General features: G+C 33.8%; 52 protein-coding genes and 4 tRNA genes (1 of these 56 cut by a window edge). 25 read left to right on the forward strand and 31 right to left on the reverse strand.

Features of this window, described 5'->3' with window-relative positions; genetic code table 11:
- Positions 1-230: 230 nt before the first annotated feature.
- Complete coding sequence (recQ, locus tag EG348_RS19930) at positions 231-2435, reverse strand: DNA helicase RecQ (RefSeq protein WP_123984693.1); 2205 nt, start codon at positions 2433-2435, stop codon at positions 231-233.
- Between the two features lie 161 nt (positions 2436-2596).
- Here recQ and EG348_RS19935 point away from each other — a divergent pair, with 161 nt between their 5' ends.
- The 5 genes from EG348_RS19935 to EG348_RS19955 all read left to right on the forward strand — a co-directional run bounded on the left by EG348_RS19935 (position 2597) and on the right by EG348_RS19955 (position 8862).
- Positions 2597-3556 (forward strand): SIS domain-containing protein, encoded by a 960-nt coding sequence (locus EG348_RS19935; protein ID WP_123984694.1) that lies wholly within the window; start codon positions 2597-2599, stop codon positions 3554-3556.
- A 96-nt stretch (positions 3557-3652) separates the two neighbouring features.
- The gene (gene tatC / locus EG348_RS19940; protein WP_185145487.1) at positions 3653-4480 is read left to right on the forward strand and encodes a twin-arginine translocase subunit TatC; all 828 of its coding nucleotides are present in this window, start codon (positions 3653-3655) and stop codon (positions 4478-4480) included.
- 24 nt (positions 4481-4504) lie between these two features.
- Positions 4505-5011, forward strand: coding sequence for a MepB family protein (locus tag EG348_RS19945; protein ID WP_123984695.1), 507 nt, complete (start codon positions 4505-4507; stop codon positions 5009-5011).
- Between the two features lie 213 nt (positions 5012-5224).
- Positions 5225-6853, forward strand: a complete 1629-nt coding sequence (locus EG348_RS19950; RefSeq protein ID WP_123984696.1) for a M1 family metallopeptidase — start codon at positions 5225-5227, stop codon at positions 6851-6853.
- Positions 6854-7005: 152 nt separating this feature from the next.
- Complete coding sequence (locus EG348_RS19955; RefSeq protein WP_123984697.1) at positions 7006-8862, forward strand: peptidase M61; 1857 nt, start codon at positions 7006-7008, stop codon at positions 8860-8862.
- Between the two features lie 239 nt (positions 8863-9101).
- Here EG348_RS19955 and EG348_RS19960 read toward each other — a convergent pair whose 3' ends face one another.
- The 3 genes from EG348_RS19960 to pepE form a co-directional block, all read right to left on the reverse strand.
- Complete coding sequence (locus EG348_RS19960; protein ID WP_228414885.1) at positions 9102-10259, reverse strand: ATP-binding protein; 1158 nt, start codon at positions 10257-10259, stop codon at positions 9102-9104.
- A 3-nt stretch (positions 10260-10262) separates the two neighbouring features.
- Positions 10263-11636, reverse strand: a complete 1374-nt coding sequence (gene dacB / locus EG348_RS19965; RefSeq protein ID WP_123984698.1) for a D-alanyl-D-alanine carboxypeptidase/D-alanyl-D-alanine-endopeptidase — start codon at positions 11634-11636, stop codon at positions 10263-10265.
- A gap of 182 nt (positions 11637-11818) precedes the next feature.
- Complete coding sequence (gene pepE / locus EG348_RS19970) at positions 11819-12511, reverse strand: dipeptidase PepE (protein ID WP_123984699.1); 693 nt, start codon at positions 12509-12511, stop codon at positions 11819-11821.
- Positions 12512-12707: 196 nt separating this feature from the next.
- Here pepE and EG348_RS19975 point away from each other — a divergent pair, with 196 nt between their 5' ends.
- Positions 12708-13262, forward strand: coding sequence for a tetratricopeptide repeat protein (locus EG348_RS19975; RefSeq protein WP_123984700.1), 555 nt, complete (start codon positions 12708-12710; stop codon positions 13260-13262).
- Between the two features lie 63 nt (positions 13263-13325).
- Here the strand turns inward: EG348_RS19975 and EG348_RS19980 are convergent, their stop codons facing one another.
- Positions 13326-13811, reverse strand: coding sequence for a YdeI/OmpD-associated family protein (locus EG348_RS19980; protein ID WP_123984701.1), 486 nt, complete (start codon positions 13809-13811; stop codon positions 13326-13328).
- A gap of 367 nt (positions 13812-14178) precedes the next feature.
- Between EG348_RS19980 and fsa the strand changes: the two genes are divergently transcribed.
- Positions 14179-14832: a fructose-6-phosphate aldolase gene (gene fsa, locus EG348_RS19985; protein ID WP_123984702.1), complete on the forward strand. Its 654-nt coding sequence runs from the start codon at positions 14179-14181 to the stop codon at positions 14830-14832.
- 74 nt (positions 14833-14906) lie between these two features.
- On the opposite strand, the gene EG348_RS19990 is transcribed toward fsa, so the two are convergent.
- The 3 genes from EG348_RS19990 to EG348_RS20000 are packed head-to-tail and all read right to left on the reverse strand — an operon-like array spanning position 14907 to position 18100.
- A complete protein-coding gene (locus EG348_RS19990; protein WP_123984703.1) occupies positions 14907-15794 on the reverse strand; it encodes a GLPGLI family protein in 888 nt (295 codons plus the stop codon).
- Between the two features lie 60 nt (positions 15795-15854).
- Positions 15855-17732 (reverse strand): M56 family metallopeptidase, encoded by a 1878-nt coding sequence (locus EG348_RS19995; protein WP_123984704.1) that lies wholly within the window; start codon positions 17730-17732, stop codon positions 15855-15857.
- Positions 17733-17734: 2 nt separating this feature from the next.
- A complete protein-coding gene (locus tag EG348_RS20000) occupies positions 17735-18100 on the reverse strand; it encodes a BlaI/MecI/CopY family transcriptional regulator (RefSeq protein WP_123984705.1) in 366 nt (121 codons plus the stop codon).
- Positions 18101-18438: 338 nt separating this feature from the next.
- Between EG348_RS20000 and EG348_RS20005 the strand changes: the two genes are divergently transcribed.
- Positions 18439-19020: a hypothetical protein gene (locus EG348_RS20005; protein ID WP_123984706.1), complete on the forward strand. Its 582-nt coding sequence runs from the start codon at positions 18439-18441 to the stop codon at positions 19018-19020.
- Positions 19021-19088: 68 nt separating this feature from the next.
- The gene (locus EG348_RS20010; RefSeq protein WP_123984707.1) at positions 19089-19289 is read left to right on the forward strand and encodes a DUF2945 domain-containing protein; all 201 of its coding nucleotides are present in this window, start codon (positions 19089-19091) and stop codon (positions 19287-19289) included.
- A gap of 45 nt (positions 19290-19334) precedes the next feature.
- Here EG348_RS20010 and EG348_RS20015 read toward each other — a convergent pair whose 3' ends face one another.
- From EG348_RS20015 to EG348_RS20035, 5 genes are all read right to left on the reverse strand, one after another.
- Entirely contained in the window at positions 19335-19751 is a 417-nt protein-coding gene (locus tag EG348_RS20015; RefSeq protein ID WP_123984708.1) for a hypothetical protein, read from the reverse strand.
- Positions 19752-19886: 135 nt separating this feature from the next.
- Positions 19887-19959 (reverse strand) — tRNA-Met (locus EG348_RS20020).
- Positions 19960-19998: 39 nt separating this feature from the next.
- Positions 19999-20071: transfer RNA gene (locus EG348_RS20025), tRNA-Met, on the reverse strand.
- A gap of 41 nt (positions 20072-20112) precedes the next feature.
- Positions 20113-20185: transfer RNA gene (locus tag EG348_RS20030), tRNA-Met, on the reverse strand.
- Positions 20186-20223: 38 nt separating this feature from the next.
- Positions 20224-20296: transfer RNA gene (locus EG348_RS20035), tRNA-Met, on the reverse strand.
- A gap of 101 nt (positions 20297-20397) precedes the next feature.
- Between EG348_RS20035 and EG348_RS20040 the strand changes: the two genes are divergently transcribed.
- From EG348_RS20040 to prmC, 4 genes are read left to right on the forward strand one after another with little or no spacing between them, the layout of a single operon-like run.
- Positions 20398-21009, forward strand: a complete 612-nt coding sequence (locus EG348_RS20040; protein WP_066757817.1) for an L-threonylcarbamoyladenylate synthase — start codon at positions 20398-20400, stop codon at positions 21007-21009.
- 21 nt (positions 21010-21030) lie between these two features.
- The gene (locus EG348_RS20045; protein WP_123984709.1) at positions 21031-21732 is read left to right on the forward strand and encodes a CPBP family intramembrane glutamic endopeptidase; all 702 of its coding nucleotides are present in this window, start codon (positions 21031-21033) and stop codon (positions 21730-21732) included.
- Between the two features lie 5 nt (positions 21733-21737).
- Positions 21738-22496 carry a peroxide stress protein YaaA gene (yaaA, locus tag EG348_RS20050; RefSeq protein ID WP_123984710.1) on the forward strand — a complete coding sequence of 253 codons (759 nt, stop codon included), beginning with the start codon at positions 21738-21740 and terminating at the stop codon, positions 22494-22496.
- Entirely contained in the window at positions 22496-23347 is an 852-nt protein-coding gene (gene prmC / locus EG348_RS20055) for a peptide chain release factor N(5)-glutamine methyltransferase (protein ID WP_123984711.1), read from the forward strand. The genes yaaA and prmC overlap by 1 nt, the downstream gene beginning before the upstream one ends.
- A 46-nt stretch (positions 23348-23393) precedes the next feature.
- Here prmC and rhaM read toward each other — a convergent pair whose 3' ends face one another.
- The 5 genes from rhaM to EG348_RS20080 all read right to left on the reverse strand — a co-directional run bounded on the left by rhaM (position 23394) and on the right by EG348_RS20080 (position 29663).
- Positions 23394-23711: an L-rhamnose mutarotase gene (gene rhaM / locus EG348_RS20060; RefSeq protein ID WP_123984712.1), complete on the reverse strand. Its 318-nt coding sequence runs from the start codon at positions 23709-23711 to the stop codon at positions 23394-23396.
- 258 nt (positions 23712-23969) lie between these two features.
- Positions 23970-24611, reverse strand: coding sequence for a rhomboid family intramembrane serine protease (locus EG348_RS20065; RefSeq protein ID WP_123984713.1), 642 nt, complete (start codon positions 24609-24611; stop codon positions 23970-23972).
- 5 nt (positions 24612-24616) lie between these two features.
- Positions 24617-27199 (reverse strand): DNA gyrase/topoisomerase IV subunit A, encoded by a 2583-nt coding sequence (locus EG348_RS20070; RefSeq protein WP_123984714.1) that lies wholly within the window; start codon positions 27197-27199, stop codon positions 24617-24619.
- Positions 27177-27686, reverse strand: a complete 510-nt coding sequence (locus EG348_RS20075) for a hypothetical protein (protein WP_123984715.1) — start codon at positions 27684-27686, stop codon at positions 27177-27179. Before EG348_RS20075 ends, EG348_RS20070 begins: the two co-directional genes overlap by 23 nt.
- A gap of 93 nt (positions 27687-27779) precedes the next feature.
- Entirely contained in the window at positions 27780-29663 is a 1884-nt protein-coding gene (locus EG348_RS20080; RefSeq protein ID WP_123984716.1) for a DNA topoisomerase IV subunit B, read from the reverse strand.
- Positions 29664-30020: 357 nt separating this feature from the next.
- On the opposite strand from EG348_RS20080, the gene EG348_RS20085 reads away from it, so the two are divergent.
- Complete coding sequence (locus tag EG348_RS20085) at positions 30021-31169, forward strand: methionine aminotransferase (protein WP_123984717.1); 1149 nt, start codon at positions 30021-30023, stop codon at positions 31167-31169.
- 272 nt (positions 31170-31441) lie between these two features.
- Here EG348_RS20085 and EG348_RS20090 read toward each other — a convergent pair whose 3' ends face one another.
- Positions 31442-32206 (reverse strand): SDR family NAD(P)-dependent oxidoreductase, encoded by a 765-nt coding sequence (locus EG348_RS20090; protein ID WP_123984718.1) that lies wholly within the window; start codon positions 32204-32206, stop codon positions 31442-31444.
- Positions 32207-32293: 87 nt separating this feature from the next.
- A complete protein-coding gene (locus EG348_RS20095) occupies positions 32294-33232 on the reverse strand; it encodes a helix-turn-helix domain-containing protein (protein WP_123984719.1) in 939 nt (312 codons plus the stop codon).
- Positions 33233-33400: 168 nt separating this feature from the next.
- Here EG348_RS20095 and EG348_RS20100 point away from each other — a divergent pair, with 168 nt between their 5' ends.
- The gene (locus EG348_RS20100) at positions 33401-33559 is read left to right on the forward strand and encodes a bacteriocin (RefSeq protein ID WP_123984720.1); all 159 of its coding nucleotides are present in this window, start codon (positions 33401-33403) and stop codon (positions 33557-33559) included.
- A 123-nt stretch (positions 33560-33682) separates the two neighbouring features.
- On the opposite strand, the gene ychF is transcribed toward EG348_RS20100, so the two are convergent.
- Positions 33683-34774 (reverse strand): redox-regulated ATPase YchF, encoded by a 1092-nt coding sequence (gene ychF, locus EG348_RS20105; protein ID WP_123984721.1) that lies wholly within the window; start codon positions 34772-34774, stop codon positions 33683-33685.
- A gap of 143 nt (positions 34775-34917) precedes the next feature.
- The gene (locus tag EG348_RS20110) at positions 34918-35469 is read right to left on the reverse strand and encodes a ferritin (RefSeq protein ID WP_066757751.1); all 552 of its coding nucleotides are present in this window, start codon (positions 35467-35469) and stop codon (positions 34918-34920) included.
- Positions 35470-35677: 208 nt separating this feature from the next.
- Here EG348_RS20110 and EG348_RS21780 point away from each other — a divergent pair, with 208 nt between their 5' ends.
- On the forward strand, positions 35678-35851 hold the full coding sequence (locus tag EG348_RS21780) for a bacteriocin-like protein (RefSeq protein WP_164463326.1): 174 nt from the start codon (positions 35678-35680) through the stop codon (positions 35849-35851).
- Between the two features lie 77 nt (positions 35852-35928).
- Here EG348_RS21780 and EG348_RS20115 read toward each other — a convergent pair whose 3' ends face one another.
- The 3 genes from EG348_RS20115 to EG348_RS20125 all read right to left on the reverse strand — a co-directional run bounded on the left by EG348_RS20115 (position 35929) and on the right by EG348_RS20125 (position 39917).
- Positions 35929-37536 (reverse strand): glycoside hydrolase family 10 protein, encoded by a 1608-nt coding sequence (locus tag EG348_RS20115; protein WP_123984722.1) that lies wholly within the window; start codon positions 37534-37536, stop codon positions 35929-35931.
- 128 nt (positions 37537-37664) lie between these two features.
- Positions 37665-39473, reverse strand: a complete 1809-nt coding sequence (gene typA, locus EG348_RS20120) for a translational GTPase TypA (RefSeq protein WP_072412679.1) — start codon at positions 39471-39473, stop codon at positions 37665-37667.
- Between the two features lie 174 nt (positions 39474-39647).
- Positions 39648-39917 carry a DUF1294 domain-containing protein gene (locus tag EG348_RS20125; RefSeq protein ID WP_123984723.1) on the reverse strand — a complete coding sequence of 90 codons (270 nt, stop codon included), beginning with the start codon at positions 39915-39917 and terminating at the stop codon, positions 39648-39650.
- A 71-nt stretch (positions 39918-39988) separates the two neighbouring features.
- Between EG348_RS20125 and EG348_RS20130 the strand changes: the two genes are divergently transcribed.
- Positions 39989-40345, forward strand: coding sequence for a hypothetical protein (locus EG348_RS20130; RefSeq protein WP_123984724.1), 357 nt, complete (start codon positions 39989-39991; stop codon positions 40343-40345).
- Positions 40346-40468: 123 nt separating this feature from the next.
- On the opposite strand, the gene EG348_RS20135 is transcribed toward EG348_RS20130, so the two are convergent.
- Positions 40469-41146, reverse strand: coding sequence for a YceI family protein (locus tag EG348_RS20135; RefSeq protein WP_123984725.1), 678 nt, complete (start codon positions 41144-41146; stop codon positions 40469-40471).
- A gap of 238 nt (positions 41147-41384) precedes the next feature.
- On the opposite strand from EG348_RS20135, the gene EG348_RS20140 reads away from it, so the two are divergent.
- Complete coding sequence (locus EG348_RS20140) at positions 41385-43508, forward strand: Tex family protein (protein WP_123984726.1); 2124 nt, start codon at positions 41385-41387, stop codon at positions 43506-43508.
- A gap of 10 nt (positions 43509-43518) precedes the next feature.
- Positions 43519-44070, forward strand: coding sequence for an RDD family protein (locus EG348_RS20145; protein WP_123984727.1), 552 nt, complete (start codon positions 43519-43521; stop codon positions 44068-44070).
- A 23-nt stretch (positions 44071-44093) separates the two neighbouring features.
- Here EG348_RS20145 and EG348_RS20150 read toward each other — a convergent pair whose 3' ends face one another.
- A complete protein-coding gene (locus EG348_RS20150) occupies positions 44094-45665 on the reverse strand; it encodes a M20/M25/M40 family metallo-hydrolase (RefSeq protein WP_123984728.1) in 1572 nt (523 codons plus the stop codon).
- A gap of 314 nt (positions 45666-45979) precedes the next feature.
- Positions 45980-46156, reverse strand: coding sequence for a histone H1 (locus EG348_RS20155; protein ID WP_034684091.1), 177 nt, complete (start codon positions 46154-46156; stop codon positions 45980-45982).
- Positions 46157-46422: 266 nt separating this feature from the next.
- On the opposite strand from EG348_RS20155, the gene EG348_RS20160 reads away from it, so the two are divergent.
- The 3 genes from EG348_RS20160 (at position 46423) to EG348_RS20170 (ending at position 52209) form a co-directional block, all read left to right on the forward strand.
- Positions 46423-49764: a DEAD/DEAH box helicase gene (locus EG348_RS20160; RefSeq protein ID WP_123984729.1), complete on the forward strand. Its 3342-nt coding sequence runs from the start codon at positions 46423-46425 to the stop codon at positions 49762-49764.
- A gap of 231 nt (positions 49765-49995) precedes the next feature.
- Positions 49996-50910, forward strand: a complete 915-nt coding sequence (locus tag EG348_RS20165) for a helix-turn-helix domain-containing protein (protein WP_123984730.1) — start codon at positions 49996-49998, stop codon at positions 50908-50910.
- Between the two features lie 93 nt (positions 50911-51003).
- Positions 51004-52209 (forward strand): MFS transporter, encoded by a 1206-nt coding sequence (locus EG348_RS20170; protein WP_123985127.1) that lies wholly within the window; start codon positions 51004-51006, stop codon positions 52207-52209.
- Between the two features lie 58 nt (positions 52210-52267).
- Here the strand turns inward: EG348_RS20170 and EG348_RS20175 are convergent, their stop codons facing one another.
- Both EG348_RS20175 and EG348_RS20180 read right to left on the reverse strand, forming a co-directional pair.
- Positions 52268-52681 (reverse strand): hypothetical protein, encoded by a 414-nt coding sequence (locus EG348_RS20175; RefSeq protein WP_123984731.1) that lies wholly within the window; start codon positions 52679-52681, stop codon positions 52268-52270.
- Between the two features lie 432 nt (positions 52682-53113).
- Entirely contained in the window at positions 53114-54958 is a 1845-nt protein-coding gene (locus tag EG348_RS20180; protein ID WP_123984732.1) for a chloride channel protein, read from the reverse strand.
- A 265-nt stretch (positions 54959-55223) separates the two neighbouring features.
- On the opposite strand from EG348_RS20180, the gene EG348_RS20185 reads away from it, so the two are divergent.
- The 3 genes from EG348_RS20185 (at position 55224) to EG348_RS20195 (ending at position 57040) form a co-directional block, all read left to right on the forward strand.
- Positions 55224-55673, forward strand: a complete 450-nt coding sequence (locus EG348_RS20185) for a MarR family winged helix-turn-helix transcriptional regulator (protein ID WP_123984733.1) — start codon at positions 55224-55226, stop codon at positions 55671-55673.
- A 22-nt stretch (positions 55674-55695) separates the two neighbouring features.
- A complete protein-coding gene (locus tag EG348_RS20190) occupies positions 55696-56544 on the forward strand; it encodes a universal stress protein (RefSeq protein ID WP_123984734.1) in 849 nt (282 codons plus the stop codon).
- An 88-nt stretch (positions 56545-56632) separates the two neighbouring features.
- Positions 56633-57040, forward strand: coding sequence for a VOC family protein (locus EG348_RS20195; protein WP_123984735.1), 408 nt, complete (start codon positions 56633-56635; stop codon positions 57038-57040).
- A 297-nt stretch (positions 57041-57337) separates the two neighbouring features.
- On the opposite strand, the gene pgl is transcribed toward EG348_RS20195, so the two are convergent.
- Positions 57338-57671 carry the 3' portion of a 6-phosphogluconolactonase gene (pgl, locus tag EG348_RS20200; RefSeq protein WP_123984736.1) on the reverse strand. Its footprint extends 377 nt past the window's final position, so 334 of the gene's 711 nt are visible here — the last part of the coding sequence; the start codon falls outside the window, past its right edge; its stop codon occupies positions 57338-57340.

A 57671-nucleotide genomic window follows, 5' to 3' on the forward strand; every position in this document is an offset into this window, starting at 1 on the left:
AATATCTCAAAACCCATCGAAAAAACACTAAATACAGAGCCACTAAAAACATGACTATTGCAAAAATGAAAAGAACAGCATTCATATTTACAAGAAATAAGATGGAAATACCAAGAAAGAAAAAGGAGAAAACAATTCAAATTTTTTCAGTCATATTAAAAAAGAAACCCTTCTTTGGAAGAATTTCTTTTAAAATTACTTCATTAAGATTTAAAAACATTTTAAATTACTTAATTAGCAACGTCACTGATAAACTTGATTCTCAACATTCTCACTTCTTCATCAGAAAGTTCATCTCCAAATTCGTCCAACAAGACTTTCATACTGTCGCTTTCAGATTCGGTCATGAATTCCATGAAACCGTCTACAATATCTTCATCAAAATTATCTTCGATATAATAATCTATATTTAACTTTGTACCCTGATATACAATACGTTCCATCTCTTTCAACAGATCATCCATTGATAGGTTTTTGGCTCTTGCAATATCCTCAAGGTCAATTTTTTTATCCGTACTCTGAATGATAAACACTTTGTGGCTGGATTTATTCGCAACCTGTTTCAACACCATATCTTGGGTACGTTCTATGTTGTTATCTTCAACATATGTATTTATAAAATCCGCAAATTCTTTACCATACTTTTTGGCTTTTCCTTCGCCAACTCCGTAGATTTTGGCGATTTCATCCAATGTGATAGGATATTGAACCGTCATGTCTTCTAAACTCGGGTCCATGAAGACCGTGTAAGGCGGAATTCCGTATTTTTTTGCGACTTTTTTTCTAAGGTCTTTTAATTGTTCAAATAGTTTTTGGTCTAAACTTCCATTGGCCTGCATTTGAACCTGATCACTTTCAGCTTTTGTCTGAGAAAGATCAAATTCCCGGTCTTCAGCAATTAAAAATGAATGTTCAAGTTCTCCTTTTAAAACCAATTGTCCTTTTTCAGAAATTTTTAAAACACCATAAGTCTCAATATCTTTTTGAAGGAAATTCTGAACCGTGGCCTGTCTTAAAATTGTTTTCCAATAATTGTCTTTATCTTCTTTTCCGAAGCCGAAGAAGGAAGTTTGTTCTAATTTATACGATTTTGTAACAGCGCTTTCCTTTCCAACAATCACAGAAATCAAATCTTTAGACTTGAATTTTTCTCCAGTCATGTTAATCAGTTCCAACACCTTTTTCAAGTCTTCTGTTGCATCTTTCAGTTTCGGAGGATTGGATGCATTATCACACATTTTGGCTCCCTCACCTGTTATCGGATCAAAAATTTCACCAAAATAATACAGAATATACTGTCTTCTGCTCATTGAAGTTTCGGCGTAACCTACCACTTCATTTAAAAGCTGTAATCCGATTTCTCTTTCTGAAACGGGCTTCTGAGCTAAGAATTTTTCTAATTTCTCAATATCTTTCGGATCGTAAAACGACAGACAATAGCCTTCGCCACCATCCCGACCTGCGCGACCGGTTTCCTGATAATAACTTTCCAGTGATTTTGGGAAATCATAGTGAATTACAAATCGTACGTCAGGTTTGTCGATTCCCATTCCGAATGCAATCGTAGCTACAATCACATCGGCATCTTCCATCAAAAATTTATCCTGATTGGCAACTCGTACTTTTTGGTCGAGTCCGGCGTGATAAGGAAGTGCATTAATTCCGTTCACCTGTAAAAGCTGAGCAAATTCTTCAACCTTTCTTCGGCTTAAACAATAAACAATTCCTGATTTTCCTTTTCTCTCATTGATAAATTTAACGATCTCTCTATCTATATTAACCTTTGGGCGAACTTCATAATATAAATTCGCACGGTTAAAACTTTCTTTAAAGACTAAAGCATTCGTCATTCCCAACGTTTTCTGGATATCATCCTGAACTTTTGGAGTTGCCGTTGCCGTTAATGCAATCACCGGAACATCGGCAATTTTATCGATAATAGATTTTAAGTTTCTGTATTCCGGTCTGAAATCGTGCCCCCACTCTGAGATACAGTGCGCCTCGTCTATAGCAACAAAAGAAATCTTGACATCTTTAAAGAAATCAACATAATCTTCTTTGATCAAAGATTCCGGAGCTACATATAACAGTTTTGTTCTGCCACTTGTAATATCGTCAAAAACCTGTTTGGTCTGCGTTTTGTTTAATGATGAATTTAAAACGTGCGCAACTCCGCTTTCAGATGAAAGGCCATTTACAGCATCCACCTGATTCTTCATTAATGCTATCAAAGGCGAAACCACTATTGCGGTTCCTTCAGAAATAAGAGCTGGAAGCTGGTAGCATAAAGACTTCCCCCCTCCTGTAGGCATCAAAACAAATATATCCTTTCCGTTCAGTAGATTTTCTATGATCTCTTCCTGTTGACCTTTGAAGGTAGAAAATCCGAAATATTTTTTCAATTCGCCCGATAAATTGGCTTTTTTTGCGCTCATCTAATTTTGTATTGCTAAATTTGCATCTATCCCAAAGTTATAAAATTTTTGCTAAAAATAAAAGCGAACGAATTTATAAAAATAAAATTTATATTAAATATTCTTTTTAAAGTATAAATTTATATCAGGAGATTTTTGTATACAAAATTGTAAAAGTAAAAATGGAAAGACCTAATATTATTTCAATCGCAAAAAGCACTTTAGAAATAGAAATTTCAGAACTTGAAAAATTAAAGAAAAGAATAGGCGAAGATTTTGCAAAAGCAGTTGAAATTATTCACTCGGCAAAAGGAAAATTAATCGTTGTAGGAATCGGAAAATCTGCTCACGTTGGAAATAAAATCGTAGCCACATTGAACTCTACAGGTACTCCATCGCAGTTTCTTCACGCTTCGGAAGCCATTCACGGAGATTTGGGAGTCATTCAAAAACAGGATGTTGTTTTATGTATTTCTCATTCAGGAAACTCTCCTGAAATTGTAACGCTGGTTCCTTATTTAAAAGATTATTCTTCCGCTTTGATCGGAATGACGGGCAATAAAAAAAGTAAACTTGCAGAATTTTCAGAAATCATATTAGATACTCATGTTGACATGGAAGCTTGTCCGAACAAATTGGCTCCAACAAGTTCAACAACTTTACAAATGGCTTTGGGAGACGCTTTAGCTATCGCTTTGATGGAATTGAATGATTTTAAAGAAAATGATTTTGCGAAATTTCACCCCGGAGGAAGTTTAGGAAAGAATTTGATTTCAAAAGTTGATGATTTTCTTTCTTCTCAAAAACCTCAGGTTGCGGAAGATTCTACTGTAAGAGATGTTATCATCTCGATCAGCGCCTCAAGACACGGAATTACCGTTGTAACGAATGAAGATAAAATCATCGGAGTTGTTACTGACGGAGATTTAAGACGAATGCTGATGAAAGGTGAAGATGTTTCTAAAGTTTTAGCGAAAGATATCATGTCTGCCAACCCAAAAACAATCGAAAAAGACGCTCTGGCAAAAGAAGCCATGAAAATTTTAAAAGAAAATAACATCGGACAGCTTATTGTAACTGAAAACGGAAAATATTTCGGAATTATTGATCTGCACAAGCTGTTGGATGAAGGAATAAATTAGAATCTAGATATTAAAAGTTAGAAATTAGTTCTGAAATATAAAAAAGTCTAACTTCTATAAATATTTCATAAATTTGGAACTTTAAAAAATTATTCTGTGAGTGAAGGTAAAGAAATGTCCTTTCTTGGGCATATTGGAGAATTAAGAGGTCATCTTGTACGATCAATGATCGCGATCATAGTTGCCGCTTTCGCTGTTGGTTTTAATATCAACTGGATCATGGACCATATCTTTTTTGGACCTACCAGAAATGATTTCCCGACATTTGAAATCGTTAATCACTTTTCGAGAATGATTTTGGGAGAAGACAGCATTCACCTTCCGAAAGAGTTTCCTGTGCGTGTACAAAGGCTTTACCAGCAGTTTAATGTAATGATGTCCGTTTCTATTTTTGGTGGAATCGTTGGCGCATTTCCTTACATTGTTTGGGAGTTGTGGCGTTTTATCGGCCCAGCTTTGCATCCGAGAGAGAGAAAAAATTCAATCTTTATTATCAATGCGATTTGGATTCTTTTCATGACAGGCGTTTTATGTGGATATTTTTTAATCCTTCCTTTTGCTATTAATTTTGGGGTGATCTTCAAAATTTCAGATATTATTGTTCCGCTTTATGACTTAAGCGATTATACAACGTTATTTTTACAGGTTATTTTGGGGATGGGTGTTATTTTTCTTTTCCCGATCCTTATTTATTTCCTTACGACAATTGGAATTTTGACACCAAAATTCATGAGAACATACCGTCGTCACGCGATTGTTTTAATTATGGTTGTTGCGGCAATTATTACTCCTGCAGACGTTTTAAGTATGATCATGGCTGCGTTACCGTTACTTTTACTGTATGAATTCAGTATCATTATGTGTGCTTATACTCATAAGAAAGTTCTGAAACGTGAAGAAAATCTTCCTGCTGTTCAAAAGTAATTTAGACTAAGATTTTAATCGAAAATGATCAAAGAACTAAACCGAATTGAAGATTCTGTTTTTAAAACCCTACAATTAAATCTATCGAACATTGAGACAGATTTAGAATGTGAAGAATATTTTGGTCATAACTTTTCACTTAATAATTTTAAAATTAAATTCCGGAAAGCTAAAATTACGCCTACCAAAAACGGCCAATTTGTGACTTTATGGAGAAGAAATTCTGACGGGAAAACTGAACCTTTCAACGCTTCCGATGATTTTGATTTTTATATTATCGCGACAGAAAAAGATACTCAATTCGGATTTTTTATCTTTCCTAAAAAAATATTAGGCGAAAAACAAATTTTAACGGATAGGCAAAAAGAAGGCAAACGAGGTTTTCGAGTTTACCCAAATTGGGATGAACCTGAAAGTAAGCAAGCTGAAAAAACTAAGAACTGGCAATCAAAATATTTTATTGACATTTCTGATAATAACGAAATAGATTTTAATAAATTCAAAAATATTATTGAAGGAATTTTTAATTAGAATTAAAAAGTAAATATTATCTTCGTCATTCCGGAGGAATCTCAACTCTTAGTTATTGTAAAACTAGAGTCCACGGTCTACTATGTTCGGCTCTTAATGACAAACTTTGTGAATATTTTGGTCAATATTACTGTCATTCTGACGAAGAAAGAATCTAAATTGCATTTTAATTATTAAAATTTTCTATTTTTGGGTAGATTAATTTAATTTCAAATGAAAAAGCTTTCATATACACTTTTATTGGCGTCAGGACTTGTTTTCGGACAATTCTTCGAAAAACCCGAAAATTTCACCAAACAAGATACTTTAAAAGGTTCAAATACCAAGTTTAGAAACTTTTGGGATGTAAAAAAATATGAGCTTTCAGTTGAACCAAATTTCGAACAGAAAAGCATCAAAGGAACCAACAAAATCAGCTTTGAAATTATTAAAGATATTGCAAATCCTACTTTTCAAATAGACCTTCAACAGCCGATGAAAGCTGATAAAGTGGAAGGAAATTTCCCGATTGCAGAATATAAACAGGACGGAGATTTTATTTGGATCAAAACCAATAAAAGCTTTAAAAAAGGAGAAAAATATTCCATTGATGTTACTTATTCAGGAAATCCTGTGATCGCTAAAAATGCGCCATGGGACGGAGGATGGGTTTTCACAACGGATGAGAAAGGAAATCCTTGGATAAGCGTTGCCGATGAAGGAATTGGAGCTTCGATCTGGCTTCCCACAAAAGATATTTGGAGTGATGAGCCAGATAATGGAATGGTTATGAAGATCATAACTCCGAAAGATTTAGTCGGAGTTGGAAACGGAAGATTAATCGACAAAAAAACAGAAGGAGATAAAACAACCTACACGTGGCAGGTTAAAAACCCGATCAACGCCTACTCTATTATTCCTAATATTGGAAAATATGTTAATTTTAAAGATACCTACAAAGGTGAAAAAGGAACATTGGATCTTGATTATTGGGTGTTGGATTATAATTTAGATAAAGCTAAAAAACAATTCCAACAGGTAAAACCAATGATTTCTGCCTTTGAGTATTGGTTTGGTCCGTATCCTTTCTATGAAGATTCTTACAAATTGGTTGATTCACCTTATTTGGGTATGGAGCACCAAAGTAATGTTGCATATGGAAACGGTTATCAAAACGGATATCGTGGACATGATTATTTTGGAACAGGAATCGGTTTAAACTGGGACTATATCATCGTTCACGAAAGCGGACACGAATGGTTTGCCAATAATATCACGGCAAAAGATCAGGCAGATATGTGGATTCACGAGAGCTTTACAACTTATTCTGAGACACTTTTCACCGAAAAATATATGGATAAAAAGTCCGCAGATATTTATGCTCAAGGATATAGAAATAAAATTGATAATGACGTTCCAATTATCGGACAATACGGCGTAAGAAACGAAGGAAGTGGTGACATGTACCCAAAAGGAGCAAGTATGATCCACACGATTCGTCAGGTGATTAATAATGATGAAAAATTCAGACAAATTTTAAGAGGTTTGAGTAAAGAGTTCTATCATCAAACCGTAACAACGCAGCAGATTGAAAATTATATTTCATCAAAATCAGGAATTGATTTTTCGAGTGTATTCAATCAATATTTAAGAAGTATAAAAATTCCGACCTTGGAATATTCTCAAAAAGGAGAAGCCTTGAAATTCCGTTACACGAATGTGGTTAAAAATCTTAAGCTTCCGATCATCATTGATGGTGAAACCATTAATCCAACCGAAAACTGGCAGACAGTAAAGTTGAAAAAAGGAACTCCGGTTGAGTTTAACAAGAATTATTATATTAATTATAAGAAAGTACAGTAATATAAAAAGGCAAAATCGTGAAACATCGGTTTTGCTTTTTTATTTATTTCCTCATTTTAATAATTTCAATTTGAAATTTTAAGAAAAGTTTAATACATCAATTCGTAACAAAATGGATTTTACAACAACTATTTAACTATAATTTAAACTCAATGAAAAAAATAGCACTAAGTTTAAGCGTTTTGGCTACAGTTTTAGTCAGCGCTCAGTCTATTAAAACCAACATCGACCTTGTGAATGTAAAGGACGATAAAGTTGCCGTTACGATGGAATTCCCGAAAATGAAATCAGGCGACATCAAGTTCCATTTTCCTAAAACTGTTCCCGGAACCTATTCTGTGGATGATTACGGGAGATTTATAGAAGGTATCAAATTTTTAGACAATAAAGGAAAAGAACTGACTTTCACTAAAGTTAACGATAATACCTATTCTCTTAAAAATGCTCAGAACTTAACTAAGGTTACTTATTTGGTGAATGATAGTTTTGATGATGAAATGGACACTTCAAAACATAAAGCCGTATTTTCTCCGTCAGGAACTGATATCGAGCAAGGAAAAGTGTACATGATCAATACGCACGGTTTCATCGGATATATCGACAATATGCAGGATGTACCTTATCAATTGGTGGTTCAAAAACCAACTGATTTTTACGGAACAACAGCGTTAGTTGATCAGGATAAATCTGAATCTACAGACACTTATGTTTTGGCTAATTACGCAAAAGTGACCGATTCTCCATTGATGTACACAAAACCTGATTATATCACTTTCAATGCTGGAGGAATGGATCTTGTTTTGGGAGTTTACTCGCCAACTGGTAAATATAAAGCGGCAGATTTTAAAGAGAATTTAGAAAAAATGGTTGTGGCTCAAAAGAAATTTTTGGGTGATATGAATACCAATAAAAAATATGCGATCCTACTTTATCTTTCAGGAACAGACGGACCTCAAATCAAAGGTTTCGGAGCGTTAGAGCACCACGAATCTACAAGTGTGGTATTGCCTGAAATGATGCCTAAAGACGCGATCGACAAAGCGATTACAGATGTTGTTTCTCATGAATTTTTCCACACGGTAAATCCATTGAAAACACATTCGGAAGAAATTCACAACTTCGATTACGCTGATCCTAAAATGTCTCAACACCTTTGGATGTATGAAGGCGGAACGGAATATTTCGCTAATTTATTCCAAATTCAGGAAGGATTAATTGATAAAAACGAGTTCTTAAAGAGAATCAACGAAAAAATTACCAATTCTAAGAACTATGACGATACCATGCCTTTTACGGTAATGAGTAAAAATGTTCTTTTGGATCAATACAAAGATCAATACAGAAATGTGTACGAAAAAGGAACGCTGTTGGCGATGTGTCTTGATATTGAATTAAGAAAACTATCCAACGGTGAAATGGGTTACCGTGATATGATCAGAAAATTATCTCAGAGATTTGGAGAAAACAAGCCTTTCAAAGACGATAAACTGATCGATGAATTGGTGACGGTTACCGGTTATCCTCAAATAAAAGATTTTTACAACAAATACATCGCAGGAAACCAGCCAACGCCTTATGCAGAATATCTAAGTCAGGTAGGCGTGGAAATTGGTAAGCAGGAAACTCCACCAATTTTCTGGTTAATTAAAGATCCTAACCAAACAGGCTATAACGAGAAAAATAATACGTTTGTTTTTGATGAAAGTTCAGCCTTATCTCCTTTCTCAAAAAGTGTCGGATTTAAAATCACAGACGAAGTTTTAGCTTTAGACGGAAAAACCATCGATATTAAAAACGTACAGGCCTTTATCAACTATTCTAAAACCATTAAAGAAGGGCAAAATGTCACTCTTACGGTTCTAAGAAAGAACGGCGACAAAATGGATAAGATCGACCTTAAAGGAAAAGCAATTCTTGATAAATTGACGATGGAAACGCTTCAATACAAAGCCAATCCGACTCCGGCAGAAAAGAAATTGCAGGATCAGTGGTTGACCGGGAAGAAATAATTAAGAGTTAATTGTAAATAATAAGCGGGGAAATTTTTCCTCGCTTTTTTTGTTTTCACTGTCATTGCGAGCAAAGCGAAGCAATCTCAATCTTAATACTCTTAACAACTTAAATAAATCTTAATGTTTGAAAATTTAACTATTAAGAATTAAAGGTAATTAAGTCTAAACTTGATTTTTTAAGATTGAGATTGCTTCGTCGCTCCGCTCCTCGCAATGACAAATTTTGTAGATGTTTTTTAAGCTTTCTTAATTGTAATTCTAAAAGTCGTCCCTTTTCCAAGTTCGGTTTGGGAAATTTTAATATCTCCATGATGATATTCCTGAATTACCCTTTTTGCCAACGATAATCCTAAGCCCCAACCTCTTTTCTTTGTTGAATATCCGGGGTTAAAGGCATTTCTCGCCTGTTGTTTGGTCATTCCGCTTCCTGTGTCTTGAACTTCTATTAAAATATTTTTATTTCGTTCAAAAACTGACATTGAAATAGAACCTTCACCTTTCATTGCATCAACAGCATTTTTAACCAAATTTTCTATCACCCAGCTCATCAGAATTTTGTTATGGGGAACAGAAATGTCATAATTGGGAAGATGCAGTCCGAAATTTATTTTCCTTGAAATTCTGGTTTTCAAATAATCATAATTCGTTTGAATCGTAGTATTAAAATCCGTGTCATTCAATTCCGGAATAGATCCAATTTTTGAAAATCTTTCAGAAATAGTTCTTAATCTTTCGATATCTCTTTCAATCTCGCGAATACCTTCTGATTCAGGATCATCTAGCTTCATAATCTCCATCCAGCCGATCATTGATGATAATGGAGTTCCGATCTGGTGTGCCGTTTCCTTTGCCAGACCTGCCCAAAGATAGCCCTCATCCGTTTTCTTTATTGTTCTGAAAAACCAAAACGAAAACAGAAAATAACATAAAATAAAAAATCCTAATATATATGGAGAATAGCGTAAATTATTCAACAACGGAGAATTATCATAAAAAACAATCTGCTTGTCTCCTTTTACAATTTCTATTTCGATAGGAGTATAACTTTTTGACATTTTTTTGGCTAGAGTCACTATTTTTTCCGGGTTATTTCCTATTTCTTCCGGCAGGTTTTTATGTTCCATAATTCTATCCTGCTTATCTAAAAGAATAACAGGAATTGTACTATTTGAACCATAAATCTGAAGAAGTAATGCCTGAATTTCTAAATTAGGATTATCCAATTCCTGTTGAAGCTTTAAGGCACTCACCAAAATATCAACCCTTTTGATCTCTTCTTTACGTAAAAAATTAATCAAAATTGTAGATGCGATAACAACTGTTAACACTACAATAGTCATTAAGCTAAAAATAATCCAGTTATTTAATCTGGCAAATATGGATTTTCTCAAGATGATTTATTTTAAAACATTCAGAATTTTCTGTAATTCTGTACTTCCACTTCCTTGATAATTATTGATAATAATAGAGAACACGTATTTCTTGCCGTCTTTCGCTGTATGATATCCTGCAAAAGATTTTGTATCACTCATGGTACCACTTTTCATTTTCATGCCGTTATCCTGTGTTGGAAAACCATCATAATAAACTTCAAACCAAGCTTGTTTTTTAGCATACAGCAAAGCCTGAACTTCTGCTTTTGCTGAAACATAATTTTGCGGCGAAAGTCCGCTTCCGTCGGCAAAATTGATCATATTGGCATTAATTCCTTTTGATTTCCAAAATTCTTTAAGATAAGCTACTCCACTTTTGAAACTTGGATCACCTTTTTTCTCCTTTCCTAAAGTTTTAATGAAAGTTTCACCGTACATATTGATGCTTTTTCTTAAAAACCAATAGACGATCTTATCTAACGTCGGAGATTCATAAGTAAAAATGACATTCTTTTTGGGAGTTTCTAATGACTGTTTTCCATCCAATTCGAGTTGGGAATTGGTAACTACTTTTCCTGAAAGTTCAACTCCGGATTCCTTCAACCAATCTTTTACTTCAACACCTAACTGCAATGGTGGATTTGGTGTTGAGCCAGAAACAGTAACTGTTTTTCCTGCGGGTAAAGTTCCGTTAATCAAAGCAGTATTAGAATGAGGAGCTGTAAATATCAGACTTTGATCTGAACTTCCGCCGGTTTTTAGATCATTCAGCCATTTTAAACCTTCTAAAGGATAAGAAAAATTTTTAAAATCTGTTCCGTTAATATTAATATCAAACTGATTTTCCCGCCAATTTACACCCCAAACCCCGGCTCCATAATAGTTTCCAAGATCATCCCAAGGCCAACCTCCGGGAATTGTCTGATGGTCAAAATAAGAATCATCAATCACTAAATCTCCCGAAATATTTGTAATTCCTGATTTTTTAACGGCTTCAATGAATTTCTTTTTAAAATTTTCAGGTTTGTAGGCATCGTAACGCCAACTTCCCAAGGTAGGATCTCCATTTGATGAAATGAAAAGATTCCCATTCAAATTTCCGTCCGAAATAATGCCGGAATAGCTTGAAGTGGTTTTATACGTATAATTTTTGCCTAAAATTTCCAAAGCTGCTCCTGCCGTGAATATTTTCTGTGTAGAAGCCGTTGAAAGTCCTTTATTTCCTTGATATTCGTAAATAAAATTTCCACCTTCATCCGATACATAAAAAGATAAACTGGTTGCAACAGCCCCCGAAGAATCCATTAGATCTTTGGTTGCTTTATCCAGTTTTTGAGCAATATTTTGAGCAAAAAATATCTGCGTTGATAGGATAAGAACGGCAAATGTTTTTTTCATTGAATTTTTTTGTTTTTTCTCTTGGAAATTACTTTTTAGAGATGCTTCGACTCTGCTCAGCATGACATTCCTAATACTAAACGTCATTTTGTAGCGTTGTCATGCTGAGCGGAGTCGAAGCATCTCATTTATTTTTTAATATGATCCTAAAATCACATTCATTAATTCAAATATAATTAAAATTACAATTCTGAACCGGATTCTATTTCGTAAGGTTCCTTTCCTTTTTCAAAAATCCTTGTCAGTTCGCTTCCTTCAACAGAAATTTTATTGCCAATTCTTCTGATCCAGTTTCCTTCACGAAGTCCGACAACTTTAAGGTCATTTTGCGTTAAAAATTCTTTGATTCTGGTTTCTCTGGTTTCCCCGTTATGCTTCAATTCCGGATTTGGATCTAAATAATGTGGATTTAAATTAAAAGGAACCAATCCCATACAGTCAAAACTTGGAGGATAAACAATCGGCATATCGTTCGTGGTTTTCATATTTTGCCCGCCAATATTACTTCCGGCGCTACATCCTAAATAAGCTTTTCCATTTTCTACGTTTGATTTTAAAACTTTCATTAAACCTTCTTCGTGTAAAGTTTTAACCAATAAAAATGTATTTCCACCGCCTGTAAAGAAGCCTTTCGCGTTGTTTAACGCTTCAATTTTATCTTCAAATTCGTGTAGACCTTTTACTTTAATATTTATTGTTTCGAAAAAAGAACGGGCTTTCGCTGAGTAGTCGTCATGAGAGATCCCACCCGGTCTTGCGAAGGGAACGAAGATGATCTCATCAATTCCTTTATATAATTGGATTAATTCTTCTGTTAAATATTCTAAATATTCTCCACCAAATATTGTTGAAGTTGAAGCTAATAAGATATTCATACAATGAAATTATATTGATTATTAAAAATAAAAGTTGAATTACAAAGATAACTCAAACATCAACGAATCAAAAATTAAGCTAAAAAAATACTTATATCCGTTAATATTTTCTAAAAAAACTTAAAGCTTCTAAAATTTGAGCCTTTCTGGAATTATTATTGAATTTTAGAATGTAGAATTTTAAAAATATACGATTATGAAAATGACTAAAATGAATATCAAAAATCTGTTTTTAGGTTTGATACTTGTAGGAACTGCTGGTTTTATGAATGCACAAACTACTCAAACTGATACCGCAACTACTACAGCAACTGCAACAACTCAAGCAGGGAATCCAACTATAGACGGTCTTAAAAAGCAAATTGAGACTAATCCGAAGGATACAGATGCATTAGCAAAATTAGCTACAGCATATCAGGAAGCATCAGACTGGACAAATGCAGTTGATACATGGAAAAAGATTTCTGCTTTGTTACCGGATTGGGCTCCGTCTTATTACAGCCAAGCATACGCCTATCAAGCTGCTAAAGATGATGCAAACGCAAAACTTTCTTATGAAAAATATATTGCTACCGTAAAACCTGAAGAAGTAGAACAAAATAAGAAAAACCTGGCTTATGCCTATTTTTATATTGCCTTTGCAGAACAACAAAGTGATCCTGCCAAAGCAAAAGAACATATTGCAAAATCTATACAGTATGACCCTACCAATCAGGATGCTGTAAAATTAAGCAAAGCTTTAAATTCATAGTTTAAAAAAAATCCGGGAAAATTTTCCCGGATTTTTTTTTGATTAAACTAATCTTAATATTTTTTAATTAATTCTCTTACCAAAAAAGTCAGTTTCTCCTTTTAGATGTTTAATTATCTTCTCAATATTTCTTTGAATACTGGCTTCTGTTTTCAAATTGTTGATATAACGGATCAATTCTAATCTTCTTGAAGGAATTAAATTTTCAAAATTCTGTAAAGTGACAGGGTTTTTTCTGATTGCTTTATCTAATTGAGGATGAATGGAAATTGTTCTGTCTGAGCTATCAAACTCAACGAAAACTTCGATCGTCTCTCCTATTCTTTTGGGAGAATCTTTCAACATAGTTAAATTAATATACAACCGCCATTCTCCTAAATATTTCATTAGGTTTTGCTTAAATTCTTTACCATTTACAGTTCCTTTTACAGGAATCGGGCTTTTATTTCTTCCTGAAGTTTTAAAGATTTCATTTAAAATTTCCTGAGGAATGAAAATAAAAGGATTGATGCCGATGATTTCGAGTTGGGCTGTGAAATGGTTTTTCATTGGTATGATTTTGCTGGAAGCTTTAGGCTTTAGGCAGTAAGCGAATTTAATATTTTTTTACTTATTCAATTCTGGAGAATAATTATGTTTTTTTTTATTTACGACGGATTGCACGGATTTGCACAGATGATTCTGCTTATTTGCGAAAGTGATTAATCTAATTTGTGTTTAATAAATGTTTTATATAGCTAATTTTTAAACCATCACTTTAAAAACTTATTTGAATTTTCATCACTTTAAAAAAAAGGGTATTCCAGCAACTTCTAACTTCTAACTTCTAACTTCTAACTTCTAACTTCTAACCAAAATTAAAAATTTCCCACTCAGAAAGGATTGTTTATCTTTGCATAAATAAATCTATAATACAATGAAATTTTTTATTGACACTGCCAATTTAGAGCAAATTAAAGAAGCTAAAGATCTTGGAATTTTAGATGGTGTAACAACTAACCCGTCGTTGATGGCTAAAGAAGGAATTCAGGGAGCTGAAGCTATCAAAAATCATTATAAAGCAATTTGCGAAATCGTAGACGGCGATATTTCTGCTGAAGTTCTTTCGACAACTTACGAAGAAATGATCAAAGAAGGTGATGAATTGGCTGCAATCCACCCGAATATCGTTGTGAAAATTCCAATGATTAAAGACGGTATCAAAGCTTTAAAATATTTTTCTGATAAAGGAATCAAAACTAACTGTACATTGATTTTCTCTGCAGGACAAGCTCTTTTAGCAGCAAAAGCCGGTGCAACTTATGTTTCTCCTTTCTTGGGAAGACTTGATGATATTTCTACTGATGGATTAAACTTAATTCAGGAAATCAGATTAATTTTTGATAACTATATGTATGACACTGAAATTCTAGCAGCTTCTATCCGTCACCAAATGCACATTATTGACTGTGCTAAAATCGGTGCTGATGTTATTACTTCTCCACTTCCTCCGATCTTGAGTTTGTTGAGACATCCATTGACAGACAGCGGATTGGCTCAGTTTATTGCAGATTCTCAGAAATTAGCTTAAAAATTAGCTCAATTTAAAGCATAAAAAACCCCGAAACTGAGTTTCGGGGTTTTGTTTATTTTAAAATAGACTGATTATTTGTATAAATCTGGTTCTATTTTGTTATTATTTTTCAGTATTTCTTCTTTTGCCCTTTTTTCAATATTTCTGTACATCTCATTCATATCGATATCTTTTCCGTCCTGATTCCTCATTTTTACCACAGCACCCGCGGGAAGAGTACTCATTGACTGCTTCATATCTTTTGTAGGATCTGTTTGATAATCTTTCCAAGCTTTTTTAAATTGCTTTTTAGTTACCTCAATATCTTTACCGCCCAAACCAATCATTGTAACACCCGGTAATTGAAGTTCCTCTTCAGTACTTGCCTCTGTTTTTTTATTACCAATTAAAGTCATTATATGCGAACCTGTTTTATCTTCCAATTTCACGATCAGACCTGGCAATCCGTAAAATTTATACGGTCCATCCTGAAAAGGAATATCTGAGCTAAACCATGCAACCCATTGTCTTCCACCAAAAGTTGTTGTTGCTTTTTGAGTATTATATTCTCCTATTTTTTGTTTTTCTGGAAGAATTTTCCATTCAGGTTTTTGGTCTTCCGCAACTTTATAGATTGTTTGTCCAATTTTATCTGAAAGAGATACTTTATAATCAGGATAAGCTTTTGTAACGGTTGCGAAAATCGTTCCCGGTTTTATATTTTTCTTTATGTTAATGCTTCCGCCTAATCCGCCTTTCAACTGTTTTGCAAGATCAGCTTTTGAAGTAGAATCAGATACAAACTTTTCACGACTGTAATATTTTGAACCATTTTTATCAATATCCAAAAGCATTATGTCACTTTTCACTTCCGCTTTATTGGTGGAATCTGAAATATATTTATAATCATAATAAAATCTGTTGATCTGTGCATTGGCACATATGCTTACAAGCAAAAAGAATAAAATATTTTTTTTCATATTTATCATATTAAATAAAAAAGCTTTGTCAATTTGGATATCAACAAAGCTAATTGAACTTTATTTTTTGGTCTGAATTTGTATGCTGACTTCTGTTTTCCCGTTATTTGAGTTTTTCATGATATTCATTGAAGAAATTTCATTTGGTTTTAAAGCTTCCATATCTTGTTTTGTAGAAGGTTTTCCATCAATAAAAATTTTCATTTCTCCAGTATCACCAACTAAACTTCCTGATCCATTAGTTGTTATTGTCAAACTACCATTCTGGCTTTTATTCATCCTCATAGTCTGAGCATTGATTCTCAACATTTTATCTTGCGGAATATTTCTAAAGTTATTACTTTGGATGTAAACTCTTCTGTTATTTCCTTCCAAGACTCTTCTCTCTACATCAAGTTTTGCTCTCTCACCTTCTAATTTCGCTCTTTTTTCTTCAAGTTTTGCTCTTTTTCGGTCGAGTTCAGCTCTTTTTTTGGCTGTTGATGCAGATTCTTTGGTTCTTTCGGCTATTCTCATTTCAGCTTCAGGGCTCCATTTCATGTCTTGTCGATCATTAAATTTATAAACCCTTACTTTTGAAGTATTCGGCGAACGTGGAGCGTTTGGTGCATCCGGAGCATTCGGAGCTTTTGGAAATGGCGGAACATCAGGAAAATCAAAATTCATTTCTGGCATTTCTGGCATTTCAATATTCATGCTTTTAAGCTCTTTTACTTTGCTCTTCCATTCATCTGATTTGAAAAAATCATTGATATTTTTCATTTCAGAACCATCCATTCTGTAGGCCAATATTGTTTTCTGAAAATTATCAGAACTTGCAATTTTGCCAATTTCAGAAGAAAGCTCTCCCAATTCATCAACATGTTTTTGAAATTCTTTGCTTTCTGGCTTTAATTCTTTTAAAGCTTTACTTTTTTCCTGTATTTTTTTACTTAGATCAGCGATTTTTTTCTCGTCCTCAGATTTTTTATAAACTTTTGGAGCAATAACTATATCTTTAGTTTTTTCTGGTCTTATCGTGTCTTTTTTGATTTGAGAAACAGCTTCCTCAATGGCAATATTTGTTTCTTTAATTTCTTTATTTTTAGCGTTTACCATATAGGCAAAAGCCACTGAAAATAGAACCGGTAATGCAAAAATTCTTCGCGCATATCCGAATTTGGTTTGAGGTTTTTGTAACATTTTGAGTCGTTTTTTTAGATTTGAACTTAGAAACGGACTGGTTGCAGGTAACTGTGTTCCGGAAAAGTGACTTGCTAAAAGCATCTGCGCAAATGCTTTTGTGTCCGATTGTTTTACGGCCTTTTTATCGGCCAGATACTCGTGGATTAAACTTATTTCTTTTTTAATGATATGAAAAAAAGGATTGAACCAGAAAACGGAAGTAATCACTTCAATAAAAATTTTATCGAATGAGTGTTTCTGCTCAATATGCACCATTTCATGCTTTAAAATCTGTTTCCCAATGTCTGAATTCAATATAATTGTATTCTTCCAGAACAGGTTTTTAAAGTACGAAAACGGAGCTTCGGTCAAGTTTGTATGATAAAAATTGATACCATCAAAACTTTCTTTTTGAAATTGGCTTTTAAGCTGATGGATTCTGAAGATTCCGTAAATGAATCTTCCTAAAAAATAGAGAGAAACCAATCCCAAAGCTGAAAAAATAATTCTAAAATAAGTGTGGTCATTGTCTATGTTTTTGGTTGTATTAAAATTCTGTAGCTTATCTAGCAAGCTGTATACATCATTATTCACCTCTATCGTAAAATCATCCACCTTGATCAAAGGCAATAACAGTGAGATCAATATCGCAGACAGCAAATAAAATCTGTTGTAATGATGAAACGTCTTGTCTTTTAAAGACAACTGGTAATACAAAAACATTACACCAGAAGATAAAATTACTTTTCCAAAGTATAGAAGTATGGCTTCCATGGCTAATCTTTCTTTTTGAGTTCGCTTAATAACATTTCAAGATCTTCAACGGTCATCTCATTTTTTTCAACAAGAAATGAAACGGCACTTTTATAAGAACCTTTAAAATAGTTTTTCACAAGGCTCTTCATGGTTTTCCCTGAATACTGTTCTTTAGAGATCAAAGGGAAATACTCATGTTGTCTTCCGTAAACATTGTAGTCTACGAACTCTTTGTCTTTCAATACTTTTAAAATAGTTGAGACAGTATTGGTATGCGGTTTGGGTTCCGGAAAAAGATCAAGGACATCTTTTAAGAATCCTTTTTCGAGTTTCCATAAATACTGCATCACCTGTTCTTCTGCTTTTGTTAAAGTTTGAATTATCATATCCTGTTTCATTTATCATTAAATGTGATATAAAATTGTATCAAAATTCCATATCACTAAGAAATTAGTTATACAAATGTAGAAATAAATCTGATCCAAACAACTATTTTTTTAGTGATAAAAATTAATTATGCTTAAATATCTGAAAATCAACTAAATAAATTTTATTAAAATATGTTAAATTTTTAATTGATTGAATTTATTACCTTATTAATCAGCAGTAAAATTTAGAATTAGAATACAAATTCTTAAAACTTGTTAATTTTTATTAAATAAAATTAAAATCTATTTGTTTAAACTGAGAAAATATATTTATTTTAGTGCTTTAAAAATTTCTCATGAAAAGATATAATTTATTGATTGTACTATTACTACTTATTTTTAATGTAACTACTGCTCAAAAGAAAAATTCTCCTGCAGCAGATTTTGGGACTTTAAAAGAAACCAAAGCTAAAATTGAAAAAACAGTTCCTCTTGTTATAGGGCATTTACAAGCAATTGCCACTAACGAAGGCGATAATAATATCCTTATCAACGGAAAAACTGCGTTAGGAAAAGAATATGCAAAAGTAGAGCAGGAATGGCGTCTGTACAGAGGAAATATGTCGAGCTGTATCCTGAACAATTCAAATAAAAAATCTAAAAAATGTTTAGAGTATCACAACAGAATGTTCAGAGATACTATGATCAACTATAAAAATTACATCACTTACCTTACTAAAAAGAACGGATATCTGGGTGTAGAAGGTGATACTAAGATTGACTTCAACCCGGCTGAAATGGCAACTAAGTTAAGTGAAGCCTATTTCAATGCAAGCGATGCTGTAGGAAGAATGAAAGGAATGCAGAAGAAAGATTTTATGGATCAAACCAATGCTGAAGACTACAAATTAAGTCCTTACGCTACAATAGCTCAATAATATATGATCCCGCTTTTAAAGTGGGATTTTTTATTTTAAATGAAAAATTAAATAGTAATTTTAAAAATATGTTCAAAAAAGGAGACTCTGTAAAATGGAAATTCCGCTATGGCGAAACAAACGGAATTATCACTAAAATCCATACTAAAGACTTCATTTTCATGAATAAACAGCGCCGTGCATCTGAAACAGAGCCTCAATATGAAGTAATGAGTGAAAAAACCGGAAAATCTGCCGTCCATAAAGCCTCAGCACTTAAAAAAATATAAAAAATTACCACAATGATGATTGTGGTAATTTATATTTAGCTCAAATTATGATTTATTTAATTGATCATATATCAACTTGGTAACGATCGCTCCAAACAAATAGTAGCCTACCGTCATCACTTTCTTTTGAGTAGTTTCTGCAACGGGTTCATCATTGAGTCCCATTTTTTCAGGTAACATTACAGCTCCTAATCCGGCCACAACTCCTGAAGTAATACTGAAACCGGTTGTTGCAGTGGTAGCATAATAAATACCATTACTAATAACGTCCCCGGCCAGTGTTGCAGCGTACAATTGATCGTGGTTGGTGATCTGCATATCTACTTTGTCTAAAACTTTATTTAAAGCTTCCTCTCCCATTTTATTGACTTCCGGGACATTATCAAAATTTTTCCTGATTGTTTCGTGCAGAAGGTTTAGCGCAATTGCTCCGCCCAATCCTGCGAGAATTTTCTTGTACATAGTATTGTGATTTAAGTTTAGTGTTTATTAATAACTTATTTACTTACATAAATTAAGCCATTAAAAAACGAAATACCATATTCACAAATTAGAAAAACAAAAAAAGAGAACCACCATGTGATTCTCTTACTTTAGTAGCGGGAACAGGACTCGAACCTATGACCTTCGGGTTATGAGCCCGACGAGCTACCTACTGCTCCATCCCGCGGTGTATCTTTAGAGTGCTTACCGAAAGCACTTAACTTAGTAGCGGGAACAGGACTCGAACCTATGACCTTCGGGTTATGAGCCCGACGAGCTACCTACTGCTCCATCCCGCGGTGTATCTTTAGAGTGTTTACCGAAAACACTTATAATTTAGTAGCGGGAACAGGACTCGAACCTATGACCTTCGGGTTATGAGCCCGACGAGCTACCTACTGCTCCATCCCGCGGTGTATTTTTAGAGTGCTTACCGAAAGCACTTACTTAGTAGCGGGAACAGGACTCGAACCTATGACCTTCGGGTTATGAGCCCGACGAGCTACCTACTGCTCCATCCCGCGATATTGGATTGCAAATGTACGAAAATTTTCTTAAAATCCTAATTTTTCTTTTAAATAAAGGAGTTTTATGAAAACTATTTTAATATTTGTATCTTTGTACTATGGCAAAAATACTAAGAATTTACCCGGAAAACCCTCAGGAAAATCTTATTAATGAGGTAATTAAATGTTTAAATAATGGCGGATTAATCATTTACCCGTCCGATACTATTTATGCGTTAGGTTGTAATATTTTTGATATAAAAGCCATGGAAAAACTGGCTCAGATCAAAAAAATGAAGCTTGAGAAGGCTCAATTCTCTATTATTTGTAATGATCTAAGCCATCTATCGGATTTTACGAGACCTATTGACACTTCGGTTTTCAGGTTTTTAAAAAGTCATCTTCCGGGGCCGTTTACATTTATCTTAGATGCCAATAAAAGTGTGCCATTAGCTTATAAAGGTCACAAAACGATCGGTATTCGTGTACCGGATCATCCGATTCCACAGCTTATTGTTGAAAAATTAGGACATCCGATCGCTTCAACTTCCATCAAAGATGATGACGAGATCATTGAATATTCTACAGATCCGGAATTAATTGCCGAAAAATATGATCATTTGGTTGATATTGTTATCGATTCAGGGTATGGCGATAATGTAGCTTCAACAATTGTAGACCTTACATCCGGAGAACCTGAACTGATCAGACAAGGAAAAGGAATTATTTAATTATAGTTTCTCAATCATTTTATGAGTCTTAACGGAAAATATTCTTTAGGAATTCTGCTCACTTTTACGCTTCTTGCGTTGGTGATGTTGTATGCTGTGCCATTCATCAATTTAATTATTGATGCAAAAGGTATTACTGCAACCAATTTTTTCTACAGCAGAATTACTCTTTGGTTTGTTTTAATAATTATCCTTCTTTACAGTATTTTTATTGAAAAAAATTCCTTCTTAATTTGGAAAGACAAAACATTTTCAACTGGATTTTATCTGGCAGCAATATTCTCCCTATACTTTATTTGTACAATGGGAGGTGGCCTTTTAAATGGACTGATCTCAATTATAACCCATGAAAAAATAAGTGATAAACTCATTAAGCTGCAATCGATTTTTAAAAACAATTATTTTTTAATTATTTTTACCTGCTTAACGGCGGGCGTTGTAGAAGAATTTTTGATGAGAGGTTATATTCAGCCGAGAATTGAAAAAATATATAACAGTCCGTTTTTAGGAGTTGCCATTTCCGCAATTTTATTTGGAATACTACACAGCACATACGGAACAATTGGTCAGGTTGTAGGAACTCTTTTTATTGGGATCGTTTTTGCTGTATTTTATAAATTATATTCGAATATTAAAATCGTTATCATCTGCCATTTTATGTTTGACTTTGTGTCTCTGATGATCATGAATTTTATTGATAGTAAACATTTATCTGCTTTTTAAACAACATGAAAATAATAACATCTCCTGCAAAATTAATGAATGTAGAAAACTCAACAGACCTTTTGAGAACTACAACCCCAAAATTCATTGAAGAAGCAGCGCTTTTACAATCACACTTAAAACATAAATCTCCAAAATATCTTTCTGAGCTCATGGAAATCTCACCAAAACTGGCCGATGAAAACTGGGAAAGAAATCAAAAATGGAAAGATAAACCAACCGCAAAAGAATCTGCTCCCGCAATGTTTGCCTTTACAGGTGAAGTTTACAGAGGTTTGGATGCTAAAACTCTAGATAAAAACGCTGTAGATTATTTACAAAAAAACTACAGAATACTTTCCGGATTGTATGGTCTGTTGAAACCATCTGATAAAGTAATGCTTTACAGATTGGAAATGGGTCGTAATTTCGAGTTTGATAATTATAAAAATCTGTATGAATTCTGGAAAGAAAAAGTGACGGAACAATTGAATTCCGAGATGAAAAAAAATGAGGTTCTTCTTCATTTATGCAGTAACGAATACGGAAAAGTAATCGACAGAAAAAAACTGAATCATCCTGTAATTGACTTTGATTTTTACGAATTAAAAGACGGAAAACTAAAAACAATTGTCGTTTACACAAAACATGCGAGAGGTTTGGTCGTAAGATTCTGTGCAGAAACCAATGCAAAAACCTTGAATGATGTAAAAGCTTTTAATTACGAAGGTTATATGATCAACGAAGAAAAATCTACCGATACAAAACTCGTTTTCACAAGATAATGACGATCCTGGAATTTAAACAATATTTTCAAAAAGCACTTTCCGAGCTGTATACAGAATCGGAAAGTGCTTTTTTGTACTCCATTTTTATAGAAACTTTTTTAGGTCTTGATGCATTTAATCAAAGAAGATTATACGATCAGGAATTATTGATTGATGATGAAAACAAACTTCAAGAAGTTATTTCAGAGTTAAAAGCCAACAAACCTTATCAGCATATTTTAGGAGAAACAGAATTTTACGGAATGAAGTTTTTTGTTGACGAAAATGTGCTAATTCCGCGCCCTGAAACCGAAGAATTATTAGAAATTGCCATTCAAAAAATTAAGAATTCACAGTTCACAATTAACAAACTAAGAATCCTCGACATCGGAACCGGAAGCGGTGTAATTCCTTTGGTTTTAAAGAAACATTTTCCTGAAGCTGAAGTTTCGTCGATTGATTTTTCTGAAAAAGCTTTAGAAGTTGCAAAAAAGAATGCAGATTTTCATCACTTGGAAATAAACCTAATTCATGCTGATTATCTTAATTTTGAATTGACTGAAAATTATGATGTTATCATTTCAAATCCGCCTTATATCGGGATAGAAGAAGAGATAGAAATTGCCGATTCTGTGAAAGAATTTGAACCCAAAATGGCACTCTTCTCTCCTACTTCCGATGCGTTAATTTTCTATAAAAAGATTGCAGAAGATTCTAAAAAATATTTAAATAAAAACGGATTGTTATTTTTAGAGATCAATCAAAAACTAGGTCCTGAAACTTTAAATCTTTATAAAAATATTCTCTCGGAAGTTGAGCTTGTTAAAGATCTATCTGAAAATGATCGTTTTATTGTAGGAAAAAAATAATATGTACGGCATTAGAAAAGCTTTCAAAATAAAGACAACCAGTTCGTTACTCTAAATAAAAAACCTCTTGTAAGGGAATACTTATTGGTGAATTATCCGGATTTGTCTCCATAATATCTGCCATATAACTCCACCATTTCTTTACAATTTCAGAAGTCCCTAAATCTTGGGAACCAGAACCTTCCGAAACCGTTTGGTGAGCAAACAGAATATTCGTGTCTTTATCCCAATATATCGTATAATCTGATACGCCAGAGTTTTTTAATAATACTTTTAGCTCCGGCCAAATTTCGTTGTGTCTTTTTTCATATTCCTTTTCGCAGCCTGGCTTTAGAAACATTTTGAAGGATACTCTCTTTTTCATTATTTGTTTTTTATAAATGTATTTTAAAGATCAAAACTAACTATCATTTTTAAAATAGCCAAATTTCAAGATAAAAAGGTCATATTGCTTTGGTATATTCATCATTTATATCAGCTAATATAAAATCAACTGATGGCTTAGAATATAAGAGAATTACAATTCAAATTCTATTTATTAAGTTATTGATTTTGATTAAAAACAAAACCAATGAACAGAATTTAATTTCATTGGTTTTAATATTAGTTAAGATTAATTTTTTTAACCTATTCTTTTCCTTACAAAAATTTCGTAGCTTAAATAAATTAGCGGAAGTGCCATTATTCCTAAGAAATACCAATTACTTAATGCTAAATCAGGATGCAATGCTATTGAATAAACCAATCCGAAAAATGCTCCACCTAAATGTGCGGCGTGTCCCAGATTATCCCATTGTTTTGGATTTAGCATCATATACACTGAATATCCAAAATATAATGTCCCGAAAAGCCAGCCCGGTAAAAAGTTGACACTAATTTCGTTCGGAGCCATCGCAATTGATGCGAAGATAATTCCGGAAACAGCACCAGAAGCACCGATTGCAGAATACCAAGGTTGATTTTTGTAAATAAGCAAGCTAAATAAATTTCCAAGGATCATGGATCCAAAGTAGATAATCAGAAAACCTATAGTCCCGAAAAAATGAATAACCACTCCCTGAAAGAAATATAAGGACAGCATATTGAAAAACAAGTGCATAAAATCAGCATGAAGAAATGCAGAGCTTATAAGTCTGATATATTCCTTTCTAGAATTTATTGCGCTAACATTAAATTTGTATTTTTCAAATAACTGAATATTATTAAGTCCCATGTAACTGATAATACAGGTCACGGCAATAATTACTAAAACTACTATATTCATAATTTTCAATTTTCAGGTTCTCCTGCATCAAACAAATCACCGATTACGCCTCCATCATCATCAGTTCCTTCTGTATTTTCAGGTTCTTCATACACTTCCGGCTCTTCTTCTTCCGGCTCCGGAATGGTTACATTAATTGTTTTTACTTTAAATTTAGTAAACTGATTTCCAATAGCTTTAATTCCTTTTACGGCAATAAACTCGTCAATATTTACTGTTTCAGGATCGCGTTCTTTACCTTTATCTTTAGCAAAAGCAATCTCAGCAGTGCAGCCATTTGCCACAATTATATTTTCAATAAATGACTTTGGATGTTCCGAAGGCATAAAGTTCTGCGGATTGGTGTTGTTCTCCAACAGGAATCTTTTGATAAAATAAATTTCCTTCTCACCATCGTAGTAAATACATGTGATCGGCTGGTTTGGTCGCCATTTTTCTAAGATCAGATATTCATCATCGAAACGGTTTCCTAGGTCAAAAGAAATAAGTTTAGCCTCCCCATTACCGGTGACAACTAATATTTTATCGTCTCCTTTAAAACTTCCCAATAAAGTTCCTCTTCCGTCTGCGTTCAGCCTTCTCACGGTATCATCAAACCAAATTCTTCTTGGTGCCAATGTAGAAACGCCTTCTTCTTTAAGATCAATTTTTTTAATCGAATATTTGGTTACCAGATTTCCTTTAGAATCACGTCCTTTGATAGCTAATTCTGAGAAATCGATATCCATTTTGTTTTTTCTGATCCTAGGATTTGGTTTCAAAAGAACTGATACAGTTTCTGCTTCACCATTCGGATTTGCTGAGAAATAAAGCATTTCTGATCCTTTTTTATCTGAAGCTAACGGATAATCTGTATTTCTGGTAACGCCCGTCACAGAAAAACGTTTCATATAATAAGGTCCGTCTCTTCCTTCACGATAGATCATGTTGTAGACCGTTCTTTTATCATTTTTCTTGAAAATTGCGACATGCAAAATATCCTTTCCGATAAAAGTTTTAGCTTCCACTTTCACCACTTTCATACTTCCGTCTTTTCTGAAAGTAATGATATCATCAATATCCGAGCAGTCGAATAAATATTGATCTTTTTTCAGAGAAGTTCCGATGAAACCTTCTTCAAAATTGGCATAGAATTTTTCGTTGGCTACCGCTACCTTCGTTGCGTCAATCGTATCAAAAATTCTAAGTTCAGTTTTTCTTTCTCTGTCTTTACCGTATTTCTTTTGAATATTTAAATAATACTCAATCGCATAGGTAATAAGATGCTCCAAATTATGTTTTACCAACTCTATTTTACCTTCAAGAGCGGCAATATTTTCTTTAAATTTATCTAAATCGAATCTTGAAATTCTTTTAATTCTTATCTCTGTCAATCGAAGAATATCTTCCTGCGTTACAGCTCTTAAAAGATGTTTCGTATGAGGTTTTAATCCTTTGTCTATTGTTTTTAAAACATCATCCCAGGTTTCAACTTCTTCAATATCGTGGTAAATTCTGTTTTCAATAAAAATCCTTTCTAATGAAGAAAAATGCCAGTTTTCCTGCAATTCATGAAGTTCAATTTCCAATTCTTTTTTTAGCAATGAAACTGTGTGATCGGTATTCATTCTTAAAATTTCAGAAACATTCAGGAACATCGGTTTGTCACCAACAATTACACATGCATTCGGAGAAATTGTTACCTGACAGTCTGTAAATGCGTATAAGGCATCAATCGTTTTGTCGGGCGAAGCGTCATTAGGAAGATGAATAAGAATTTCTACTTTGTCTGAAGTATTATCCTCAATTTTTTTGATCTTGATCTTTCCTTTTTCATTTGCTTTTAAGATCGAATCAATTAAATCGCTCGTATTTTTGGAAAAAGGCAGCTCAGTAATGACTAATGTATGCTTATCAGTCTGCGTAATTCTGGCTCTGGCTCTTACTTTCCCACCTCTGTGACCGTCGTTGTATTCAGAAACATCTAAAAAACCAGCGGTTAAGAAATCTGGGAATAATTCGAACTTTTTACCTTTTAAATAAGCAACAGAAGCATTAATTAATTCATTAAAATTATGCGGAAGAATTTTTGTTGAAAGGCCAACACCAATTCCCTCAACTCCCTGCGCAAGAAGCAATGGGAATTTTACCGGAAGATCAATTGGTTCATTATTTCTGCCGTCATAAGATTTTGCCCATTCCGTTGTTTTAGGATTAAAGACAACCTCTAATGCAAAAGGTGTTAATCTCGCTTCAATATATCTCGCTGCCGCCGCAGAATCTCCTGTATAAATATTTCCCCAGTTTCCCTGAGTATCTATTAAAAGTTCCTTTTGCCCGATCGCCACCATCGCATCAGTAATTGAGGCATCACCATGAGGATGATATTTCATGGTATTTCCTACGATATTGGCAACTTTGTTGTAACGACCGTCTTCCAGCTCACGCATGGAGTGCATGATTCTTCGCTGAACAGGTTTCAAACCATCATAAACAGACGGAATTGCCCTATCTAAAATTACATACGATGCATAATCAAGAAACCAATCTTTGTAAAGACCGGAAACTTTTTTTAAGCTTTCACCTTCATGAGAGTGTTCTTCTGTCATTTTTTATTTTTAACTCTTTTTTCTCGTTATTAGCTTTTACAACTTTGCTTAAAGAGAACTTTAAATCTATTATTTCTTTTTTTGTGAGGTATGAAATTTCATATTTCAACATTGTAGATCCACTGTTTTTGCTTGAAATTGTAACGTAAAGTCTTTTAATAAAAAAAACATCAATTATTTCATAGCTTATCAATTTGTATTTCGGGAATTCGTCACTTAATGGTTTATCCAGAAACGGAACAATGTTTCGGTTTTTAAAATTAAGGGCTTCGCCGTCACTGTCATACTCAAAAATTTGTCTTCCTCTCAAGTAAAAAGCTATTAATAAGGCAACAGGAATAATCAGTAAAAAATAACTTTCTAATCCTAAAATATTAAATCTGTATTCTTCCAGAAGGAAAAGCACAATCCCAATTAACACTGCTGTTATCAATAGCGTATTCACAAAGTTATATACCGAAGCTTTGTTACGGTTACTCAATCTCATATTAATTTGTGTTTGGTGGTAGTATTAGTTTTTTTGGTGGTTTTCGTGGTTTTGGTGTGTGTTTTCATCATTGTATTTGTATTATTTATATTTTTATTCTATAGTTTCACTCAATATTTCTTTTTTATCAATGTCCGGATCTTCTACAACAAGGTTATCCAGAATAAACAATTGTCTATCCGGAGTATTTTTTCCCATGTAAAATTCTAATAACTGTTCTATTGTTTGATCTTTACCGATCACTACAGGTTCTAAACGAATATCTTTACCTATGAAATGTTTAAACTCATCAGGTGAGATCTCTCCCAACCCTTTGAATCGAGTAATTTCCGGGTTCTTTCCCAACTCGTTTAATGCCTTCACTCTTTCAACTTCTGAATAGCAGTATCTTGTTTCCTTTTTATTTCTCACCCTAAATAAAGGGGTTTGAAGGATATAAAGGTGTCCATTCTTAATCAGATCAGGGAAAAACTGTAAAAAGAATGTGATCATCAACAAACGAATGTGCATCCCATCGACATCGGCATCCGTCGCAATGATTACGTGGTTATATCTAAGATCTTCAAGACTTTCTTCAATATTTAAAGCAGCCTGAAGTAAATTGAATTCTTCATTTTCATATACCACTTTCTTGGTAAGACCATAGCAGTTCAAAGGCTTTCCTTTTAATGAAAATACAGCCTGAGTTTCTACCTGTCTAGATTTCGTGATTGATCCTGATGCAGAATCTCCCTCGGTAATAAAAATCTGCGTATCTCCTTTTCTTTCAGCTTTTTGATCATTATAATGCTGTCTACAATCACGAAGTTTTTTGTTATGAAGGGAAACTTTCTTTGCTCTTTCTCTTGCTAATTTCTGAATTCCTGAAAGCTCTTTTCGTTCTCTTTCCGAAATTAATATTTTTCTCTGGATCGCCTCAGAAATTTCAGGATTTTTATGCAGGAAATTATCTAATTTACTTTTCAGGAAATCGATGATGAAAGTTCTTACCGTTGGTCCGTTTGGTCCAATATCATTTGAACCTAATTTAGTTTTCGTCTGAGATTCAAAAACAGGCTCTTCAACATTAATAGAAATCGCAGCGATGATTGATTTTCTGATATCGGAAGCATCAAAATTCTTGTTAAAAAACTCACGGATCGTTTTTACATACGCTTCACGGAAGGCATTTAAGTGCGTTCCACCCTGCGTTGTATTTTGTCCGTTAACGAATGAAAAATAGGTTTCCGTTTGGGATTTATCAGAATGTGTGATCGCCAATTCAATATCATTATCCTTCAAATGAACGATAGGATAAAGAATTTCGTTTTCCATTTCCTCTTCCAACAAGTCTTTAAGACCATTTTCAGAATAAAAGGTTTCTCCGTTAAAAAGAATTTTCAATCCGGGATTCAGATACGCATAATTACGTAACATCCTTTCGATGTACTCTTTTCTATATTTAAAATGAAGGAAAATTTCGCCATCCGGAACAAAGGATATCTCCGTTCCATTTCTGTCTGAAGTATCTCTTTCTTCAAAATCTTCCGTGATCATTCCACGGGAAAATTCTGCCATCTTCATTTTTCCTTCACGGAAAGACCTCACACGGAAATATTCTGAAAGAGCATTTACGGCTTTCGTACCTACCCCATTCAGACCTACAGATTTTTTGAAGGCTTTACTATCATACTTACCTCCTGTATTCATCTTGGAAACAGCGTCGACCACTTTTCCTAATGGAATTCCACGACCAAAGTCACGGATCATGACTTTACCGTCGTCCACTTTTATTTCAATTCTTTTACCCGATTTCATCCTGAACTCATCGATAGAGTTGTCCAGAATTTCTTTAAGTAAAATATAAATACCGTCATCAGCAGACGAGCCATCTCCTAACTTCCCGATATACATTCCGGGACGTAAACGAATGTGCTCCTGCCAATCGAGGGTTCTGATATTATCTTCGGAATAGATTGGATTTATTTCTTGTGACATATATTATTTCAGCAAACATACAAAAGTACGAAATTGGACAAAATTATCCGAATTTTTTCAATCCGTTTTTTCAAAATTTACTTACAATTTGTTGGATTATTGATTATCAAAATGGATATTTAAAGTATTATTAAAAATTATGCAAGAAATACGGTGTTCATTTCAATTTTATCGAGATTATTTTTCAGCTTAAAAACATTTTAACCAAATACATTTTTGCATTAAAATTTCCATCCAAACAGATTCATTTATTTTAAAAATTAATAAGTTCAAACTAATAATCATCTTTTCCTTTCAATAATCTGTATGAATTGCAAAAAATAAATTAAATTCGGTGTAAGTAAAAAATTTGTTTTAATGATACAACTTCCTTTTTCTAAACTTTCCGATGTCGGAACTACGATTTTCAGTCAGATGACACAATTGGCTAATGAAAATGAAGCCATTAATTTATCACAGGGATTTCCGGATTTCATGCCCGATTCTGAATTGTTAAATCATGTAGATGATTTCATTAAAAAAGGTTTTAATCAGTATGCTCCTTTGGGCGGAATAATAGGTTTAAAAGAAGAAATTGCAAGAAAAATTGAGAATAGTCATCAAGCTGTTTATCATCCGGATTCTGAAATAACAGTGACAGCTGGTGGAACACAGGCTATTTTTACAGCCATCGCAACTTTCGTTAAAAAAGATGATGAAGTGATTATTTTTGAACCTGCTTATGATTGTTACGAGCCTACAGTAGAGCTTTTCGGAGGAATTGTAAAACGATTTGAAATGAAAGCTCCCGATTACGAAATTGATTGGAGCGTCGTAAAAAATTTAGTTTCAGACAAAACAAAAATGATCATCCTTAACAATCCGAATAATCCTTCAGGAAAGATTTTAAAAGAATATGATATTCAGGAACTAATCTCTATCGTAAAAGATACGCCAATACTAATTTTAAGTGATGAAGTCTACGAAAATATCGTTTTTGACGGAAAACAACATTTAAGCATCTGTAAATATCCGGAATTAAAAGAAAGAAGTCTTTTGGTTTCCTCTTTCGGAAAACTTTTCCATGTTACAGGCTGGAAAATTGGGTATTGCGCTGCTCCAAAAGCTTTAACGGATGAGTTCAGAAAAGTGCATCAGTTTAATGTTTTCTGCGTGAATACTCCAATTCAACTCGCTCTGGCTGAATACATGAAAAATGATGATCATTACAATCATTTAAGCCAATTTTTTCAGGAAAAAAGAGATTTTTTAAGAAAAGGTTTAGCCAATACATCTTTTGAATTGCTGGATTGTGAAGGAACCTATTTCCAGGCGTTGAAATATGATAAAATTTCAGATAAAAATGATTTTGAATTTGCAAGTGAATTGACAATCAATCATAAAGTTGCAAGTGTTCCGTTTTCTTCTTTCTATAAAAATAAAGTGAATGAAAATGTTATTCGCTTATGTTTTGCGAAAAAACAGGAAACTCTGGAAAGAGCGATTGAGAATTTGTCTAAACTATAAAAGAAAAGCAGTAGAAGTTCTACTGCTTTTTATTTTTTATTAATTTTTCTTTTGTCTTAACACAAAAGAAACAAAAAGTCAAGACTGGATCTGTCAGCTAAAAATAAATTTTGTTCCCTAAAAATTCTAAAACTTGCGCGATTCAATATGAGTTCTTCGATTCTAAATTTGTCTCGCGCTTCAAACATTAGAATTTTTTTAACGTTCACAAAATTCATTTTCTTAACGCTTCCATTTCCTAGGTCGTTAAAATATTATGTGGTATTTTAATTCTATAAAAACATTCCACCGGAAGCCTCGATTCTTTGTCCGTTAACCCAGCCTGCATCATCAGTACACAAGAAAGCAACCACTCCACCGATATCATCCGGCAAACCTGCTCTTCCTAAAGCTGTAATGCTTGAAATTGTGTCATTTACCTGTTTGTCATCTCTCGTTCTGCCACCGCCAAAATCAGTTTCGATAGCACCCGGAGCAACAACATTGGCTCTGATTTTTCTTGAACCTAATTCTTTCGCCATGTATCTTGTCAACATTTCAACTCCTGCTTTTATAGAACCGTAAACAGAAGATCCAGGCAACGCAAATCTTGCTAATCCCGAGGAAATATTCACAATTCCACCTCCATTATTCATAAAAGGCAAGAATTTTTGAGTCAAGAAAAATACTCCTTTAAAGTGAATATCGACAACGTCATCCAACTGCTCTTCCGTAACTTCTGAAATCGGCGCGTATAAAGCTGTTCCTGCATTATTGACAAGGAAATCGATGTTTCTACTTCCTGTATTTTCTTCCAAATGATCTCCAACTGTTTTGACGAAAGCATCGAAACTTTTAATATCTTTTGTATCTAATTGATAAGCAATTGCTTTTCTTCCTAAATTCTGAATTTCTTCAACCACTTTATCCGCTTCTTCCTTATTGCTTCTGTAAGTGATGATTACATCAAGACCTTTTTGAGCAATTTTAATTGCTGAATTTTTCCCTAACCCACGGCTTCCACCGGTAACTAATGCAATTTTTGTTTGTGTATTCATTTTGTTGTTTATTTTAATGAGGCAAAGTTGCGACAATTTAGCATTGATGTGTTTGCTCGAATCAATCTGATATTTGCAAAATTCAAATCATGAACGAAATTCTAAAGGGGTAAAAGTTGTTTTCCTTTTAAAGAAGTTTGAAAAATGAGCGATCTCTTCAAAACCTAGTGCGTAGGAAATTTCTGAAACATTCCATTTTGTTTGTTTTAAAAGGATTTTAGCTTCCTGAATCATGCGATCTGCAATGAATTCTGTGGTTGTTTTTCCTGTAGATTCTTTTAATTTTTTGTTTAAATAATTGACATGAACCGCCAATCGATCAGCATAATCTTTTGCTGTTTTAAGTTGTAACCTTTGCTCATTAGATTCAATAGGAAACTGTCTTTCAAGCAATTCTATAAACAAAGTTACGACTCTTAATGAAGCATCGTTAGAAGTTGATAGTTTTGTAGCAGGTTGTAATTTCTGTCCGTAATGTATGAGTTCTACCACATAATTTCGAATTAAATCATATTTAAAAATATAATCTGAAGCGATCTCTTTTTTGATTTTGAAGAAAAGCTGTTCGATTTCATCGGCTAATTCATCATCAATTTCAAACAGAGGAATATTTCCTGGTTGAAAAATCGGCAAATCTTCAAGAGAACTTCTGGAATTATTTTTAATGAAAAAATCTTCCGTAAAAACACAGAAACTCCCCGACTGATCGGGATCTTCCGGAACCCAATGATAAGGAACTTTAGGTGTTGCAAACAGCAAAGCATTCCCTTTGATCTGAATAACTTTATCGGCATATTCTGCCCTGTTTTTCCCTCTGATAAGGCTGATTTTGTAATACTTCCTTCTGTTATAGGGCATTTCAGAAGTGATCTTTACTTTTTCAATCGTCTGCGCGATATCAAAAACATTAAAGTGACCAATATCTTTGTGGAGACCTTTAGGAAAGATACTTTCAAGGTCTTTTCCAAGCTTAGCCGTCATTTCTTTATAAAAATCTTCCAAAGAAGCGTGTGCAATCTTTTCCATGATCTATGATTTGTAAAATTCAAATATAGGAAGTTTTAAAGACTCGAGATTAGAACATTTAATTTATAGTTTTTTTCTTAATCTTCAAAATAAATTCCAACGAAAGTGATTTAATTATAATAATTTTTCATAACTTCGTTTTAACTAACTCACTAAAAATCAACCACTATGAAAAACCAAAACATTCCTAAAGGAAAAAAATTAAACAAAAAAGAACTAAGAACCATCAAAGGTGGATTGCTAGACTGCATCGATCCATGGACCGGAGGGTGCAAAAAAGTATCATTAAGCTGCGCACAATTGCAATGCAGACCAGAATTACCGTAGTTAAAATATAATATTTTCAAAAGGAATACCGCTCTGTTTTGAGCGGTATTTTTATTTGCAAAAAACGCTCCCAAAATACATTGGAAGCGTTTTTCATTTATAACTAACTTTAATATTCTCTTATTATACGTTGAATCTGAAGTGCATAATATCACCATCCTGAACAATGTATTCTTTACCTTCTACAGCCAATTTTCCGGCTTCTTTGATCTTGATTTCAGAACCGTACTGTACATAATCGTTAAATTTAATAACCTCTGCACGGATAAATCCTTTTTCGAAATCTGTGTGAATTACTCCTGCAGCTTGAGGAGCAGTCCAGCCCTGTCCGATTGTCCACGCTCGAACTTCTTTAACACCAGCAGTAAAATATGTCTGAAGTTTCAATAGGTCGTATGCTTTTCTAATCAAACGGTTTACACCCGGTTCAGTAAGTCCAAGCTCTTCAAGGAAAATTTCTCTTTCTTCAAAAGTTTCCAATTCATTGATATCTGCTTCGATCTGAGCAGCCAAAACAACAACTTCTGCATTTTCATTTTTAGCCATTTCCTCGATCTTAGCGATCCAGTCGTTTCCGTTTTTGATAGAATTTTCGTCTACGTTACAAACGTACAGTACAGGCTTGTTTGTTAAAAGCTGAACATCTTCGATAATTGATTTCGCAAAATCATCCATCGGAAATTCTCTTGCGTTTTTACCGTCTTCGATAAATTTCTCAAGATTTTGAAGTGTTTCGTATGTTAAAATATCATCTTTCTTTCCAGATTTGATGAATTTTTTTGCTTTTTCTACTGCTTTTCCAACAGTTTCAAGATCTTTCAATTGAAGCTCAATATCGATAATTTCTTTATCTCTCATTGGATCAACCGAACCTTCAACGTGAATGATATTTCCATTATCAAAACATCTTAAAACGTGAATAATTGCCTCACATTCTCGGATATTTGCTAAGAATTGGTTTCCTAATCCTTCTCCTTTGCTTGCTCCTTTTACAAGACCGGCGATATCTACGATCTCAACAACAGCAGGTAAAACTCTCTCGGGATTTACTAATTTTTCCAACTCAAACAATCTGTGATCCGGCACTGAAACAGTTCCTAAATTCGGTTCGATTGTACAGAAAGGATAGTTTGCTGATTGAGCTTTTGCGTTGCTTAAACAGTTAAAAAGAGTTGATTTACCAACATTCGGTAAGCCTACGATTCCACATTTCATATATTCTTAGCTTTTAGAAATAGTTTTCACTATTGCTTGTTAAAGGTGTGCAAAGATAGTGATTTTACAATGAGTTTCATAATAAAAAAATCTGCCAATATTTTGACAGATTTTTAATAATTTTTGTTTCACCAAATTGGCTTTTATGGGTTTTCTCCTGTAGCATTCTGAGCTAAAGGCACGTCGTTTGGCGCATTCTGTAAAGTTTTATCTAACGTAAATAAAGATTCATCAGTCGCTCGGTCACCACCGGCAATTTTTAATTTGTCAATTAAATTAGAAGCTAAAGTTTCCTCTTCGATCTGTTCCTGAACAAACCACTGCATGAAGTTCCATGTTGCCCAGTCTTTTTCTTCTAAAGACAAATCTACAAGCCTGTAGATTGAGGTTGTGTTATCAACTTCATGTCTGAAAACACCATCAAAACAATCCGTTAAAGACTCGGGATCCTTTGGTGGAGCAGGAATAGCGTCTACTTTTGGTTTTCCTCCTCTGTTCAGTACGTATTCCATAAATTTAATAGAATGGTTTCTTTCTTCCTGCGAGTGTCTATAAAGAAAGTTGGCGATTCCCTGATAGCCTTTATCATCAGCCCAAATTCCGTAAGATAAAAAAATGTGAGAAGCATGAATTTCTTTGTTCATTTGATCGCTTAATGCTTTTTCCATATTGTCGGAAAGTCTTTTAGTATTCATAATGTATATTTTTGTGTGATTAAGATTAATGATGCAAAAATGGTTCCGATAAGATTATTAATTTTAATTAAAAAACCTTAAATCAGTTTATAATAAATTGAAATTCATTGATTTAAATTAATAATTTATAGCTATTCTAAAATATAAAAGATCGATTTATTACAATTATTCCTATTTTAGAATCTTATTAACCATACAAATTATTATCATGAAAAATTTAAAAAAATTAGACAGAGACGAGCTGAAAAGTCTTTCCGGAGGTGGATTACTTGATCCTGTATGCAAACTTCTTTGCACACTGGCGGACACAGGACTTCTTAACTTGACAGAAGTTCAAATACTGCTTTGTCCGGATTTAGATTGTTTTAACCTGAGTAATTAAAAATGGAATTTGATTAATTTAAATCCATAAAAAAACCAGCTCTTCTGAACTGGTTTTTATTATTTAACTAAAGAAAATTATTTTACTTTTTTTGCCATATAGTTGCTTTCGTTTCCTAGTCTGTCGATGGCTTTGATGGCAATGGCATTTAATGTTTTACCGTCTTTATTTTTAGGAATATCTTTCGTGAGATTTTCTACCGTTAAAATCTGCGTTTCCCAAACTCCGTTGTACTGAGTGAAAAGTACCCATTGGAAAACGTCTTTTATATTTTTATTGCTCCAGCTTGCCTGTATTGAACTCCCGTTGTCATTGGTGAATAATGTTGGAGTTTGTAACGGTAAAGCCTTTATCCAAGGGCTTTGTGGAACTAATGCTTTTTCTTTGTACGGGCCGTTCTTTAAAGTTGGCAGCATGCTTGAATTTTTGGTTAAACCTGCAATACTCCAATGAACTTCACCCGCATCTTTTCCTAAAATCTGTCTTGAAAGCTCAATTTGATTTTTAATTTCTGTCGGGCGGTCTGAAGATTTTATTTCAACTGTATTCAATCCCGGCCATAAATGGCGGTTCATGGTATTTTCAGATTTCCACCAATTTAATAATGAACCGAAAGACTGACCTTTTGATTCAATAGGCCAATATAATTGTGGCGAGAAATAGTCTACCCAGCCTTTATTTAACCATAATTTGGCATCAGCATACAATTCGTCATATTGAGAAGAGCCAACGATTCCTTCGGGATATCCGGGCTTCCAAATCCCAAACGGGCTGATCCCGAATCTTACATAGTTTTTTTCAGCATGAATTTCTTTATAGATACGCTCTACAAATTTATTCACATTATCTCTTCTCCAATCTGCTCTCGATAACGTTCCTCCGCTGCTTACATAGGCATTCCAGGTAGCGTTATCAGGGAAATCTGCACCTTTATTATAAGTTGCATAAGGATAGAAATAGTCATCAAAATGTACCGCATCAATATCATATCTTTTTACAATATCTTTCACTACATTAGAAACGTGTCCTTGTGTTTTCGGATTGGCAGGATCAAACCAATACATTCCGTTTTTTAATCTTACAACAATGTCTGACAATTTATTTGCCATCGACAAGCTGTTGGGAGAGCCTCCGTTTGTATGATGTGCTCTGTAAGGGTTTAACCAAACGTGAAGCTCCAATCCTCTTTTGTGTGCTTCGTCGATCCAGAATTGTAGAGGATCGTAATTAGGATAAGGAGCTGTTCCCGTTTCGCCTGTTAGGAAATACGACCATGGCTCGATATTACTTGTATATAAAGCATCTGCAGAAGGTCTAACCTGGAAAATAACAGCATTAAAGTTATTATCTTTCAACATATCCAACATGCTGATCGCTTCCTGCTTTTGCTGATCAACCGTTAGATTATTTCTTGAAGGCCAGTTGATATTGGCAACACTTGCAATCCATGCACCACGGAACTCTCTGTTAATTGCAGGAAGATTTACTTTAAAAATTTCTTCTGTAATTGGAGTTGTAACGGGCTTTGTGTTTACTACAGGTGCATTTAGTTTTGTTGGATTAGTACTCGGCTTTGTTGTATTTTGATTTCGGACAGGTTTTACGCTTTCATTAGCAGTTTTTGCACTGCCACATGAAGCTAGAACGCCCAAAAATATTATCAATTTTAAATTATTCATTTTCATAGTCTGCAAAACTACATTAAATTATTTTTTTCTGTCATAAAGATCATTAACCAAAATAAACATTTTAACATTTAATTATAAAAAAAGCCCCGAAAAAATTCGAGGCTTTGATTTTATATAGAAAAAACTTATGAAGCTTTTCCTGATCTTTCGATTCTTCTTCTTTCTTCTTCAGAAAGTACTTTCTTTCTCATACGGATGAAGTTTGGAGTCACCTCGATCGCTTCATCACTTTGGATATATTCCATACATTCTTCAAGAGAGAACAAGATTTTTGGAGCAACTCCACCATCTTTATCTTTACCTGCAGCACGGATATTGTTTAATTGTTTTGCTTCAACAATATTGATAACCAAATCTCCTGGTTTGTTTTGCTCACCAATGATCATACCTGCATAGATCTCCTCGCCCGGATCAACATAGAACTTACCTCTATCTTGTAGTTTTGCAATAGAATATTCAGTTGCCGGACCTTGACTTTTACTTACCAAAACACCATTACTTCTTCCAGGAATAGCCCCTTTGAAAGGTTTGTATTCTGTGAAACGGTGAGCCATAATAGCTTCACCTGCAGTAGCAGTCAACATCTGAGAACGCAATCCTATCAAACCTCTTGAAGGAATTTCGAATTCCATGTGCTGCATTTCACCTTTAGTTTCCATAATGTGAAGGTCACCTTTTCTCTGAGTTGCCAAATCGATAACTCTTGAAGCAAATTCTTCAGGAACATCAACAACTAATGATTCATAAGGCTCACATTTTTCTCCGTCTATTTCTCTCAAAATAACCTGTGGCTGACCAATTGTCATTTCATACCCTTCTCTTCTCATTGTTTCAATCAAAACTGACAAGTGAAGAATACCTCTACCGAATACTAGGAAAGTGTTTGCATCACCAGTTTGTTCAACTCTTAATGCTAAGTTTTTCTCTAATTCTTTATATAATCTTTCTTTCAGGTGATTAGAAGTCACATATTTACCATCTTTCCCAAAGAAAGGTGAATTGTTGATAGAGAACGTCATGTTCAACGTTGGCTCATCAATAGAAGTTCTTGGCAATGGTTCAGGATTTTCAAGATCTACGAAAGAATCTCCGATCTGGAAAGCTTCAAAACCTACAACAGCACAGATATCTCCAGCTTTTACTTCTGTAACTTTTTTCTTACCTAATCCTTCAAAAACGTAAAGTTCTTTTACTTTTCCTTTCAATACTTTACCGTCTGCCTGAGCTAAACCAATCCACTGAGATTCTTTGATCTCACCTCTGATTACTTTTCCGATAGCAATTCTTCCTAAGAAAGAAGAAAAGTCTAGAGAAACGATCTGCATCTGTAAGTTTCCTTCTTCAACTTTCGGTTCTGGAACATATTGTAAGATACCATCTAATAATGGGAAAATATCTTCTGTTTGCTCTAATGAAGTGTTGAACCAACCTTGCTTAGATGAACCATAGAACGTTGGGAAATCCAACTGTGCTTCAGTAGCATCAAGAGCGAAGAATAGATCAAAAACTTTATCATGAACTTCCTCAGGACGACAGTTTGGTTTATCAACTTTATTGATAACTACCAATGGTCTTAATCCTAATTCTAAAGCTTTCTGAAGTACGAATCTTGTTTGTGGCATTGGTCCTTCAAAGGCATCCACCAACAAAATAACTCCATCAGCCATTTTTAAAACTCTCTCTACTTCCCCACCAAAATCGGCGTGACCGGGAGTATCGATTACGTTAATTTTAACGTCTTTATAAGTAACAGAAATATTTTTAGATAAAATGGTAATCCCTCTTTCTCTTTCAAGATCGTTATTATCCATAATTAATTCTCCACTCTCCTGGTTTTCACGGAAAATGTTTGTAGCATGAATAATCTTGTCAACCAAAGTCGTCTTCCCGTGGTCAACGTGTGCGATAATCGCAATATTTCTAATGTTTTGCATGAATGATTTTTACGGGTGCAAAAATAGTGTTTTTTAATTAAATAATTAGTAAGATTATGTATTATTTAACAATTTAATAATGAGCCATTTAATTAAAAGCTTTTATTAAAGCCCTATAATTGAAAGATTTATACATCATTTAAAAACAAAAAAATTATAATAACAGATTAAGTTTTAAATACTAATCATATTATATTTTTCAAGAAAATAAATTAATATGATCTGAATTACGACAACCAATCCAAACTTCAACAGAAAAGATTTCTTTGAAACTTTATGCCTGAAAATCAACATTCCGAGCAAAGATCCTATTGTTCCGCACAAAAATGTAATGAATAAAAGTGTATTTTCTGAGATTCTCCTTTGATGTTTAACGGCTTTCCATTTGTCTAAAGCAAAGACTGATAAAGTGATAAGGTTTACTATTAATAATAAATAAAACATTCCTACAAATCTAATATAAAAAGAATAATAAAAACAAAGTTTCTTAAATTTGTACACTAAAAACAAAATCAATGACTGTACAGGATTTGGCAGGAAATTATTCTATTGAAGGCTCCAATCAGGAAGAATCTGACCAACCTTCTTATCATGGTATATTAACTTTATCAATCGATGAAAACAACCGTATTATCGCACAATGGATTATCGGCGATCATATACAAAACGGTACAGGGTTTTATAAAGATAAGATTTTAGTCATCAACTTTAATTATGAAGGTGATGATCAGGAAATCTATAAAGGTGTTGCAGTATACCGTTGTTTAAGCAAAGATGTACTGGATGGTTTCTGGTCTGAGAAACATGGTAATCCTTTACATTTGGGGAGCGAGTATTGTGTTAGGATAAAGAATTCACAGTTTTTAAATTAGCATAAAACATTTCATATAAAAACGTCTCAATAACATCTCTTTGAAGTTACAATATTTTAGATTTCAAAATAAAAAAGCTGCCTTAATAAAAAAGCAGCTTCTCCCATTTTTATGGTCTAACAATTATTTTTTAGCTTTTACGTCTACAGCAATTTCGATGTCTTTACTGATCATCCATTCTGCAGGATCTGCTTCAGAAGTTCCGAATTTGATTCCCCAATCTGATCTGTTAACTGTAAATTTAGCCTGAACAGCAGCTGAGTTTTCTGTAACATCAACCTTTGCAGGGAAAGTTACATTCACTGTTTTTCCAGATAAAGTAAGGTTTCCACTTACAGTTTTATTAGCTCCGGCAATTGCATCTTTAGGAGCATCTTTTAAATCTACAACACTTGTGATTTTGAATTCAGAAGTAGGATTTTTTGTTACGTCAAAGAAATCAGCACTTTTTAAGTGAGTTTCCAAGTCTGCCGGTTTTTTATCTTTTTCCGTTACTGAAGCAGGATCTACTTTAATAGAAGCCATATCGATAACAAAATTACCTGCAGAAAGTTGTCCTCCTTCAACATTTAAGTCACCAGATTTCACATTGATTGTTCCCCAACGAGGCGCAAAACCTCCTTTATGGAACGCTTTCCAGTTTACTAAAGAAGTTGCAGCATCAACAGCTAAAACTTCACCTTTTCCTTCTGCAACAGTTTTTTCAGTAGCTGTAGCAGCCGTATCTGCAGATTTTTCTTTATTACATGATGCTGCAAACAAACCTACAGCAACTAATGCAATGACACTAAGTTTTTTCATATTATTTATTGTAAAAAAATTATTATTCTGAATTATAAGGTAAACGAAATTATTAAATTAATATTTCACTTCCTTAATTTTAACAGGTCAAAAATAGAAAAAACAACTTTTCATAACCTTAACATACATCAAGAAATGAAAAATTGAACCTTTTTTATCATAATTAAATCAAATATAGTAAATCTCAAAATTTAAATCGAGGGCAAAAATGCCTATTTTAGCACTTTAATTTTACAGAATGACAAATATTGAATTCATCCAGAAGATTGTAAACATTTCCGAAAAAAGCATTAATGCAACGCTTCAGCTTTTGGCAGAAGACTGCACCATTCCTTTTATATCGCGTTATAGAAAAGACAGAACCGGAAATCTGGATGAAGTACAGATAGAGCAAATTTCAAAGATCAGTAAGCAGTTTGAAGAGATTATAAAAAGAAAAGAAACGATATTAAAATCTGTTGAAGAACAAAACGCCTTAACACCGGAATTTAAACAAAGAATAGAAGAAAGTTTCGATATTCAGGAGCTTGAGGATCTCTATTTACCTTTCAAAAAACGTAAAAAAACAAAAGCTGATGCTGCCAAAGAAAAAGGGTTAGAACCTTTAGCTAGAATTATTATGAGTCAGAAAAGTAATGATCTGATGTTTTTAGCATCAAAATATCTGAATGACAACGTTTCATCCGAAGAAGAAGCACTTCAGGGAGCAAGAGACATTATGGCAGAATGGATCAACGAAAATATGTACGTTCGTAAAAATCTCCGTAGATTATTTCAGCGTAAAGCGCTTATCACTTCTAAAGTTGTTAAAGCCAAAAAGGACGAAGAAGGCGCACAAAAATTCTCCCAATATTTTGAGTGGGACGAGCCTTTGTATAAAACTCCATCTCACAGGCTTCTCGCGATGTTGAGAGCAGAATCGGAAGGTTTCGTGAAAACAAATGTCGGCGTTGACAAAGAAGAAGCCATTAATTTTATTGAAAATGCCATTATTAAATCCAATAACGAAAGTTCAGATCAAATTGCATTAGCCATAAAAGACAGTTATAAAAGGCTATTGGAACCCGCTATTTCAAACGAAACTTTACAGGAAGCTAAAGAAAAAGCAGATAAAAAAGCCATTGAAATTTTCTCTGAAAACTTAAGTCAATTATTACTAGCGCCACCTTTAGGCGAAAAAAGAATTCTGGCGATCGATCCCGGATATAAAAGTGGCTGTAAAATCGTGTGTATCGACGAAAAGGGAGACTTGCTCCACAATGAAACCATCTATCCTCACGCTCCACAAAACGAGTCGGGAATGGCTATGAAAAAGATACGTTCGATGGTCAATGCCTATAATATTGAAGCTATTTCTATCGGAAACGGTACCGCAAGCCGTGAAACTGAATTTTTCATTAAAAAAATAGCATTCGATAAGCCTTTGCAGGTTTTTGTAGTTTCGGAAGCGGGAGCATCTGTTTATTCTGCCAGTAAAATTGCCAGAGATGAATTCCCAAGTTATGACGTGACTGTTCGTGGTGCGGTTTCCATCGGAAGAAGATTGGCTGATCCGTTGGCTGAATTGGTTAAAATTGATGCTAAATCAATCGGAGTTGGACAATATCAACATGATGTAGATCAGACTCAATTAAAAAACGAATTGGATTCTACAGTCATGAGATGTGTAAACTCTGTCGGGATTAATTTGAATACAGCAAGTAAATCATTATTAAGCTATGTTTCCGGAATTGGTGAGAAAATGGCTGAAAACATCGTAAACTACCGAGCTGAAAATGGTGCTTTTGAAGATAGAAAACAACTGAAAAAAGTTCCACGTTTGGGCGAAAAAGCTTATCAACAGGCTGCTGCTTTTATTAGAATTACACATGGAAAAAATCCATTAGACAATTCAGCTGTACATCCTGAAGCCTATAAAATCGTTGAAAAAATGGCGAAAGATCTAGGCATTAAAACGGATGAATTAATTGCCAATAAAGAGAAAATAGCTTTAATTCAACCCGAAAAATATATTACTGAAGATATCGGAATTTTAGGAATAAAAGATATTTTAAAAGAACTTGAAAAACCCGGTTTAGATCCTCGAAAAGCAGCAAAAGTTTTTGAATTTGATCCTAGTGTGAAAAAGATCACCGACTTAAAAATCGGAATGATCCTTCCGGGAATTGTCAATAATATTACAGCTTTCGGATGTTTTGTAGACCTTGGAATTAAAGAAAGCGGACTGGTTCATATTTCTCAATTGAAAGATGGTTTTGTTTCTGATGTGAATGAAGTGGTAAAACTACATCAACATGTTGAGGTGAGAGTAACTGAAGTGGATGAAGCGAGAAAAAGGATTCAGCTGAGTATGATTCTTTAATTTAAAACTCATGAGAATTTCAGAATTAAAAGAAAAAAAAATAACCCGCCGGGCGACCCGAGATTTTGATTTGGAAGGTAACCGTATTTATAATGAATTTGAATATGATTTACCTTTCAAAGCTGATTTTTCAGGTAGTGAAAAACAAAGAGAATGGGCTAAAATAATTGATCTAATTCCTTTTTTTCTTATTTTTCTTTTCATTTTTAAACTGGCTCCAATTCTATCTTTCTTGTTTTCAATCCCATCAGTAATAATTCTTGGAAGTATTACCGAAACAGTTTGGGGAACAACCTTAGGAAAAAGGATTTTTAGAATGATTGTCATTGACGATTTTGGAAATTTTCCTAATTTTTTCACATCATTAAAAAGGAATTTTTTGTGCTTATCCAACTTCTACCCTTCCTTTTCAGAATACACCACAAAAGATGTTGCATTTGGAACTCAAACACATTTTAGAACGGATTTAAGTATGCACATGAACAATAAATTGTGCAAAACATATATTGTCAAAGAAATTCAGTTGTTGAAAATCAAAAAACTGTTAGAAGAAAAAAAGTAGCTTAAAATTAAGCTACTTTCTTTTTATTTAAAATCCTTAGAATCTCTTCTCGGTCCTTTCGCCTCGGGCCATTTTGTAACCTGTCCTTTATCATCAAGAGGCATTTCTCTTTTCTCTCTGTTGGTAAATTCCGGATCTTCTGATGCCATGTAAGCTAGTGATGCCGTTAAAATTACATTATTTTTCACCTCATCAAAAACAATCTTGTCGTATGTATCTTTAGTCGTGTGCCAAGTATAGCCGAAATACCCCCAATTCAACGAACTTAGAGAAAATCCGGGAACTCCTGCAGCTACAAAAGAAGCATGATCAGAACCACCTCCGCCGGGCATTCCCGGAAAATCTGTTTTGATCTGATCTCTTACTTTTTTCGGAACTCCATTCAGCCATTTTCCGATATAATCGTACGATTTTACAAATCCTTGTCCGCTGATGTTTACAACACGACCTGTTCCGTTATCTTGGTTGAACACCGCCTGTGTTCCCTTTATAATTTCAGGATTATCTGCAACAAAACCTCTGGAACCGTTCAAACCTTGCTCTTCACTTCCCCAAAGTCCGACAACGATCGTTCTTTTATTGTTTGGATAATATTTTTTAAGGATTCTCATGGTTTCAAGCATCGTTAAAACGCCTGTTCCGTTGTCTGTCGCGCCCTGAGCACCATCCCAAGAATCAAGGTGAGCAGAAAGAATGACATATTCATTCGGTTTTTCTTTTCCTTTAATAATTCCGACTGTGTTAAAAGTTTTAGCATCAGGAAGAACTTTTGACTGTGCTTCAATTTTAATTTTAGGTTTACTTCTTTTTTCAGCCATTCTGAAAAGCATTCCATAATCTTCAACATCAATGTCGATCATTGGGATTTTGCTTGTTTTAGCTCCAAAAATCCGGTTGGCTCCCATAATTCCTGTCCAGTTTGAAATGGCAATTCCCACAGCTCCCGCTTTTTCCAAAGCTTCAGGAAGCGTATTATTATCGTATCCAATATTTTTCACATAGTCACGGAAATCTTTTGAAGCCTGTTCTTTTTCCGCTTTTAATTTTTCATATAATTCAGGAGTTGCAAACTCTTTGATCTGTTCATCAGAACGTCCTATTTTCTGATACTGCGCCATCAGAACAATTTTTCCTTTTGCGGAAGGTAACCATTGATCAAATTCAGCTTTAGAAGACACTTTAGGAAGAATTACAACTTCAGCCTCAATCGCTTTTTTAGTCGCAGGACTCCAAGCTAATTGGGTTGCAGATAATGATTTTATGCGAGGATACGTCATGTCAACATGCGTAATTCCTCTTTGCCAGCCTTTCCAAGTTCCGAATTGCTGTAGATTGGCATCAACTCCCCAAGAACGAAGTTTTTCGGCCGTCCATTCATTGGCTGCCAGCATTTCAGGCGTTCCAACCAAACGGGGCCCGATTCCATCAAGCAGTTCAGACGCCATATCTTCAAGCTGAGAATGGCTATTAACTTCATTTACAAAATTTTCAACTACAGGATTCAGTTTTTCCTGTGAACCGGTTTGTGCCTGAGCCCATGAAAATTGTACCGCCAATACTACTGCAGGCGCTACAAAAAAGCGATTTATCTTCATAATGTCATTGATTGGGATAAAGATAAAGGAATTCGGGGGAAACTGGGAAGGGTAAAAGAGAAAAACAGAATGATTTTTATCCTAATGATTGATATTTAGGCTTAAAAAATAATTTTAAAGTTAAATTTTTAAACCATTAAAATGTATCAAGCTGTTAAGAAGATTAGCTTTTGATAAAGTATTAAGAAGCTAAACAAGGATTTCACAATTTGATCTCTATAAAATAAGCCTAGATTCCTACGGAATGACAAACTTGATTTAATAATAAAAAAAACCGACTTCAAAGAAGCCGGTTCATATCGATTTTAGGTCGATTATTTTTTTGATTCCTCAACAGAAACTTTTCTGAAGTCTTTGAACAATTTGCTTAGTTCTAAAGCTGATTTACGAGCTCTAGTTCCAGCAGCCTTGTTTCCTTTTTCTGCTTGTTGGTTTGCTTCAGTTGTAAAAGCTTCAAATTCCGCGTTGATCTTTTCAATAAGTTCTTTCATTATTTTAAAATTTAGGGTGCAAATATAGGTTTTATGGTGGATTTCGCAATAGTTAAGGGTAAAAAAACTTAATAAAAATCGAGAATTATTAAAATTTGGAATGAAAATAAAAATTTTTAAGTCAATTCGTTCCTTTTTTTCTCTATCAAAAGCTAATGTAAAGTAAGATTCAGGTTTATTTAAAATAAAAATCAGATTTTCGGGAAGACCTTTTATCGGTTTTATGTAAATTCGCTAAATAACTAAATTATTTGTCCGTAAGTCCCATGGAGCTGCCAAAAGAATATATTTTATCGGATACCAACATCAGCACACTGTCTATATATGATCTTTTGAAGCACGCTCAAACGGCAAATTTTATAGAAAACAAAGATTTCCGGGACATCTACCCAATTGCCCTTGACTGCAATGCCGGAGTTTTTACGAAAACTACATCTGTCATTGATTTCCCGAATGTTTCCGTAAGCCAGGTTGGAACTTCATTAATAACTGCTTGCTCATGTGACAATGAAACGAATAAACTTTGCGAGCATCAGGCTGAAATTATTCACGCTATTCTGGAGCAGAAAAACTTCCGAATCTTTTTTGATCATAATGTAAGACAAAGATCATTGATGTCTGTCGCGAAAGGTTTTGGATTAGAAAATGAAACAAATTTGGATGCTTATTTTAACATTGAATATACTGATGGAAAATTAGATATTCAGCCAAAAATCAAAGAGCTGATCCAAATGGATGAGCAGGTTTTCAAACAGGATCTGCTTCCTCAACGCGTTTCAATATTAGATGAATTAGCAGTTCAGAATACTGATAAAAAAAAGATTCTGGTTATCGGAAAACACCGCTTTTACAATCAACTGAATTTTTCATTGATGGAAGCTGATATTACCCAATCAGGAAAAGTAAAAAACCCAATTACAACGATTGATCCCATGCAGTTGATCTGGAAAGCAGAACAACCCTCAGAGATCAAATTTTATACGGCAATTCTCACCTTTCAAAATAAATATAGCGAAGAAAAAAGCGCTGCAGAATTACAGGCTTTACAACTGATCGTCCAGAATCCTTTAGACCTTGATGTGTATTATCACGATCACACTGTAGCCGAAACAATTTCTTCAAAATCATTGATTTCGATTAATTTAAATATATTAAAATCGGAGATACAACTTACTGTTTTCAAGAAAGATCCTTTTTACGAAATTACAGGAGAGCTGTTGTTCAATGACATTTCCCTCCCTTTTAAAAATGTAGTGATCCGAAACGATTATTTTGTGTATTATCAAAATACGCTCAGCTTGGTTGACAATCCTGATATGCTTCGTGTGATCAAGTTTTTCAAATCAAATAATGAAATATTGATCATCCACGCTTCAAAATATGACGAATTTCTGCAAACTGTTTTATCTTCATTAGAACAGTATATCCATATCAATTACAGTTATATCCGCCAGGCCACACCGGTAGAATTGGCAGAGAAAGATTTCAACACAGAACGAATCATTTATCTACAGCAAAAAGGAAATTTTGTTTCTATTACTCCGGTAATGAAATATGGCTCGGTTGAAGTTGTCGTTTATTCCAGAAAGCAATTGTTTGATACTGATCAGAATGGAAATATGTTCACCATCGAACGAAATCATGATGCAGAAGATCGTTTGACTTCAATCATTATGAAACAACATCCTGAATTTGAAGAGCAAATGGACGGGAATGAATATTTCTACCTTCATAAAGATAAATTTTTAGATGAAAATTGGTTCTTAGAAGCCTTTGAAGCATGGAGAAACGAAAAAATAACCATTCTTGGATTCAATGAATTAAAGAACAATAAATTAAACCCAAATAAAGCTAAATTAAACATCCTGATTACCAGCGGTGTCGATTGGTTCAACGCTAAATTAGCTGTAAAATTTGGCAAGAAAGAAGCTTCATTAAAACAGATTAACAGAGCAATACGTAATAAGACTAAATTTATTCAATTAGATGACGGCACTCAAGGTATTTTACCCGATGAATGGATCAATAAAATCTCTAAATATTTCCAGATTGGAGATATTGATGAAGAATTATTAAAGATCCCGAAAATCAGTTTCACAGAAATATCAAATCTCTTTGAAAAAGAAGTTTTGAGTGATGAGGTACAAACAGAGATCAATACCTATTCACAAAATTTTTCAGCAACCAAAAAGATCCCTGAAATTACCGTTCCGGCAGAATTAAATGCAGAACTGAGAGATTATCAGCGAGACGGACTGAACTGGCTGGGTTTTCTTGATAATTTCAATTTTGGAGGATGTCTTGCCGATGATATGGGACTGGGTAAAACCATACAGATCATTGCTTTTATCTTACATCAAAGAGAAAAATACGGACCTACAACCAACCTGATTGTTGTTCCCACTTCCCTCCTATTCAACTGGCAGGAAGAAATTGAAAAATTTGCACCTTCCATCAAGGTTTTGTTGCATTATGGCGCCGACAGGAAGAAAACGACCGATTTGATGCATCAGTATGAAGTCGTATTGATAAGCTATGGAATGCTGCTTTCGGATATTCGTTTTCTTAAAACGTTTCATTTTAATTATATTTTCCTTGATGAATCGCAGGCTATTAAAAACCCGAATTCAGAAAAATACAAAGCCTCCCGTCTTTTACAATCAAGAAACAGGATCGTATTGACCGGAACACCCATTGAAAATAACACCTTTGATCTGTATGGGCAACTTTCTTTTGCCTGTCCGGGATTGTTGGGAAGTAAACAGTATTTTAAAGATACGTACGCCATCCCAATCGATAAATTTGAATACACCAAACGAGCTATAGAACTTCAGCAAAAGATAAATCCTTTTATCCTCCGAAGAACCAAAAAGCAAGTCGCCAAAGAGCTTCCCGAAAAAACAGAAATGGTTATCTACTGCGAAATGAACGCAGAACAGCGTAAAATTTACGACACTTATGAACGTGAGCTTCGAGAGTTCATCTCTGCATCCACTGATGATGAAACGCTTAAAAACAGTATGCATGTTTTAACGGGCTTAACAAAACTTCGACAAATCTGTAATTCTCCTGCTTTGTTGAAAGAAGGTCATTCCGGTGATAATGCCGTGAAAATTGAGATTTTAACCGAGCAGATCGAAAATAAATCTAAAGAACATAAAATTCTTGTCTTTTCACAATTTGTAGGAATGCTTGATTTGATTAAAACTGAATTAGAGAAGAAAAATATCCCTTTTGAATATCTGACAGGGCAAACCAAAGACCGCGGAACGAAGGTGAATAATTTTCAAACAGATGAAAATATCCGTGTATTTTTAATCAGTTTAAAAGCCGGTGGTGTTGGTCTTAACCTTACAGAAGCCGATTACGTTTATCTGGTAGATCCTTGGTGGAATCCTGCTTCTGAAAATCAGGCCATTGACAGAAGTTACAGAATCGGACAAACAAAAAATGTGATTGCCGTTCGCCTGATCTGCTCCAATACCGTCGAAGAAAAAATATTAAATCTCCAGAAGAAAAAAAATAAACTTGCCCAAGGTTTAATAAAAACCAGTGAATCAAAACTGCAGAATTTCAGCAAAAGTGATCTTCTGGAAATCTTGGAGTAAAATTTACCCAAAAGGACACAAAAGTTTTAGTACTCAATATATTTTGGATAATAATTTTCCATTCAGTTTATACACATTGAAACTTTGTGCCTTTTAACTTCTTTGAATCTTCGATTTGTGATTAAAAAAAACAATCGATTTTATAGATTATCATAGTAAGAATTGTTTTTATTGAAAATAATTCAAAAATAAATTTACATTCCTTATATTTGATTTTTATAATTTTGCATCATGAGCGATCAATTAGAAACGATAGAAGATTATTACAAACGCGTAAGACAAAACAAACTTAGAGTGTTTGATTCTGATGATTTTGAAACAGGAAAATCACATTTCAATATTTCTATGCGAAAGTACTGCAGTTTTAAAAGTCCTTACAATCGCCGCGACTATTATAAGATCAGCTTTATTATCGGTAAAGGAACTTTTCAGTATGGCCAGCAACAGTTGTATATCGATCGCCCTGCCCTATTTTTCCCTTCTCCGAGCATTCCTTATTCTTGGGAATGTGACGGTGATCTTCAGGAAGGTTATTTCTGTCTGTTTAATCAGGAGTTTTTTAATGGAAATTCAGAATTCAAGCTATTTAAGAAGACATCAATGTTTAAAGAATGGAGCATGCCGATTGTTTTTCTTACAGAAGAACAGACCCAGCTGGCAACCGTCTATTTTGAACAGATGTATAAACTTAATAATTCGTCCTATCCGTTTCGATGCAACAGCATTAAAAACCATTTGGCTTCCGTTTTACACCTCGCTTTAGAGAATCGCGTTGAAGATATTGACCCTAATGAACTTCCTGCTAACATTAGGTTATATCGACTGTTTGATGAACTTCTTAACAAACAGTTTCCGTTGGATTCACCGGCTTATCCATTAGCTTTGAAAACAGCTTCAGACTTTGCAGAACACCTTAATGTACATGTGAATCATTTAAATTCTTCCGTAAAATCGGTAGCCAATCTCACGACCACACAAATCATTAAAGAAAGAATGTTTGAAGAATCTAAAAATCTGCTGAAATACACCAACTGGGATATTTCTGAAATCGGCTATACATTGGGATTTGATGAACCTTCTCATTTTAATAACTTCTTTAAAAAGTACGCCAACACTTCCCCGCTTAAATTTAAAAGCATAGTTTAATTCTTTGAATTTTGTAATTTTTACTTTGTCTTTTAAAATTCATAGTAATCATACTTTCTCTATTTTTGTATCGTTAAAAAAAGAATAAGCATGTTGTTGAAAGAAGCATCTGAAAAACGCATCAGATTAATTACCATTATGGCCTTTATATCGATCCCGCTTTCGGGGTTTGTTACTGATATTTATTTACCTTCATTTCCATCAATGGCCAAGGGAATGCAGGTTTCGGAAAAAGATATCCAGATCACCTTAACATCCTATTTACTGAGTTATGGGATCTGCCAGTTATTCGTAGGAAATATTCTGGATAATATCGGGCGCTACCGTCCTAAATTACTGGCTTTACTATTTTTGATTATCAGCAGTCTGTTGATCACGATGACGAATAGTATTCTATTAATCTGTCTTCTCAGAATCCTTCAGGGAGCTGCGGTTTCTGTTTTGGTAGTGGCTACCCGCGCTATTTTTGTGGATATTTATGATGCGGAAAAAGTGAAGCATTATTTAAGTTATTTCACGATTGTCTGGTCTTGCGGACCTATTTTGGCACCATTTCTGGGCGGTTATCTTGAAAAGCTATTTAACTGGCATGCTAATTTTTATTTCCTTGCTTTCTATGCAGGAGCCATATTTCTTTTTGAACTATTCTTTAGTGGTGAAAGTCTTCCGGAAAAGAAGAAGGTCAGTTTTTCAGAAAATATCAAGCTCTACCAGATGATGTTGAAAAACCGCATCTTTATGTTGGGAATTTTCATTTTGGGATTAAGTTATTCTATTGTAATGTTGTTCAATATTACCGGACCTTTTATTATTGAAAATACTTTTCATTTTACTCCGGTGGTCATTGGATATTGTACTTTAATTCTTGGATTCTCATGGATGATTGGTGGGTTTATCGGCAAACGAAGAATTTCATTGGATTTCCAAGCTCGTATTTTACAACCTGTTATTATACAATTGGTTTTAATTGCTAGTTTGATTGCAGTAAGTTACTTTGCACAGAGTCTTTACATTACGATTCCTTTTGCATTTTTCATTCATATTTGTTCAGGGATTTTATTTACCTCTTTTTTTACGACAAGTATGTTGTATTTCCCTAAGAATGCCGGAACAGCAGGCGGATTAATGGGTGGATTAGTTTATATTATTACTTCTCTTACGAGTTTTATTATTTCTGTCAGTGGAAATGTTGCTCAACAAAAAGACTTGGGTTGGCGGTATCTGATTATTTCCTTTTTACTTTTTGCAATTATCCTTATTATGAGTCAAACATTGAAAAAAGAAAAAGCAGAGAATTAATCTCTGCTTTTTAATTCATCCGGCCTTCAACATTTCACCTTCAAACGATCGCTGACTTTTATATTGATTCTTCAAGTAAATGATACCATTTTATCTTATCATAAGATTCTAACAGAAATACAGCGGAAGCTTTTCTGGTATTCATTTCTCCATCAGCATTTTGAGTTTCTATATATTCTGCCAAAGCATGTTTATCCGTCAGATGGATTTTTATATCGGAAATTTTAATTTCCATTTCTGAAAATTTGCCAAAAGCAGAAGGTAACCAATTCGCAAAATCCTCGTAATTCAAATCATTTCCGCGACTTCCTTTCATTTTGAAGTCAGGATGGAAGTTCTGTAATAAACCTAACAATAAAGCTTCTTTATTTATCATATTCTTTTTGAACCAATTTTCTATATTTTCATGAAAATCCAAGATCTCTTTTTGTACTAATTCTGTTGTATCCATTACATTTCTATTATTCTTCATTCTTAATTTTTTCTTTTTAACAGCCATCATCTTATCGCAAGATCAAAAAAAGGAATCTAGTTCGTAAAATGATCTACTACATCATTACTGCAGTGCTTATATTAATCTATTAGTTATCATTAAATTAACAACCTCAGTAAAGATGCAGTACTGTCTTTTTAAGGGAAACAAGATATATTTGACATATAAAAATTGAACATTTATTTAGAAAGCAGGGGACTCTTTTATGTCTTTGGTTCTTTATTCTTACCCCTGCTTTTATTTTAAAAAGTATCTGCAAATATTTATTTGTAGCTTTTATATGACCATAGAGTAGTGACTATACTCATACTTTGTGTTTGTGTTTTTTGTGTTACAGGGGTGATCCCAAGCCCCTGTTTTTTTCATAATAATTGATGAGGAGCTCTCCTAAAAAGATCTACTATTTTTTTATCAATCAGAATACTCCTTCAAACGCTGTCTGTAGCTCATTAGGATGGATGTTTTTGAGATAAAGCCTACAAATTTGTTTTCCCGATCCACAACCGGAAGATTCCAAACACCTGTATCATCAAATATCTGGAGTATTTCTAATGGTTTATTTTCCGGATGAATGATTGCCGGCGGTGCTTTCATAATTTTAATAATACTCGCCGAAGTATCCGTATCTGAAAATAAAAAAGGACGAATATCATCTATGGTAAGGATTCCTCGCAATTTATTTTCATCATCTATCACCCCGAAAATATTCTTATCTCCTTCTTTTACAAGCTCAAATACATCTGCAATAGAAGCATTTTCATTCACAGTTTCTGAAAATCTATCGATAAAATCTTCTGTTTTTAATGAAAATAATAAATTTTTATCATGCTTATTTGTAAAGATCTTTCCTTCGTCTGCCAGTGATTTTAACTCTGGAGAAATGGGAGAAAACCATTTAGCGATAAGGTAAGACATCACAGAAACAATCATTAAAGGAATAAAAAGATCGTACCCGAAACTAGATTCCGCGATCAGGAATATCGCCGTAAGCGGGGCGTACAATACTCCACTCATGGCACCTGCCATTCCTACAAGAACGAGATTCGTTACCGGAACATCTGAAAAGCCAAGATGCTGACAAATTAAGGCAAACAAATAGCCTACAGTTCCTCCCGCAAAAAGTGAAGGAGCGAAGTTTCCGCCATTTCCTCCACTGAAAATGGTAAAAGACGTTGCAAATGCTTTTAAAAGACAAACTAAAATTAAAAATATAATGACTGTCCAGTCTTTAATCTCAAAATACCTGAAAAAACTGTTTTCAATAATTGAATGCGTATTACCATTTGTGAAAGCCTTTACCGTATCATATCCTTCCCCAAATAAAGGCGGAAAAAGTACGCAGAGCAATGACAAAACTGCCCCGCCAAACATGGCTTTTCGCAAGCGTGACATGTTTAGACCTTTTATAAAGTGTTCGACCTTTTGAGAAACAATAACAAAATACCTGGCATATAATCCGGTTGTAATCCCTAAAATAAGGTAATAAGGAACATTTTTATAATTAAAAGGTTCTCTTGTATAAAATCTGAAAAGTATATCTTCCTGAAGTAAAATCCTTGATAAAAGACTACCGCAAACCGCTGCAACAACCAAAGGAATAAAATCTGTGAAGACAACTCCCGTCAGCAAAATTTCAAAAGCAAACATGATCCCGGCAATCGGGGCATTAAAAGCTGATGCAATACCTGCTGTAGCTCCGGCAGCCAGTAATAAAGTTCGTTCTTTATAACTCAGACGATAGGTTTGAGCAAAATTAGATCCGATTGCAGCTCCGGTAACCGCTATTGGACTTTCCAATCCGGCAGAACCACCAAGTCCGACTGTAATTGCACTTTGAACAATCTGTGAATACATTTTAACAGAGGAAACGATACTTGAATTCTGAGCGATTTCATATAAAATAGCACCAATTCCTTTCCTGTCCTGACCTTTAAACAAGGTAAGAACAATGCTCGTCGTTAATACGATTCCCAAAAAAGGGAAAATGACGTAGAATAATATTTGATATTCAAAGTGAACTTTAGTGGTGATAAAATTATGAATATGATGAACAAGAGTTTTCAATACAACCCCCGCCAATCCAGCACTGCACCCTACAATAATACCAGAAAGAACAAGAAACTGACTACGGCTCAACCTGTTATTTAACCAATGAAGAATAAGCTCATAACTTCTTACTTTTTCAAGGCCGTATTTTTGAAAATCTCTTTTGAATTTTAGAAAACTTAGGTATTTTCTTTTATTATCAATTTTCACTTCTTTGAATGTTTTAATTCCACCATTAAGTAAGCGGGATGTAAATTTAGGAAATTAAATTTTGTTTTTTTGATTGGGGATAGATTGATTTTAATATGATTTAGCTTAATAAAATTAAATGATAAATAGTAAAGATATTTTCTTAAAAATTAGTTTTAATTAAAACTAATTTTAGCTATATTTGTTAGACTAAGTAAACGAAGGACAGATTTTCTATAATTTTTCTTTTTAATTTTATTGAGATAACGCTCTTATACATTAAAATATGTCTGTAAAACACAATAATATATCAGAATTAGCCTTAGAATTAGGTCTTGCAATGGGCGAAATGAAAAACCGTCTGCGACAGAAAATTCAGGCAAAAATTAATGAGTATGATTCTGATCTTTCTTTCGAACTTATAGAAATCATGGGACTTCTCTCACGTAATGACGGCATCAATCAGCAGGAAATCGGCAATAAGGTAAGCAAGGACAAATCAAGCATAACATATCTGATCAACAGCCTTGTAAAGCGTGAATTCGTTCAAAGGATCGAAAATAAAAACGACAGAAGAAACAAGCAAATTTACCTTACCGATAAAGGAAAGCAAATCGTACAAACGGTGTATCCCTGGGCATTGGAACTTTACGAAAAAGCCGCCGGCGATTTTAATGAAAATGAAATAAAAAATGCTCTTCTTTTAGTTAAAAAAATGACAACAAATCTCGAATAAATAATTCTTAAATTAATCTAACATGAGAACAATACTGGTACCGATTGATTTTACCTCAACCACAGAAAATGCCGTGAAAGTTGCTTCACAATGGGCAAAACAATATCAATACGAACATATTATATTGTTGAAAACTTCTGACGAATCTGAATTCGACTACCTGCATATTGCAGAAGGTCATTCATTTGTAAATGAAGAAAGTATCAACAGTCTTCTTAAAAAAACGGAATTATTATTTAAGAAATTAGCCAATATCATTCTTGAAAAATTTCCTGACCTTAAAGTTTCAAAAGCAATAAGCAACTGGACTTTAACCAGAAGCATTAATGATATTGTAAAAGAACAGCCGTCGATAGAATTGATCGTTTTAGGCAGTGATGATCAGGCAGTTTCCAGCGACAGTGTAGTTTCGGAAAATATAATAAGCATTGCCAGAACAAGCCCCGTAAAAACTTTGATTGTTCCCAATAGTTATAACTACAGCGAGATTAAAAATATTCTCATTCCCTGCGACATCAACGGTATTACAAAACTAGAAAGGCTGTTTAACCATAAATATATCATTCGTAAACAGGATGTAAAGTTGATGTTTTTAAATATTCATACAAAAGAAGATCAAACAATTATAGAAGAAAAAAAGGTTGAAATTCAGGAATATATTCATCAGCATTTAACAGAAATCCCAAGCACAATCTATTATTCTTACGATAAAAATATTGTCAACGGAATATTGACTTTTGCATCAACAAATAAGACAGATCTTATTATTGCCCTGCCCGGCAAACATAGTTTTCTGTATTATTTAACGAGTAATAGCATTTCGGAAGGCATCTATCAGAATGTTAACCAGCCTGTTTTAATATTAAAATAGAGGATGTTTTAAAATAAAATAACACCTACTGACAGACTCTTGTCACAATCCTGATTTATTTTTGTTGAATAATTTAAAATCCTCAAAAATGAATTTAGTATCCATACGTATTATTACCGCTAATATTGAAAATTTAGTGAAATTTTATGAGCAAATAACAGGAATTACAGCAATACAATACACTCCCGATTTTGCTGAGATTAAAACATCAAATGCAACAATAGCCATCGGAAGCACAAAGACATTGCAATTTTTTGGTGGTGAAAATATAGCACAACCCGCTGAAAACCGCTCTGCAATTATTGAATTTTTAGTTGATGATGTAGATAAAGAATTTGAGCGATTAAGAGATTTCTTATCTTCTCATATTGTACAGGAACCGACCACGATGCCTTGGGGAAATAAATCGTTATTATTCCGAGACCCTGATGGAAATTTGGTTAATTTCTTTACTCCAATTTCAAAAGAAGCGATTGAAAAATTTAATTCAAATTGATTTTAAATAAATTTTTTTAAGCTTTTTATTTTAACCACAAAAGGAACAAAAGCCATTTGAATATTTCATTATTGTTTAATAAGTAGAAAACAAAAGTTATCAAAAGAGTAAAAATCAAAGATTTTTAAAAACTTATGTGTTCTTAATTTGTAGTTTATTAATGAACTTAAAATACTAAAGTGTTAATCTTTTGATTCTTTTGTGGTTAAAAAAACAGCATCATTAAAATTATAATGACGCTGTTTTTAATTTATTTGAAAATTGTTTTCCGTTTAAATTCAAATGAAAGGTATATTTTTAACCTCTCGCCTTTTCATCCGTAAAAAACTGATAACCTTCTTTTTTATTGATAAGTTGTAACGGATATAACTTAGGATTGTATTCTCCATTTAACACTTCATTTAAAGCATGTTTTTTTGATTCACCGAATGTTACAACCAATATATTTTCAGCTTTATTGATCAAAGGTTCAGTCAAAGTGATCCTGAACATTTCCTGAGGCTTCAAATAATAAGCAGCCACCCATTTTTCTTTTTCATCTAAAACTGCTTCACCCGGAAATAAAGATGCGGTGTGTCCGTCATCCCCCATTCCTAAAAGGATAAAATCAAAAACGCCTTCATATCCAAGA

Source organism: Chryseobacterium sp. G0201 (assembly GCF_003815655.1).
Classification (GTDB): domain Bacteria; phylum Bacteroidota; class Bacteroidia; order Flavobacteriales; family Weeksellaceae; genus Chryseobacterium.

What these genes read in the sequence shown, in the direction of transcription:
- recQ (WP_123984693.1), bottom strand. Translation starts at nt 2,435, where the DNA reads ATGAGCGCAAAAAAAGCCAATTTATCGGGCGAATTGAAAAAATATTTC.
- EG348_RS19935 (WP_123984694.1), top strand. Translation starts at nt 2,597, where the DNA reads ATGGAAAGACCTAATATTATTTCAATCGCAAAAAGCACTTTAGAAATA.
- EG348_RS19945 (WP_123984695.1), top strand. Translation starts at nt 4,505, where the DNA reads ATGATCAAAGAACTAAACCGAATTGAAGATTCTGTTTTTAAAACCCTA.
- EG348_RS19950 (WP_123984696.1), top strand. Translation starts at nt 5,225, where the DNA reads ATGAAAAAGCTTTCATATACACTTTTATTGGCGTCAGGACTTGTTTTC.
- EG348_RS19955 (WP_123984697.1), top strand. Translation starts at nt 7,006, where the DNA reads ATGAAAAAAATAGCACTAAGTTTAAGCGTTTTGGCTACAGTTTTAGTC.
- dacB (WP_123984698.1), bottom strand. Translation starts at nt 11,636, where the DNA reads ATGAAAAAAACATTTGCCGTTCTTATCCTATCAACGCAGATATTTTTT.
- pepE (WP_123984699.1), bottom strand. Translation starts at nt 12,511, where the DNA reads ATGAATATCTTATTAGCTTCAACTTCAACAATATTTGGTGGAGAATAT.
- EG348_RS19975 (WP_123984700.1), top strand. Translation starts at nt 12,708, where the DNA reads ATGAAAATGACTAAAATGAATATCAAAAATCTGTTTTTAGGTTTGATA.
- EG348_RS19980 (WP_123984701.1), bottom strand. Translation starts at nt 13,811, where the DNA reads ATGAAAAACCATTTCACAGCCCAACTCGAAATCATCGGCATCAATCCT.
- fsa (WP_123984702.1), top strand. Translation starts at nt 14,179, where the DNA reads ATGAAATTTTTTATTGACACTGCCAATTTAGAGCAAATTAAAGAAGCT.
- EG348_RS19990 (WP_123984703.1), bottom strand. Translation starts at nt 15,794, where the DNA reads ATGAAAAAAAATATTTTATTCTTTTTGCTTGTAAGCATATGTGCCAAT.
- EG348_RS19995 (WP_123984704.1), bottom strand. Translation starts at nt 17,732, where the DNA reads ATGGAAGCCATACTTCTATACTTTGGAAAAGTAATTTTATCTTCTGGT.
- EG348_RS20000 (WP_123984705.1), bottom strand. Translation starts at nt 18,100, where the DNA reads ATGATAATTCAAACTTTAACAAAAGCAGAAGAACAGGTGATGCAGTAT.
- EG348_RS20005 (WP_123984706.1), top strand. Translation starts at nt 18,439, where the DNA reads ATGAAAAGATATAATTTATTGATTGTACTATTACTACTTATTTTTAAT.
- EG348_RS20010 (WP_123984707.1), top strand. Translation starts at nt 19,089, where the DNA reads ATGTTCAAAAAAGGAGACTCTGTAAAATGGAAATTCCGCTATGGCGAA.
- EG348_RS20015 (WP_123984708.1), bottom strand. Translation starts at nt 19,751, where the DNA reads ATGTACAAGAAAATTCTCGCAGGATTGGGCGGAGCAATTGCGCTAAAC.
- EG348_RS20040 (WP_066757817.1), top strand. Translation starts at nt 20,398, where the DNA reads ATGGCAAAAATACTAAGAATTTACCCGGAAAACCCTCAGGAAAATCTT.
- EG348_RS20045 (WP_123984709.1), top strand. Translation starts at nt 21,031, where the DNA reads ATGAGTCTTAACGGAAAATATTCTTTAGGAATTCTGCTCACTTTTACG.
- yaaA (WP_123984710.1), top strand. Translation starts at nt 21,738, where the DNA reads ATGAAAATAATAACATCTCCTGCAAAATTAATGAATGTAGAAAACTCA.
- prmC (WP_123984711.1), top strand. Translation starts at nt 22,496, where the DNA reads ATGACGATCCTGGAATTTAAACAATATTTTCAAAAAGCACTTTCCGAG.
- rhaM (WP_123984712.1), bottom strand. Translation starts at nt 23,711, where the DNA reads ATGAAAAAGAGAGTATCCTTCAAAATGTTTCTAAAGCCAGGCTGCGAA.
- EG348_RS20065 (WP_123984713.1), bottom strand. Translation starts at nt 24,611, where the DNA reads ATGAATATAGTAGTTTTAGTAATTATTGCCGTGACCTGTATTATCAGT.
- EG348_RS20070 (WP_123984714.1), bottom strand. Translation starts at nt 27,199, where the DNA reads ATGACAGAAGAACACTCTCATGAAGGTGAAAGCTTAAAAAAAGTTTCC.
- EG348_RS20075 (WP_123984715.1), bottom strand. Translation starts at nt 27,686, where the DNA reads ATGAGATTGAGTAACCGTAACAAAGCTTCGGTATATAACTTTGTGAAT.
- EG348_RS20080 (WP_123984716.1), bottom strand. Translation starts at nt 29,663, where the DNA reads ATGTCACAAGAAATAAATCCAATCTATTCCGAAGATAATATCAGAACC.
- EG348_RS20085 (WP_123984717.1), top strand. Translation starts at nt 30,021, where the DNA reads ATGATACAACTTCCTTTTTCTAAACTTTCCGATGTCGGAACTACGATT.
- EG348_RS20090 (WP_123984718.1), bottom strand. Translation starts at nt 32,206, where the DNA reads ATGAATACACAAACAAAAATTGCATTAGTTACCGGTGGAAGCCGTGGG.
- EG348_RS20095 (WP_123984719.1), bottom strand. Translation starts at nt 33,232, where the DNA reads ATGGAAAAGATTGCACACGCTTCTTTGGAAGATTTTTATAAAGAAATG.
- EG348_RS20100 (WP_123984720.1), top strand. Translation starts at nt 33,401, where the DNA reads ATGAAAAACCAAAACATTCCTAAAGGAAAAAAATTAAACAAAAAAGAA.
- ychF (WP_123984721.1), bottom strand. Translation starts at nt 34,774, where the DNA reads ATGAAATGTGGAATCGTAGGCTTACCGAATGTTGGTAAATCAACTCTT.
- EG348_RS20110 (WP_066757751.1), bottom strand. Translation starts at nt 35,469, where the DNA reads ATGAATACTAAAAGACTTTCCGACAATATGGAAAAAGCATTAAGCGAT.
- EG348_RS21780 (WP_164463326.1), top strand. Translation starts at nt 35,678, where the DNA reads ATGAAAAATTTAAAAAAATTAGACAGAGACGAGCTGAAAAGTCTTTCC.
- EG348_RS20115 (WP_123984722.1), bottom strand. Translation starts at nt 37,536, where the DNA reads ATGAAAATGAATAATTTAAAATTGATAATATTTTTGGGCGTTCTAGCT.
- typA (WP_072412679.1), bottom strand. Translation starts at nt 39,473, where the DNA reads ATGCAAAACATTAGAAATATTGCGATTATCGCACACGTTGACCACGGG.
- EG348_RS20125 (WP_123984723.1), bottom strand. Translation starts at nt 39,917, where the DNA reads ATGTTTTATTTATTATTAATAGTAAACCTTATCACTTTATCAGTCTTT.
- EG348_RS20130 (WP_123984724.1), top strand. Translation starts at nt 39,989, where the DNA reads ATGACTGTACAGGATTTGGCAGGAAATTATTCTATTGAAGGCTCCAAT.
- EG348_RS20135 (WP_123984725.1), bottom strand. Translation starts at nt 41,146, where the DNA reads ATGAAAAAACTTAGTGTCATTGCATTAGTTGCTGTAGGTTTGTTTGCA.
- EG348_RS20140 (WP_123984726.1), top strand. Translation starts at nt 41,385, where the DNA reads ATGACAAATATTGAATTCATCCAGAAGATTGTAAACATTTCCGAAAAA.
- EG348_RS20145 (WP_123984727.1), top strand. Translation starts at nt 43,519, where the DNA reads ATGAGAATTTCAGAATTAAAAGAAAAAAAAATAACCCGCCGGGCGACC.
- EG348_RS20150 (WP_123984728.1), bottom strand. Translation starts at nt 45,665, where the DNA reads ATGAAGATAAATCGCTTTTTTGTAGCGCCTGCAGTAGTATTGGCGGTA.
- EG348_RS20155 (WP_034684091.1), bottom strand. Translation starts at nt 46,156, where the DNA reads ATGAAAGAACTTATTGAAAAGATCAACGCGGAATTTGAAGCTTTTACA.
- EG348_RS20160 (WP_123984729.1), top strand. Translation starts at nt 46,423, where the DNA reads ATGGAGCTGCCAAAAGAATATATTTTATCGGATACCAACATCAGCACA.
- EG348_RS20165 (WP_123984730.1), top strand. Translation starts at nt 49,996, where the DNA reads ATGAGCGATCAATTAGAAACGATAGAAGATTATTACAAACGCGTAAGA.
- EG348_RS20175 (WP_123984731.1), bottom strand. Translation starts at nt 52,681, where the DNA reads ATGAAGAATAATAGAAATGTAATGGATACAACAGAATTAGTACAAAAA.
- EG348_RS20185 (WP_123984733.1), top strand. Translation starts at nt 55,224, where the DNA reads ATGTCTGTAAAACACAATAATATATCAGAATTAGCCTTAGAATTAGGT.
- EG348_RS20190 (WP_123984734.1), top strand. Translation starts at nt 55,696, where the DNA reads ATGAGAACAATACTGGTACCGATTGATTTTACCTCAACCACAGAAAAT.
- EG348_RS20195 (WP_123984735.1), top strand. Translation starts at nt 56,633, where the DNA reads ATGAATTTAGTATCCATACGTATTATTACCGCTAATATTGAAAATTTA.